Origin of the sequence: Pseudovibrio sp. Tun.PSC04-5.I4 (assembly GCF_900104145.1) — a bacterium.
Classification (GTDB): Bacteria; Pseudomonadota; Alphaproteobacteria; order Rhizobiales; family Stappiaceae; genus Pseudovibrio.
Window position 1 is genome coordinate 3722501 of the sequence record NZ_FNLB01000006.1, and the last position, 57671, is coordinate 3780171.

Annotated in this window: 46 protein-coding genes, 1 tRNA gene and 2 rRNA genes (1 of these 49 cut by a window edge); 33 read left to right on the forward strand and 16 right to left on the reverse strand. The window is 51.3% G+C overall.

Annotation, left to right across the window (positions count from 1 at the left end; genetic code table 11):
- The first annotated feature begins 54 nt into the window (after positions 1 to 54).
- The 3 genes from BLS62_RS22615 (at position 55) to rrf (ending at position 3744) form a co-directional block, all read left to right on the forward strand.
- Positions 55 to 130 (forward strand) — tRNA-Ala (locus tag BLS62_RS22615).
- A gap of 495 nt (positions 131 to 625) precedes the next feature.
- A 23S ribosomal RNA gene (locus tag BLS62_RS22620) occupies positions 626 to 3355 on the forward strand.
- Between the two features lie 274 nt (positions 3356 to 3629).
- Positions 3630 to 3744: ribosomal RNA gene (gene rrf / locus BLS62_RS22625) — 5S ribosomal RNA — on the forward strand.
- 407 nt (positions 3745 to 4151) lie between these two features.
- Here the strand turns inward: rrf and BLS62_RS22630 are convergent.
- A complete protein-coding gene (locus BLS62_RS22630) occupies positions 4152 to 6491 on the reverse strand; it encodes a heavy metal translocating P-type ATPase (protein WP_093186451.1) in 2340 nt (779 codons plus the stop codon).
- 176 nt (positions 6492 to 6667) lie between these two features.
- Positions 6668 to 7297 (reverse strand): TetR/AcrR family transcriptional regulator, encoded by a 630-nt coding sequence (locus BLS62_RS22635; protein WP_093186454.1) that lies wholly within the window; start codon positions 7295 to 7297, stop codon positions 6668 to 6670.
- A 102-nt stretch (positions 7298 to 7399) separates the two neighbouring features.
- Between BLS62_RS22635 and BLS62_RS22640 the strand changes: the two genes are divergently transcribed.
- The 8 genes from BLS62_RS22640 (at position 7400) to BLS62_RS22675 (ending at position 18894) form a co-directional block, all read left to right on the forward strand.
- Positions 7400 to 9235: an acyclic terpene utilization AtuA family protein gene (locus tag BLS62_RS22640; protein WP_093186456.1), complete on the forward strand. Its 1836-nt coding sequence runs from the start codon at positions 7400 to 7402 to the stop codon at positions 9233 to 9235.
- Positions 9232 to 10038: an enoyl-CoA hydratase/isomerase family protein gene (locus tag BLS62_RS22645; RefSeq protein WP_093186459.1), complete on the forward strand. Its 807-nt coding sequence runs from the start codon at positions 9232 to 9234 to the stop codon at positions 10036 to 10038. Before BLS62_RS22640 ends, BLS62_RS22645 begins: the two co-directional genes overlap by 4 nt.
- A 173-nt stretch (positions 10039 to 10211) precedes the next feature.
- Complete coding sequence (locus BLS62_RS22650) at positions 10212 to 11900, forward strand: AMP-binding protein (protein ID WP_093186463.1); 1689 nt, start codon at positions 10212 to 10214, stop codon at positions 11898 to 11900.
- Positions 11901 to 11998: 98 nt separating this feature from the next.
- Positions 11999 to 12907 carry an SDR family oxidoreductase gene (locus BLS62_RS22655; protein ID WP_093186467.1) on the forward strand — a complete coding sequence of 303 codons (909 nt, stop codon included), beginning with the start codon at positions 11999 to 12001 and terminating at the stop codon, positions 12905 to 12907.
- Positions 12895 to 14505, forward strand: a complete 1611-nt coding sequence (locus BLS62_RS22660) for an acyl-CoA carboxylase subunit beta (RefSeq protein ID WP_093186472.1) — start codon at positions 12895 to 12897, stop codon at positions 14503 to 14505. Before BLS62_RS22655 ends, BLS62_RS22660 begins: the two co-directional genes overlap by 13 nt.
- 54 nt (positions 14506 to 14559) lie before the next feature.
- On the forward strand, positions 14560 to 15750 hold the full coding sequence (locus tag BLS62_RS22665) for an acyl-CoA dehydrogenase family protein (protein ID WP_093186477.1): 1191 nt from the start codon (positions 14560 to 14562) through the stop codon (positions 15748 to 15750).
- 41 nt (positions 15751 to 15791) lie between these two features.
- Positions 15792 to 17681 (forward strand): ATP-binding protein, encoded by a 1890-nt coding sequence (locus BLS62_RS22670; protein WP_093186480.1) that lies wholly within the window; start codon positions 15792 to 15794, stop codon positions 17679 to 17681.
- A 40-nt stretch (positions 17682 to 17721) separates the two neighbouring features.
- On the forward strand, positions 17722 to 18894 hold the full coding sequence (locus BLS62_RS22675) for an acyl-CoA dehydrogenase family protein (protein ID WP_093186483.1): 1173 nt from the start codon (positions 17722 to 17724) through the stop codon (positions 18892 to 18894).
- A gap of 107 nt (positions 18895 to 19001) precedes the next feature.
- On the opposite strand, the gene BLS62_RS22680 is transcribed toward BLS62_RS22675, so the two are convergent.
- The 4 genes from BLS62_RS22680 to BLS62_RS31780 are packed head-to-tail and all read right to left on the reverse strand — an operon-like array spanning position 19002 to position 22656.
- Positions 19002 to 20738, reverse strand: coding sequence for a flotillin family protein (locus tag BLS62_RS22680; protein WP_093186488.1), 1737 nt, complete (start codon positions 20736 to 20738; stop codon positions 19002 to 19004).
- A gap of 22 nt (positions 20739 to 20760) precedes the next feature.
- Positions 20761 to 21450 carry a YqiJ family protein gene (locus tag BLS62_RS22685; protein WP_093186493.1) on the reverse strand — a complete coding sequence of 230 codons (690 nt, stop codon included), beginning with the start codon at positions 21448 to 21450 and terminating at the stop codon, positions 20761 to 20763.
- A 37-nt stretch (positions 21451 to 21487) separates the two neighbouring features.
- On the reverse strand, positions 21488 to 22165 hold the full coding sequence (locus tag BLS62_RS22690) for a PspA/IM30 family protein (protein WP_093186498.1): 678 nt from the start codon (positions 22163 to 22165) through the stop codon (positions 21488 to 21490).
- Between the two features lie 14 nt (positions 22166 to 22179).
- Positions 22180 to 22656: a hypothetical protein gene (locus tag BLS62_RS31780; protein WP_208991040.1), complete on the reverse strand. Its 477-nt coding sequence runs from the start codon at positions 22654 to 22656 to the stop codon at positions 22180 to 22182.
- A gap of 219 nt (positions 22657 to 22875) precedes the next feature.
- Between BLS62_RS31780 and BLS62_RS22700 the strand changes: the two genes are divergently transcribed.
- Together BLS62_RS22700 and BLS62_RS22705 are read left to right on the forward strand one after the other, a co-directional pair.
- Positions 22876 to 23748: a trypsin-like serine peptidase gene (locus BLS62_RS22700; protein ID WP_208991041.1), complete on the forward strand. Its 873-nt coding sequence runs from the start codon at positions 22876 to 22878 to the stop codon at positions 23746 to 23748.
- 267 nt (positions 23749 to 24015) lie between these two features.
- Positions 24016 to 24528, forward strand: coding sequence for a hypothetical protein (locus tag BLS62_RS22705; RefSeq protein ID WP_208991042.1), 513 nt, complete (start codon positions 24016 to 24018; stop codon positions 24526 to 24528).
- Between the two features lie 44 nt (positions 24529 to 24572).
- Here BLS62_RS22705 and BLS62_RS22710 read toward each other — a convergent pair whose 3' ends face one another.
- Positions 24573 to 25721, reverse strand: coding sequence for an acyl-CoA dehydrogenase family protein (locus BLS62_RS22710; protein ID WP_093189453.1), 1149 nt, complete (start codon positions 25719 to 25721; stop codon positions 24573 to 24575).
- Positions 25722 to 26022: 301 nt separating this feature from the next.
- On the opposite strand from BLS62_RS22710, the gene BLS62_RS22715 reads away from it, so the two are divergent.
- From BLS62_RS22715 to BLS62_RS22740, 6 genes are all read left to right on the forward strand, one after another.
- The gene (locus tag BLS62_RS22715; RefSeq protein WP_143521589.1) at positions 26023 to 26478 is read left to right on the forward strand and encodes a YeeE/YedE family protein; all 456 of its coding nucleotides are present in this window, start codon (positions 26023 to 26025) and stop codon (positions 26476 to 26478) included.
- A gap of 3 nt (positions 26479 to 26481) precedes the next feature.
- Positions 26482 to 26922 (forward strand): DUF6691 family protein, encoded by a 441-nt coding sequence (locus tag BLS62_RS22720; protein ID WP_093186505.1) that lies wholly within the window; start codon positions 26482 to 26484, stop codon positions 26920 to 26922.
- Between the two features lie 49 nt (positions 26923 to 26971).
- Entirely contained in the window at positions 26972 to 27859 is an 888-nt protein-coding gene (locus BLS62_RS22725) for an MBL fold metallo-hydrolase (protein WP_093186510.1), read from the forward strand.
- Positions 27849 to 28229: a protein tyrosine phosphatase family protein gene (locus BLS62_RS22730; RefSeq protein WP_093186515.1), complete on the forward strand. Its 381-nt coding sequence runs from the start codon at positions 27849 to 27851 to the stop codon at positions 28227 to 28229. Before BLS62_RS22725 ends, BLS62_RS22730 begins: the two co-directional genes overlap by 11 nt.
- A gap of 188 nt (positions 28230 to 28417) precedes the next feature.
- Positions 28418 to 29617 (forward strand): Bcr/CflA family efflux MFS transporter, encoded by a 1200-nt coding sequence (locus tag BLS62_RS22735; RefSeq protein ID WP_093186520.1) that lies wholly within the window; start codon positions 28418 to 28420, stop codon positions 29615 to 29617.
- Between the two features lie 78 nt (positions 29618 to 29695).
- Complete coding sequence (locus BLS62_RS22740; RefSeq protein WP_093186525.1) at positions 29696 to 30337, forward strand: glutathione S-transferase family protein; 642 nt, start codon at positions 29696 to 29698, stop codon at positions 30335 to 30337.
- 60 nt (positions 30338 to 30397) lie between these two features.
- Here BLS62_RS22740 and BLS62_RS22745 read toward each other — a convergent pair whose 3' ends face one another.
- Positions 30398 to 30841: a DUF3429 domain-containing protein gene (locus BLS62_RS22745; RefSeq protein WP_093186530.1), complete on the reverse strand. Its 444-nt coding sequence runs from the start codon at positions 30839 to 30841 to the stop codon at positions 30398 to 30400.
- A gap of 136 nt (positions 30842 to 30977) precedes the next feature.
- Between BLS62_RS22745 and BLS62_RS22750 the strand changes: the two genes are divergently transcribed.
- Complete coding sequence (locus tag BLS62_RS22750; protein ID WP_093186534.1) at positions 30978 to 31730, forward strand: inositol monophosphatase family protein; 753 nt, start codon at positions 30978 to 30980, stop codon at positions 31728 to 31730.
- Positions 31731 to 31992: 262 nt separating this feature from the next.
- Here the strand turns inward: BLS62_RS22750 and BLS62_RS22755 are convergent, their stop codons facing one another.
- Positions 31993 to 33060, reverse strand: a complete 1068-nt coding sequence (locus tag BLS62_RS22755) for an alpha/beta fold hydrolase (protein ID WP_093186537.1) — start codon at positions 33058 to 33060, stop codon at positions 31993 to 31995.
- Between the two features lie 561 nt (positions 33061 to 33621).
- Between BLS62_RS22755 and BLS62_RS22760 the strand changes: the two genes are divergently transcribed.
- Positions 33622 to 34641, forward strand: a complete 1020-nt coding sequence (locus BLS62_RS22760) for a TAXI family TRAP transporter solute-binding subunit (protein WP_093186540.1) — start codon at positions 33622 to 33624, stop codon at positions 34639 to 34641.
- Positions 34642 to 34775: 134 nt separating this feature from the next.
- Positions 34776 to 36812, forward strand: a complete 2037-nt coding sequence (locus BLS62_RS22765) for a TRAP transporter permease (RefSeq protein ID WP_093186545.1) — start codon at positions 34776 to 34778, stop codon at positions 36810 to 36812.
- Between the two features lie 61 nt (positions 36813 to 36873).
- Here BLS62_RS22765 and BLS62_RS22770 read toward each other — a convergent pair whose 3' ends face one another.
- On the reverse strand, positions 36874 to 37593 hold the full coding sequence (locus BLS62_RS22770) for a glutathione S-transferase family protein (RefSeq protein ID WP_093186550.1): 720 nt from the start codon (positions 37591 to 37593) through the stop codon (positions 36874 to 36876).
- A gap of 101 nt (positions 37594 to 37694) precedes the next feature.
- On the opposite strand from BLS62_RS22770, the gene BLS62_RS22775 reads away from it, so the two are divergent.
- Positions 37695 to 38417 (forward strand): helix-turn-helix transcriptional regulator, encoded by a 723-nt coding sequence (locus BLS62_RS22775; protein ID WP_200798560.1) that lies wholly within the window; start codon positions 37695 to 37697, stop codon positions 38415 to 38417.
- Positions 38418 to 38688: 271 nt separating this feature from the next.
- Here BLS62_RS22775 and BLS62_RS22780 read toward each other — a convergent pair whose 3' ends face one another.
- From BLS62_RS22780 to BLS62_RS22795, 4 genes are all read right to left on the reverse strand, one after another.
- Positions 38689 to 39885 carry an efflux RND transporter periplasmic adaptor subunit gene (locus tag BLS62_RS22780; RefSeq protein WP_093186560.1) on the reverse strand — a complete coding sequence of 399 codons (1197 nt, stop codon included), beginning with the start codon at positions 39883 to 39885 and terminating at the stop codon, positions 38689 to 38691.
- A 2-nt stretch (positions 39886 to 39887) separates the two neighbouring features.
- Complete coding sequence (locus BLS62_RS22785; protein ID WP_093186564.1) at positions 39888 to 42260, reverse strand: ABC transporter permease; 2373 nt, start codon at positions 42258 to 42260, stop codon at positions 39888 to 39890.
- Positions 42254 to 42961 carry an ABC transporter ATP-binding protein gene (locus BLS62_RS22790; protein WP_093186567.1) on the reverse strand — a complete coding sequence of 236 codons (708 nt, stop codon included), beginning with the start codon at positions 42959 to 42961 and terminating at the stop codon, positions 42254 to 42256. Before BLS62_RS22790 ends, BLS62_RS22785 begins: the two co-directional genes overlap by 7 nt.
- A 107-nt stretch (positions 42962 to 43068) precedes the next feature.
- A complete protein-coding gene (locus BLS62_RS22795) occupies positions 43069 to 44085 on the reverse strand; it encodes a substrate-binding domain-containing protein (protein WP_093186572.1) in 1017 nt (338 codons plus the stop codon).
- Positions 44086 to 44550: 465 nt separating this feature from the next.
- Here BLS62_RS22795 and BLS62_RS22800 point away from each other — a divergent pair, with 465 nt between their 5' ends.
- The 10 genes from BLS62_RS22800 (at position 44551) to BLS62_RS22845 (ending at position 56258) form a co-directional block, all read left to right on the forward strand.
- Complete coding sequence (locus BLS62_RS22800) at positions 44551 to 45825, forward strand: ABC transporter substrate-binding protein (RefSeq protein WP_093186576.1); 1275 nt, start codon at positions 44551 to 44553, stop codon at positions 45823 to 45825.
- Positions 45826 to 45938: 113 nt separating this feature from the next.
- Positions 45939 to 46904, forward strand: coding sequence for a carbohydrate ABC transporter permease (locus tag BLS62_RS22805; RefSeq protein ID WP_093186579.1), 966 nt, complete (start codon positions 45939 to 45941; stop codon positions 46902 to 46904).
- Entirely contained in the window at positions 46901 to 47728 is an 828-nt protein-coding gene (locus tag BLS62_RS22810) for a carbohydrate ABC transporter permease (RefSeq protein ID WP_093186582.1), read from the forward strand. Before BLS62_RS22805 ends, BLS62_RS22810 begins: the two co-directional genes overlap by 4 nt.
- A gap of 5 nt (positions 47729 to 47733) precedes the next feature.
- Positions 47734 to 49398: an alpha-glucosidase family protein gene (locus tag BLS62_RS22815; protein ID WP_093186587.1), complete on the forward strand. Its 1665-nt coding sequence runs from the start codon at positions 47734 to 47736 to the stop codon at positions 49396 to 49398.
- Positions 49399 to 49413: 15 nt separating this feature from the next.
- Positions 49414 to 50541: an ABC transporter ATP-binding protein gene (ugpC, locus tag BLS62_RS22820; protein ID WP_093186591.1), complete on the forward strand. Its 1128-nt coding sequence runs from the start codon at positions 49414 to 49416 to the stop codon at positions 50539 to 50541.
- Between the two features lie 396 nt (positions 50542 to 50937).
- The gene (locus BLS62_RS22825; RefSeq protein WP_093186595.1) at positions 50938 to 52548 is read left to right on the forward strand and encodes an ABC transporter substrate-binding protein; all 1611 of its coding nucleotides are present in this window, start codon (positions 50938 to 50940) and stop codon (positions 52546 to 52548) included.
- A gap of 16 nt (positions 52549 to 52564) precedes the next feature.
- Positions 52565 to 53632: an ABC transporter permease gene (locus tag BLS62_RS22830; RefSeq protein ID WP_093186599.1), complete on the forward strand. Its 1068-nt coding sequence runs from the start codon at positions 52565 to 52567 to the stop codon at positions 53630 to 53632.
- The gene (locus BLS62_RS22835; RefSeq protein WP_093186603.1) at positions 53629 to 54570 is read left to right on the forward strand and encodes an ABC transporter permease; all 942 of its coding nucleotides are present in this window, start codon (positions 53629 to 53631) and stop codon (positions 54568 to 54570) included. The genes BLS62_RS22830 and BLS62_RS22835 overlap by 4 nt, the downstream gene beginning before the upstream one ends.
- Positions 54571 to 54580: 10 nt before the next feature.
- Entirely contained in the window at positions 54581 to 55441 is an 861-nt protein-coding gene (locus BLS62_RS22840) for an ABC transporter ATP-binding protein (protein ID WP_093186606.1), read from the forward strand.
- The gene (locus tag BLS62_RS22845; RefSeq protein WP_093186611.1) at positions 55428 to 56258 is read left to right on the forward strand and encodes an ABC transporter ATP-binding protein; all 831 of its coding nucleotides are present in this window, start codon (positions 55428 to 55430) and stop codon (positions 56256 to 56258) included. The genes BLS62_RS22840 and BLS62_RS22845 overlap by 14 nt, the downstream gene beginning before the upstream one ends.
- 77 nt (positions 56259 to 56335) lie before the next feature.
- Here the strand turns inward: BLS62_RS22845 and BLS62_RS22850 are convergent, their stop codons facing one another.
- Both BLS62_RS22850 and BLS62_RS22855 read right to left on the reverse strand, forming a co-directional pair.
- Positions 56336 to 57031: an ABC transporter permease gene (locus tag BLS62_RS22850; protein ID WP_200798561.1), complete on the reverse strand. Its 696-nt coding sequence runs from the start codon at positions 57029 to 57031 to the stop codon at positions 56336 to 56338.
- Positions 57028 to 57671, reverse strand: the 3' portion of a protein-coding gene (locus BLS62_RS22855) for an ABC transporter permease (RefSeq protein WP_093186616.1). The gene runs 76 nt beyond the window's last position; 644 of the gene's 720 nt are visible here — the last part of the coding sequence; its start codon lies off the right edge, out of view; its stop codon occupies positions 57028 to 57030. Before BLS62_RS22855 ends, BLS62_RS22850 begins: the two co-directional genes overlap by 4 nt.

Below are 57671 nucleotides of genomic sequence, written 5' to 3' on the forward strand. Positions count from 1 at the left end.
TCGCCGAGCTGACAATTCTTTGAATTGTCATATGCAAGGTTCTTCCAACAAAAAGGGGCCATAGCTCAGTTGGGAGAGCGCGTGCTTTGCAAGCATGAGGTCGTCGGTTCGATCCCGTCTGGCTCCACCAATGACACTTCGAAGAAGAGTCAGACCTTCGTGAGAAGCGTCATTCCTTAATCTACTTAGAAAGACTGATCGTTTTGTGATCATCATTTATGGTGATTGCGTGTTCTGTGACATTTTGAAGAGAAGACATTACTGGCCGCGTTGAGCGTCAGATCTAAGTGCGCAAGCATTTTGATTTGTTCGACGTGTCACTAGCCAGTTACCAATACCCGCCAGGGTATTGTACGGGGGCGTTTAACCGCTGCCCCGCCAGTTATGTCTCATGAACTGGTCTTGATACACATTGTGTATCAGCCGCATGATTATTTGATTGCTTAGCGATTGGGTCTTTATGCAGCAACAAGATTACATCCAACGAAGATAGGCCTGATCAGCATTGCTGGTTCAGATAAGTCTATCGAATAAAATGTTGGATGTTCCAAGTGACAATCAAGCTTATATTTTGTTAGATTTACGAGCGGTCTTCGGACTGTTTGTGATTATAGCTAATGAGAGTGATCAAGTGTAATAAGAGCATTTGGTGGATGCCTTGGCGACTAGAGGCGATGAAAGACGTGATACGCTGCGATAAGCGTCGGTTAGCTGCGAATAAGCTTTGATCCGACGATTTCTGAATGGGGCAACCCACACCGTAAGGTGTACCCGCAAGGGGGCAAACCTGGGGAACTGAAACATCTAAGTACCCAGAGGAAAGGACATCAACCGAGACTCCGTTAGTAGTGGCGAGCGAACGCGGACCAGGCCAGTGGCTACAAATTAAGAACCGGAACAAGTTGGGAAGCTTGACGTTATTGGGTGATAGTCCCGTACGGGTAGAAAGATTTGTAGTCCTCGAGTAGGGCGGAACACGTGAAATTCTGTCTGAACATGGGGGGACCACCCTCCAAGCCTAAGTACTCCTAGTCGACCGATAGTGCACCAGTACCGTGAGGGAAAGGTGAAAAGTACCCCGACGAGGGGAGTGAAATAGTACCTGAAACCGAATGCTTACAAACAGTTGGAGCTCAAGATTTGTTCTGGGTGACAACGTACCTTTTGTATAATGGGTCAGCGACTTAATTTAATGAGCAAGCTTAAGCCGGTAGGTGTAGGCGCAGCGAAAGCGAGTCTTAATAGGGCGCTTTAGTTCTTTGAATTAGACCCGAAACCGAGTGATCTAGCCATGAGCAGGTTGAAGGTGCAGTAACATGCACTGGAGGACCGAACCCACGAATGTTGAAAAATTCGGGGATGACTTGTGGTTAGGGGTGAAAGGCCAATCAAACTCGGAAATAGCTGGTTCTCCGCGAAATCTATTTAGGTAGAGCGTCGAGTGAATACTCCTGGGGGTAGAGCACTGGATGGGCTATGGGGGCTCACCGCCTTACTGATCCTAACCAAACTCCGAATACCAGGAAGTACTACTCGGCAGACACACAGTGGGTGCTAACGTCCATTGTGGAGAGGGAAACAACCCTGACCGCCAGTTAAGGTCCCTAAGTTATGGCTAAGTGGGAAAGGATGTAGAGATCCCAAAACAACCAGGATGTTGGCTTAGAAGCAGCCATCATTTAAAGAAAGCGTAACAGCTCACTGGTCTAAATAAGGGTCTCCGCGCCGAAAATGTACCGGGGCTCAAGCCATACACCGAAACTGCGGGCTTAGTTTATCTAAGCGGTAGCGGAGCGTTCTGTAGGCCGATGAAGGTGGACCCGTGAGGGCTGCTGGAGGTATCAGAAGTGCGAATGCTGACATGAGTAACGATAAAGAGGGTGAGAGACCCTCTCGCCGAAAGTCCAAGGGTTCCTGCGCAACGCTAATCGGCGCAGGGTTAGCCGGCCCCTAAGGCGAGGCCGAAAGGCGTAGTCGATGGGAACGGGGTTAATATTCCCCGGCCTGTGGGTAGTGACGGATGCCGTGTATCGTATCTCCTTATTGGATTGGAGATGCGGTGAAGGTGTTCCAGGAAATAGCTCCCACGATAAGACCGTACCCTAAACCGACACAGGTGGACAGGTAGAGTATACCAAGGCGCTTGAGAGAACTGTGCTGAAGGAACTCGGCAAATTGCTCCCGTAAGTTCGCGAGAAGGGAGCCCAATGCGAAGGCAACTTTGTATTGGGGGCACAGAATTGGGGGTTGCGACTGTTTATCAAAAACACAGGGCTCTGCGAAGCCGCAAGGCGACGTATAGGGTCTGACGCCTGCCCGGTGCTGGAAGGTTAAGAGGAGTTGTGCAAGCAGCGAATTGAAGCCCCAGTAAACGGCGGCCGTAACTATAACGGTCCTAAGGTAGCGAAATTCCTTGTCGGGTAAGTTCCGACCTGCACGAATGGCGTAACGACTTCCCCGCTGTCTCCAGCACAGACTCAGTGAAATTGAATTCCCCGTGAAGATGCGGGGTTCCTGCGGTTAGACGGAAAGACCCCGTGCACCTTTACTACAGCTTCACACTGATATTCGTGATGACATGTGTAGGATAGGTGGTAGACGTTGAAACCAAGGCGCCAGCTTTGGTGGAGTCATCCTTGAAATACCACCCTTGTCCTCATGGATATCTAACCGCGGTACTACAATACCCGGGACCGTGTGTGGCGGGTAGTTTGACTGGGGCGGTCGCCTCCCAAATGGTAACGGAGGCGCGCGAAGGTAGGCTCAGAGCGGTCGGAAATCGCTCGTTGAGTGCAATGGCATAAGCCTGCCTGACTGCGAGACTGACAAGTCGAGCAGAGACGAAAGTCGGTCATAGTGATCCGGTGGTCCCTCGTGGAAGGGCCATCGCTCAACGGATAAAAGGTACGCCGGGGATAACAGGCTGATGATGCCCAAGAGTCCATATCGACGGCATTGTTTGGCACCTCGATGTCGGCTCATCACATCCTGGGGCTGGAGCAGGTCCCAAGGGTTTGGCTGTTCGCCAATTAAAGTGGTACGTGAGCTGGGTTCAGAACGTCGCGAGACAGTTCGGTCCCTATCTGCCGTGGGTGTAGGAATATTGAGAGGATCTGTCCCTAGTACGAGAGGACCGGGATGGACGTACCTCTGGTGGACCTGTTGTGGCGCCAGCCGCATTGCAGGGTAGCTATGTACGGAAGGGATAACCGCTGAAGGCATCTAAGCGGGAAACCCACCTTGAAACTAGTATTCCCTTGAGAGCCGTGGAAGACCACCACGTTGATAGGAGGCATGTGGAAGCATAGTAATATGCGAAGCTGAGCCTTACTAATAGCTCGATTGGCTTGATCACTCCCATTAAGCTATAATCACAAATGACAAACTTCTAAGTTTGTCACATAGGCCTGCTCAAAAAAGCAGATAAGCCTATGGATGAAAATGACAAATACTAAGCCAGTCACTTGGCTAACAAAATAGACCAGTTCAATATACAAGATCAGATAGATGACGCTAATCATCAATCTGAAAGATGCTTGAAACCTCAAGCCGTGGATCGTAAACCAAGATCCGCCTGAGGTGCAAAGCACTCTCAGACAAGCTGATCGCAATTATGTATGTTTATCCTGCCCGGTGGCTATGGCGGGGCGCCCCCACCCGATCCCATCCCGAACTCGGAAGTGAAACGCCCCTGCGCCAATGGTACTTCGTCTCAAGACGCGGGAGAGTAGGGCGCTGCCGGGCATGATAAACATACAAAATATCTTCAAAATAACCAGAATTACCCAATATACAAAACCCCCGTTGCTTTATAGCGCGGGGGTTTTGTCGTTCTAGCGAACCCGCCCTCATAATGAAGGCGGGTTTTTTGTTGTCCGGAGTTTGGGAACAAAGGATAGGCTGTTCTTGCTGCGGTCATCTGAATTGCCGCACCTCTAGTCTAGAGAGGAAAGCTGTCTCCCATCCCGCTCATACCTCCAGAGCGTTCCTCTTGGGAGCTGCTGTTTATCGGAGCAAGGTTTAGGTTGGTTCGGTCATCTTGGTCACGGCGTGAAGCTCTGGGTCCCGGGTCTGCGCCCGGGATGACACCGTGAGGAGGGCAGACTGAGAAATAATAACTCTCCGAGAAGCTGAACGACCAAAGTAAATGATCACAGCTTCAGACGGCGTAGGCGGAGAGAGTTCATCACCACGCAGAAGGATGACAGGCTCATTGCTAAAGCTGCTAGCATGGGAGACAGCAGTGCTCCTGTGAAAGGATAAAGAATGCCCGCCGCTATTGGGACACCGGCTGTGTTGTAGACGAAGGCTAAGAATAAATTTTGTCTGATATTACGCAGAGATGCTATCGCCAGCTTCCGGGCTCTCACTATTCCGGTGAGATCTCCTTGCAGAAGGGTGATCCCAGCGCTTTCGACTGCAACATCTGCACCTGTGCCCATTGCAAGTCCCACATCAGCTGAGGCGAGTGCAGGGGCGTCGTTCACACCATCACCCGCCATTGCAACTTTTGCTCCGGTTGCTCGGATTTGGTCTACCAATTTCTTTTTGTCTTCAGGTAGCGCTTCAGCTTTAAATTCATCTATGCCGACCTTATCCGCGACTGCTTTTGCTGTCAGAGCATTGTCGCCTGTGGCCATAATGACTTTTATGCCTAGGCTGTGCAGTTGTTTGATAGCTTCGATGGCATTGCTTTTGATTGGGTCTGATATGGCGATCAAGCCTATTATTTTGGTGCTGCTTGAAATGTAGAAAGTTGTATTGCCTTGTGAGCTTAATGACTTTTGCTCGGACTGCATCTCAGGGGTGATCTTGTCGGTTAACCCGAAGATTGTTGGGTTGCCAACCGCATAAGCTTTCCCTTCTATAAGCGCAGTTACGCCTCTACCTGTATGAGCTTTGAAATCTTGAGGTGATGGTAGCTGTAATGAGCGAGCAGATGCAGCGGCAACAATTGCTTCTGCAAGGGGATGCTCTGACCCTTTTTCGATGGCAGCTGCTATTTGGAGGATTCGGTCTTCTGAATGATATGGGGAGAGGATTTTTATCATTGTGACAGAGGGTTTGCCTTCTGTGATTGTGCCAGTCTTGTCTACAATGAGTGTGTCTATTTTTGACATTAGTTCCAGTGCGGTTGCGTCTTTGATAAGGACTCCCGCTTGAGCGCCTCTGCCGCTTGCAGTCATAATTGACATGGGTGTTGCTAGGCCTAATGCACAGGGGCAGGCGATGATGAGCACGGAGACCGCCGCAATAATAGCATAAGGGAATGAAGGGGTTGGCCCTACAAATAGCCATATAAAGAAGGAAAGGATGGAGATTCCTACCACTGCCGGAACAAAATAGGAGGCAACGGTGTCTGCTAACCCTTGGATTGGAGCTTTGGATCTTTGCGCGGAGGAAACCATGGTTACGATTTTTGAGAGCATGGTGTCTGCACCGACATTGGTTGCTTCAATTATGAGTGTACCGTTTTTGTTTATAGTGCCTCCTGTAACGGAATCGCCGTTGGATTTTGCTAATGTAATTGGTTCGCCCGTGATCATGCTCTCATCGACGTATGAGTTTCCGTCTACAACCTTGGCATCAACTGGAATTGCTTCTCCGGGGCGTACGCGGAGGCGATCACCTTGTAGTATGTTTTCCAGTGGAGCATCGTATTCCATGTCGTTGGGGAGGACGCGTCGTGCTGTTTTGGGAGCTAGATCCAAGAGGGCTCTGATGGCATCCGCTGTGCGTTCTCTAGCTCTGAGCTCTAAGACCTGTCCCATGAAAACAAGCGCTAGAATGACTGCTGCAGCCTCGTAATAGACCTGAGGGTGTCCCGATCCGGAATTTATACTTTCCGGAAAGAGAGAAGGCAGGAATGTTGCCACGATAGAATACAGGTAGGCTGCGCCAACACCTAGGGTGATCAAGGTCCACATGTTGAGATTCCATGTGACTATTGATTTAATGCCTCGTTTGAATAGAGGGATCCCGGCCCAGAGAACAACGGGTGTGGCAAGGACAAATTCAACGTAGATTACTGTTGGTTCACCAATCCAACTTCGAAATGGGAGACCTATGAGGCTTCCCATAGTAATCGCCAGAAGTGGAATAGAGCAAATGATGCTGAGCCAGAAACGACGCGTGAAATCAATTAATTCATGACTAGGCTCATCATTGGCTGATACAGAGGTCGGCTCTAATGCCATACCGCAGATTGGGCATTCTCCTGGTCCCTTCTGTACAATTTCCGGATGCATCGAGCAGGTGTATTCCTGTTCGTGATCTGAAGATTTTTCGATTTTTTGATTGCTGCCGCTAGCGTAAAACCAAGGATCGGCATCAAATTTATTGAAACATTTCGGGGAGCAGAAATGGAAGGTCTTCCCATCGAAGTCAGTGGAAAGCGTATCTTCTATAACATCAACCTGCATTCCGCAGACTGGATCAATTTCTGATTGCTGGCTCGGGTTGGATTGCTCAGCCTCTGATTTTTTGTCCATATTCCAAACAACTCCCTAAGCCAAATGTGCGGCTTTTGGACTTAGAATAGAACGAGCGTCAGCGTTAAAGCCTTAAGGCGGGGTGCGATCTGCATTTGTTGCGAGGTATTGGTAAATTTTGCAATAATATTTTGAAACAATTGCGAAGTCTTGCCGACTATCAAATTAGCGTATCGCTATGTTCTGATAAGCAGGTGCGGCTCAATGATCTTGGCGAATTGCCTAATGATCTTCTCGATGTAAGTCGGATCGCTGTGGAATTCTTGCTGGAAAATAAGTCCGCGAATGAATGAGCGCCAAATGATGAGAGTAAGGGTCATTTCCTCAGCTGCTTTGTCATCAAGATCAGGTGGGAGGAAGAAGCTGTTGAGTTCATTGTTCCAATCCTCCAGCTTTTTGGAAATGCGTTGAGACAGAGCAGTGTCTGTTCTAGTCGCCATAATGATCTCAGAAAAGGCACGTCCCTCTGGTGTGTCTACAATATTATTCCAATAGACAATAAGTGCATCAGCAAGTGATTGCGTTCTAGATTGTGTAATTTGCATGAACGGGAAGGTGGAAGCTCCTTGCTGCTGGTAATGGCGTAGAATTCTGGAGAGAAGGAAATCGACTGTTCCGATCACCAGATCTTCTTTGGCAGGGAAGTGGTGCATCAATGCACCCCGGCTGACTTCAACCCCTTCGAGAACACGGTTGATTGATGTTTCCGCGTAGCCTAGGCGATCAAGACAATCGATCGTAGATTGGATGAGCGCTTTACGGGTATTTTCGCCGCGCAGTTTTTTCTTATCAACCTTATCTGTCATGATCGTCACTTAGCCTATCGAGGAGGTTTTGTCTGAAATACTTGACCAGTTTCAAATTATTATATACCGTACGTTTGGTATGTAAAAGAGGTTTCCGGAATTATGATGATAAAAATAACGGAAAATCAAAGCTCTAGTAAAAGTAAGCACGTAATCCGAATAGGTGGTGCTTGCGGGTTTTGGGGCGACTCGAGCGCTTCTACTGCGCAATTACTGCGGTCCGGCGAGTTGGATTTTGTCGTATATGATTATCTCGCCGAGATAACGCTTTCCATAATGGCACGGGCACGCCAGAAAGATCCATCATTGGGATATGCCAGTGATTTTGTGGATCAGGTTCTTGCTATGAACCTGAAAGAAATTGCTCACTCGGGAACGAAAACTCTGAGTAATGCCGGCGGTATGAATCCTGAAAGCTGTGCCGCCAAAATACGAGAGATTATTGCAGCGCAGGGATTGAGCCTGAAGGTTGCCGTCGTTACTGGTGACGACTTCCAACAGGACACTCAGAAGTTTAAAGACGCTGGCGTCAGAGAAATGTTCTCTGGTGAGGCGTTTCCTGATCCCAGTGAAATCGCGTCTGTAAATGTTTATCTGGGTGCGCAACCTGTGGTTGCTGCGTTGGATGCAGGTGCAGACATTGTTATTACAGGGCGCTGTGCTGACAGTGCTTTGACGCTTGCAGCTTGTGTGCATGCCTTCAGGTGGGACTGGAATGATTACGACAGGCTGTCTGCGGGTAGTCTAGTTGGTCACCTGCTGGAATGCGGAACACAAGTGACTGGCGGGAATTTCACTGATTGGCGGGATGTTCCTGATGTCAAAAAGATCGGTTATCCGATTGCTTCGGTCTATGCGGATGGAAGTTGCGATATCGGTAAGCCGGAAGGCAGCGGCGGTCTTATAAGTGTGGGAACGGTTGCTGAGCAGCTTATCTATGAGATTGGTGATCCGCGATCTTACCTTCTTCCTGATGTTACCTGTGATTTTTCTGAGGCGACTGTTGTGGCTAAGGGAGAAAATTGCGTTCATGTTGCTGGTGCGAAAGGGCGGCCAGCTCCTAAAACACTCAAGGTTTCAGCTACATGGGCGGATGGATGGCGTATTGGCCTCATCGTCCCTTACGTAGGGTTTGAGGCAAGTGAGAAGGCTCAGGTTTTTGCGGATCTGGCTATTGGACGTGCAGAAAGTGTACTGAAAAAGCTTGGCGCGCCGGGCTATCAGGAAGTGTCCGTTGAGATTGTGGGGGCAGGATCTCAAGGAGGAATTTCATCTGGTGGTTCAGGTGGTTTTGAAGAAGTGGCTTTGAAAATTGCCGCCCGACATGTGGACCAGCGTGCAGCTGGGTTGCTGCTTCGTGAGCTGACCGGGCTTGGCCTTTCTATAGCTCCCGGTATGACCACGTTTAATGGTGGACGTCCGAAGCCATCTCCTGTTGTCCGTCTCTTCTCCTTCCTCATGAATCAAGAGGCAGTTTCGCCAGTGGTTCAGTTGGATGGTGCAGAGGTTCCTTTCACGCAGCAAATATTTGGTGAGCAAGTCGCACAGCAGGAGGTTGCATCTCCACCTGCGCGACCTGAAGCCGAGGGTGAATTGGTCGACGTGCCGTTGATCAAACTTGCTTATGCTCGGAGCGGCGATAAGGGCGATAAGGCAAATATCGGTGTGATTGCTCGCAAAGCAGAATGGCTGCCGTGGATTTCGGCGGGTCTGACGGATGATGTTGTTGCAAGTGCCTTTGCTCATTTTGAGCCCGGAGCCGTGGAGAGGTTTTACCTTCCCGGATGCCACGCCCTTAATTTTTTGATTGATGATGTTCTTGGCGGAGGTGGCATTGCGAGCTTGCGGCTTGATCCTCAGGCGAAGGCCTACGGCCAGATATTGTTGCAGCAGACGATCCCTGTATCAAATGCCATCGCGGATGAGGTCATGTCATGAGTGATGTTCAAGTTGCTTCTGTTGTGCTTTGTGAACGGCAGGACGCGTGGCTGACAATCACATTGAACCAGCCAGAAAAACGTAATCCGTTGACGAGTGATGTGATTGCGCAAATTTCACAGGCTTTGCGGGAGGTTCGAGAGGATCGGAGCTTGCGCGGAATTACGATTACCGGAGCTGGCGGTGTGTTCTGCGCTGGTGGCGATCTTAAGGCCTTTCAGAAGATCCTTGCCGGTGGTGAACAGGCCGAGGCACTGGCTCATGAGGTTAGTCTGGAAGCTGCTGAGTTCTTTGCATTGGTTGCTGCTCAACCGCAAGTGACCGTTGCATTGGTGGAAGGGGCTGCCATGGCTGGTGGCTTGGGCATGGCGTGTGCCTGTGATTTTATCGTGACCACCAATGATGCCAAATTTGCGTTTTCTGAAACCAGAATCGGACTGCCGCCCGCACAGATTGCGCAATATGTGATCAAGCGCCTTGGCTATCAAAAAGCCAAGAAAATGCTGGTTTTGGGGAGTAAACTGACAGGTGCTGAAGCAGGGCAACTGGAATTGGCGGATGTGACTGTTGCGGATGCCACAGCGTTGAAAGAGGCTGAGGCAGTACTCCAAAAACAAGTATTGGCGTGTGCGCCAGGTGCTGTTGCTGCCACAAAAGGTGTGGTTGAGGACGCTTTGTATCTGGAGCAAGAGGCGCTGCGCGAAAGTGCAGCCAGCTATTTTGCCAAGGCTGTGGTTGGGGACGAAGGACAGGAAGGCGTGATGTCGTTTATGCAAAAACGCAAGCCTTCGTGGACCCCTTAAATTTTAGGGTATGCGTTGACCCGATAAGAGATGTCGAATGCGATGAAGGAATAAGAAATGCAGAAGTGGCTCATGTCGTCATGAGCTGATTAAAAACGCCGAAGTATATCGCGCATAACAATAAGGCATTGGTGATCGGCGGGGGGCTGACCCAATGCTGAAGTGGAGGGAATATGGGTACTCAGTACGCACTGCCAATTGAAATGCTGCAAAAATGGGCGAAGGAGAAACCAAATGCGGTTTATCTGCGCCAACCGGTGAACAGGCAGATCAAAACATTCACGTGGAGTGAGTGTTACGACATTGTATTGCGGATGGCATCAGCGTTACAAGCGCTTGGTCTCAAACCCGGAGAACGGGTGAGTATCCTTTCCAAAAATTGCGCGGAATGGTTTTTGGCAGATTTTGCCATTCAGGCTGCAGGTTTTATTGCGACCCCTATTTATTACACGGCGTCCGCCGAAACTATTAGTTACGTGATTGACCACGCAGACGTCAAAGCTGTGTTTATGGGTAAGCTGGATGATCTTGCTGCAAGTGAAGCTGGCATTGGCTCTGACGTTATCAAAATCTCACTTCCCTATGACACCGTTGAGTGCGAACACTCTTGGGATGAGTTATTAAAATCCAACGAGCCGCTGGCCGAAGACAAACTTGCCAAGCCAGATCTGGATGAGTTGTTTTCGATTGTTTACACCTCGGGCTCCACAGGGAACCCGAAGGGCGTTGAGATGTCCTGGCGGAATATCGCTTACGGTGCCTGGGCCCCGACGCAGTCTATGGACCTTGGCGGTGAAGAACGTCTCATCTCCTATCTTCCGCTTGCGCACATTACAGAACGTGCCTTGATTGAACACCTCAGCTTGTATGCGGGTGTGGTGGTGAGCTTCGTTGAATCTCTGCCCACCTTTGTTGATGATCTGAGAGGCGCGAACGTTACTATGTTCCTCTCTGTTCCGCGTCTCTGGATGAAGTTCCAATCCAATATTCTGGCCAAGGTTCCACAGCCGAAGTTGGACCGCCTTTTGAGTATTCCAATCCTGAGCTGGTTCGTAAAACGGAAAATTCGCAAACAGCTTGGCCTTACCAACGCAAAGATTATCGGAAGCGGATCTGCGCCGATATCAGCAGCTGTTTTGGCCTGGTATCAGAAAATAGGCATTAATATCACTGAGGGCTGGGGCATGACGGAGACGGCTGGTTTGGCTGTTTCACACCATCCTTACCGTGCAGATAAAATCGGTAGCATAGGCATGCCATTGGCCGGTTTGGAGACGAAAGTCACTGAAGAGGGAGAGCTACTTATTCGCGGTGATGCCGTCACCAAAGGCTATTACAAAGATCCAAAGTTGACTGCAGAAACAATCGAAGAGGGCGGTTGGTTTCACACCGGTGATAAGGTTGAACTGGATAAAGACGGTTACCTTCACATCACTGGCCGCGTGAAGGAAATCTTCAAATCATCCAAGGGCAAGTACGTTGCTCCTGTGCCGATTGAAGCCATGCTGTTTGACAACACATATGTTGAGCAAGCCTGTGTGATGGGATCCGATCTCGCGCAGCCAGCTGGTATCGTCTTCCTCTCTCCTGAAACCACGCAGGGATTATCTCGTGATGAAGTGCGCGAGAGTTTGGAAGAGACCTACAAGGCTATCAATAGCAAGGTGGAATCTCACTTGAAGCTTAGCTCTATCGTGATCGCAAACGATATGTGGACCATTGAAAATGGTTATCTCACCCCGACCATGAAGATCAAGCGAGCACGTCTCGAAGATAAGTATGACGATGTCGTACGGCATATGCCGGACCGACCTGTGGTGTGGGAAGACGAATGTGTGACTGAAGCAGTTAGGTCTGTTTAAGTCGAAATAGATTGGTTGGGGCGGCTTGCTGCCCCAATTGGAATGACAAGGCGATTGCCTTGATTGATTAAGCCGCGTTACGGCGAGGAGAAACTGGAATGAGTAATACTGGGCCCCGATACGCATCAATTCTTAGAGAAGGATTGTTCGACGGACAGACTATGATTGTTACTGGTGGTGGTAGTGGTATTGGTCGCTGTATTGCCCATGAACTCGCCTCGCTGGGTGCTCATGCCGTTCTCCTTGGCCGCAAGCAGGAGAAGCTTGATGCTGTTGCCGCGGAGATTACAGAGGATGGAGGCGCTGTTTCTTCGTACGCGCTGGATATCCGTAATGAAGACATGGTTGCGGAAACAATTGGCAAGATTGTTACGGAACGCGGTGTCATTCATGGCCTCGTAAATAATGCAGGTGGTCAATATCCAAGTCCGGCAGCCTCTATCAAGAAAAAAGGTTTTGATGCTGTTGTTGAAACCAATGTGACCGGCGGCTTTCTAATGGCGCGGGAGGTTTATAACCAAAGCATGCGTAAGACTAAGGGCGGTGCGATCGTCAACATTGTTGCTGATATGTGGCGCGGAATGCCGGGTATGGCCCACTCCGGTGTCGCACGGGCAGGGATGCAGAATCTGACTATGACATTAGCGGTTGAATGGGCTGAAGCTGGTGTGCGGGTGAATGCAGTTGCTCCGGGTTGGATCGCTTCTTCCGGTTTTGACACCTACGACGAAAACTTCATCAAGACCATGTTTGCGAAAATGGCTGACAACAATCTGGCTCGCCGTCTGGGTACAGAAGCGGAGGTCGCCTCTGTGGTGAACTTCCTGTTGTCGCCGGGTGCAGCGTTTATGACTGGCCAGTGCGTTGGGGTTGATGGTGGCGCTCCGCTTTGGACAAACCTGATGCCGGTTGGCGACAACAACAACATGAAAGAATATCAGGGCTTTCACCGCTATGAGAAACCTAGGGCTTTGAAAGCTTGGGAGGATGAGCAATGCCCAAGTTAACCTCTGCCATTGACAGCAGCAGCGCAGCGTTTGCACAAAACAAAGCGAATATGCAGTCGTTGATCGATGATTTTCGTGGCTTTGAGGCCAAGGTGCGTGAAAACTCAGAGAGTAAACGCGCCAAGTTTGAAAAGCGTGGCCAGTTGTTGCCTCGTGATCGTGTGAGTTTGCTGCTTGATCGTGGTGCTCCTTTCATGGAGATTTCCACGCTTGCTGGCCTCCAAATGCATGATGATGACGGCAAGAAAAATGCTGCGGGTGGCGGCTTTATAGCTGGCATTGGCTATGTTGCTGGGAAACGTTGCATTGTCGTGGCAACAGACTCTGCGATTAAAGGTGGCGCAATCTCTCCCATGGGTTTGAAGAAAACTATGCGCCTGCAAGAGATCGCAAAAAAGCAGAAACTGCCGATTGTTGCGCTGGCTGAAAGCGCTGGCGCAAACCTGTTGTATCAGTCTGAACTGTTTGTTGAAGGCGGTAAAGCTTTTGCCAATCAGGCGCGGCTTTCTGCGCAGGGCATTCCGCAGATCACTGTGGTGCATGGCTCCTCGACGGCAGGCGGGGCGTATATGCCGGGCCTCTCCGATTACACTGTCGTTGTGCGCGGCAAGTCCAAGATCTTCCTTGCAGGACCTCCATTGCTGAAAGCGGCGACAGGTGAGATTGCAACAGATGAAGAGTTGGGTGGTGCTGAGCTGCACTACAACATCGCGGGTACTGCTGAGTACATGGCTGAAGATGATGCCCATGGTGTTGAAATTGCGCGTGAGATCATTGGACATTTGCCATGGGCTGCACCGCTTGAAGCGGCGGGCGGATCTCAGCCGTTTTATGAGATCGACGATCTGATGGGCATTGTGCCTGATGATGCAAAGAAGCCATACGATGTGCGTGAGATTATTGCTCGCATTACGGATGCTTCTGATTTCCTTGATTTCAAGCGCGAATATGGCAGCTCTACAGTTTGTGGCCATGCGCGGATTGAGGGTCAGGCCGTTGGCATTCTCGGTAATAACGGCCCGATTGATCCGCAAGGTGCGGTGAAAGCTGCTCAGTTTATTCAGCTGTGTTGTCAGAGCAATACGCCTTTGTTGTTCCTCATGAATACAACCGGATATCTGGTTGGCAAGGACGCGGAAACAAGTGGCATCGTCAAGCATGGTTCCAAGATGATCCAGGCGGTTGCAAACGCAACAGTGCCGAAGGTGACTATTGTTGTTGGTGGCGCTTGGGGGGCTGGTAACTACGGCATGTGTGGTCGTGGGTTTGACCCGGATTTCATCTTCTCCTGGCCAACGGCAAAAGTTGGCGTGATGGGCCCTGAGCAAGCGGCGACGGTGATGAAGATCATCACGGAAGAGAAGTTTGCCAAAATGGGACAGGAAATGCCTGAGGGCATGGCTGACCAGATGGCCAACAAGATCATCGAACAGATGTCTCCGCAGACCACCTGTCTATACGCGACTGCCCGGCTTTGGGATGATGGGATTATTGACCCGCGTGATACGCGCCGCGTTGTTTCCCTGGCACTATCTGTCTGTATGGATGGCCAAACCCGCCAGCTTTACCCAACCAGTTTTGGGGTGGCTCGCGGCTAAAAAAGCCTGCGCAGTTGCCACTCCTTCAATCCTATTCAACACGAGGGTTTTACGATGGAATATACTGAAGAACATCGGAAAATGAAAAGTGCGGTGGTTAAGTTCATCGAATCCGAGGTGAACCCGCATGTTGCTGAATGGGAAGAGGCAGGTATTTTCCCCGCTCACGAGCTATTCAAGAAGATGGGCGACCTCGGTTTTCTAGGTGTCAACAAGCCAGAAGAATTTGGCGGGATGGGCCTCGACTATTCCTATCAGGCTATGACCATTGAAGCGTTGGGTGCATGTTCGTGTGGTGGTGTGCCGATGGCGATTGGTGTGCAAACCGATATGGCAACACCAGCGCTCTCTCGATTTGGGTCTGATGAGTTGCGCCGGGATTATCTTGCTCCTGCAATTGCGGGCGACATGGTGGCGTGTGTTGGTGTTTCTGAAGCGCATGCTGGTTCTGATGTGGCCAACATCAAATCCAATGCGGTGAAGGATGGTGATGATTACATCATCAACGGATCCAAGATGTGGATCACCAACTCCACGCAGGCCAACTTCATGTGTATGTTGGTCAACACCAGTGATGGACATAAGCATCAGAATAAGTCGCTGATTGTTGTGCCGATGGATACGCCCGGTATCACCAAATCAGAACGCCTCAACAAGCTTGGGCAGCGCTCCTCAGATACAGCGCAGATCTTCCTTGATGACGTTCGTATTCCACAGCGAAATTTGATTGGTACGGAAGGCGCTGGTTTTATGTACCAGATGCTTCAGTTCCAGGAGGAGCGTCTGTGGTGTTCCCTGTCCCTGGTTGATGGCATGGACCGTATCATTCAGCTGACAGAAGATTATTGCCGTGAACGCGGTGCCTTCAACCAGAGTATTCTGGACTTTCAGGTCGTGCATTTCCGCCTTGCTGAGCTGCGCACGGAAGTTGAGCTGCTTCGTGCTCTTTCTGAGAAGTGTGTGGAAGCCATGGTGCGCGGTGAGAATGTGACACGCCTTGCTTCTATGGCAAAGCTGAAAGCGGGCCGCTTGTCTCGTGAGCTGGCCGATGCCTGCCTGCAATACTGGGGCGGCATGGGTTACATGTGGGATAGCCCAGTGAGCCAGTTCCTGCGTGATAGCCGCCTGACTTCTATTGGCGGTGGTGCGGATGAAGTGATGCTTTCCATCATCTCCAAGTTGGATGGAACTTTGCCTAGCCCGAAGAAGAAAAAACGTGACGTGCAGAATGAGGCGGCTGAATAAGTTGTGCTGACTACGCATTCGCATTGTGAAGGGAATTTCTTATGTTTGATAGCATCCTGGTCGCCAATCGGGGAGAGATTGCTCGCCGGGTGTTCCGCACCGCGCGGCAAAAGGGCTATCGGAGTATTGCTGTTTATTCCGAAGTTGATGCGGATGCGCCGCATACACAAGATGCTGATATTGCCGCTTGTATTGGTGGAGCAGTGCCTGCTCAATCCTACCTGAATATTGAGGCAGTACTGGAAGCTGCGCGTAAGACAGGGGCGCAGGCTATCCATCCCGGGTATGGTTTTTTAGCTGAGAATGCGGAGTTTGCAGAAGCTTGTGAGGCGGCTGGGCTTGTATTTGTTGGGCCGCCTGCGGAAGCAATTCGCCTTATGGGATCTAAGCGCCTTTCCAAGCTGCGGATGATTGAAGCGGGTGTTCCTTGTGTGCCGGGTTATTCCGGTGAAGACCAGTCCACTGAGACTTTGGCTACGGAAGCCGCCCGCATTGGTGTGCCGCTGATGATCAAAGCGTCTGCTGGGGGTGGGGGGCGTGGCCTTCGCCTTGTGGAAGATCTGGATGGTCTCATGGACAAACTTGTAGCGGCGGCTTCTGAAGCTGTTGGGGCGTTTGGTAATGGCGAACTAATTCTGGAGAAGGCCGTCATTAATCCACGCCATGTGGAGATACAGGTTTTTGCGGATAACCATGGCAATGTGGTGCATTTGGGGGAGCGTGACTGTTCTGTCCAGCGTCGCCACCAGAAGGTGATTGAAGAAGCGCCGGGTCCGTCAGTGACACCGGAAATTCGGAATGCCATGGGTGAAGCAGCTGTGGAGGCGGCGCGCGCTATTGGGTATCGCGGAGCTGGGACCGTTGAGTTTCTACTGGCGGCAGATGGCAGTTTTTACTTCATGGAGATGAACACCCGCTTGCAGGTTGAGCATCCCGTGACCGAGGAAATTACCGGACAGGATCTTGTTGCGTGGCAGTTGGATGTTGCCGCTGGTAAGCCGTTGCCGTTGTCTCAAGATGAGGTCACCTTTTCCGGTCATGCAATGGAGTTGCGGCTTTATGCTGAAGATGCCGATGCAGGGTTTCTTCCGCAGACCGGTAAAGTGGTGGCGTGGAACGGACCTGAACTTGCTTTGCGCGTTGACAGTGCCATTGAGCAGGGCAGTGTGATCTCGTCCTATTACGACCCGATGATAGCTAAGCTGATTGCACATGGAGCTGATCGTGATGAAGCACGGCGTAAGCTGATGCGCGGTCTGGATCAGTTGGTGTTGCAAGGTGTGGTTCACAATGGGCCGTTCCTGAAGAGTGTGCTTGCAGATGATGTGTTTGCATCAGGACAAGCGACGACCGCGTTTCTCAATGAGCGGGATTTGAGTTCTGCTGCCGCTGATGAAACACGAGAGCTGATGCGCGATCTGGCTATCCATCTGTTTGCACGTCAGCAAGGTCATAGCCGCTGGACGACTGCAACTCCGCTTCCTGTAAAGATCAAACTGGACGGGGAAGAAATGCATGTGCGTGAGGGCCTTTGCCTGCTTGGGTCTGAAGACAGAGGTTCGATCCTGTTTGAACTGGAAGGGGTTCGCCGTACTGCTTTTGTGAGTGATGCTGATGAAGGTGGTCTCTGGATTTCTCTGGAAGGGCAGACGCAACTCTTTGAAGAGCAGAGCTTTAGCACCAAAAAGGATGATGCGTCGGCAGTTGGCAATTTCATTATCGCGCCGATGCCGGGAGCGGTTATTGCTTTGAAAACAAAGCAGGGGGCTCAGGTTTCTAAGGGTGATGTGTTGCTGGTGTTGGAAGCGATGAAGATGCAGCACGAGTTGACTGCGCCGCGCGATGGAATTGTTGCCGAGCTTGGAACGAAAGAAGGCGCACAGGTGAACAGCCGTGATGTGCTGGTTCGTCTTGAAGACGAGACCGCCTGATACCCGATGATGTTGTTCCGCATATTGCGCGGAGGAGAGAATGATGACACTTAACCTTCCTGATTTCGGATTGAACCGAAAATCCACTATGTTTAGTGAGGAGCATGAAGCGTTTCGTGATGTCCTCAAACGCTTTGTGGCTGCTGAAGTCGCGCCCTATGCTGCTCAATGGGATGAAGCCAACGAGTTTCCTCGTGAGCTTTATAAGAAAGCCGCTGACATTGGTCTTCTCGGTATCATGTTCCCGGAAGAGTATGGCGGGACTGGTGTCGATTATCCGTTGTCCTATCTTGCCGCTGTAGAGCTTGGCAGGGCGGGGACTGGCGGTATCAGCGCGGGGCTCATGAGCCACACCATTGGGTCACCTCCGATTGCACATCTTGCATCAGCGGAGTTGAAAAAGCGGGTTTTGCCAGCAGTCCTTGCAGGTGAGAAGATTTCCGCGCTTGCGATTACGGAACCCGGCGGGGGGTCTGACGTTCAGAACTTGAAAACTGTCGCGCATCGGGAAAATGGGCATTACATCCTCAACGGTGAGAAGACGTTTATCACCTCGGGTATGCGTGCCGATTACTATACGGTTGCGGTGCGGACTGGTGATAGCGGCATGGGCGGAATTTCGCTTCTTCTCGTTGAGAAGGGGATGGAAGGGTTTACTCAGACGCCACTGCATAAAATGGGTTGGTGGGCTTCTGACACGGCAACGCTGCATTTTGATAATGTGAAGGTGCCGGTGGGGAACCTCATCGGCGGCGAGAATGCTGGTTTTATGGGGATCATGCTCAACTTCAACAATGAGCGCTTGTTCCTCTCCTCAGCCTGCTATGGGCATATGCTTGGTGTGTTTGAAGAGGCATTGGAATGGGCAAAACAACGCGAGACCTTCGGTAAGCCGTTGATCCATCGTCAGGTTATCCGCCACAAGTTCGTTGATATGGCAATGAAGATGCAAGCCGTTCGCTGCGTGTTGGAAGAGATGGCAGTGCGCTTGCAGAATGGTGAAAGCCCAATCACCGAGATCTGCATGGCGAAGAACCTTGCCACAAGCACGCTGGAATATGTAGCGAACGAGTGCCTGCAAATCCTTGGCGGTGCTGGTTATATGCGCGGAACAAAGGTGGAGCGAGTTTATCGTGAAACCAAGGTGATGACCATTGGCGGTGGCTCTTCCGAGATCATGAAGGATCTGGCTGGCCGGCAGATGGGTCTTTAAACACTCAGCTTTTTTGATGATAGGAAAGCCCCGCTGGTTAGCGGGGCTTTCTCGTTTTCTCACGCATTCCTATCCGAAAACCGATAGGTGTTTTTCAAAAATACGCTTTATGCGCCTTCTTTGGAGACTGACTGAGCCAGCTCACTTGGTGTTAGGCCGGGAATGCCAAGTTCACTCAGCAGGCTGTCTACCAATGGTGCCTGTGAGCGATATCTGAGCGCTGAGTTCACCAGTTGATCTGACAGACCTGCGCCGCCTTCTGACGTGGCTGCTCCGTTTGTTGGGGCTGCCCCATTTCCAACAAAGCCATCGACCTGCAGAATCTTGATCTCGTCAATTTTCTCCATGGGCTTAACGCTGGCGGTGATCATTTCTGGCAGTGCTTCAATCAAGGCAAGTTTGATCTGCATTTTGATCTGTTCAGGTGACAGCAAGTTGGAGGCTTCGTTCAAGATACGCTTACCTTCAGCTTCAACTGCCAGCCGTAGTTTGTCGGCTTCTGCACGGGTAGTCACGGCATCGGCGTCTGCGTTTGCTGCGATACGGATCCGGTCCGCATCACCGCCAGCTTTCAAGCGGACTGCGTGGGCATGATCTTCTGCGGCTTGTTTTTCGGCTTCTGCTGCAACAGTGACGGAAATTGCGGAACGCTCTGCATCTTGCGAGGCAAGAACTAGATCAACCTGTTTCAGACGGTCCGCTTTTTCGATCTCCTGTGCGGTGATAACCTGCTCTTCTGCCTTAATAGCGATAGCTCGGGCTTCGTTTGCTGCTGCATCCGCGTTGGAGAGTGCCCTGGATTTTTCAGAGACGGCGATAGAGCGATCTTGCTGAATCAGTTCAAGGATCTTCTCTTTCTCAATGCGGGTTTCTTCCAGCGCGCGATCTTTGAGGATTTCCTGTTCTTTGACTTGACGCTCTGAGGAAATTGCTGACTGGCGAATTTCCAGTTTGGAGGTGATTTCCGCTTGTTCTGCGTCGCGGCGGCGTTCTGCTTGTTCCGTGGCAATCAAAGCTTGCTGTTTTGCACGGCGGATTTCCAGATCGCGTTGCTGCTCCAGTGTGGCGTATTCCTCCTCACGGGCGATCTCCAGTTTTTGTTGCTCAGCATCAAGGTTTTTGCGGCGGATCAAAACTTCAGTATCTTGCTCAATATCGTTCCGCTTGCGGCGACGATCCTCAATTTCCTGTGTGAGTTTTGTCAAGCCTTCCGCATCAAAGGCGTTGTTAGGATTGAAATATTCCATGCGGGTCTGATCCAGACCTGTGAGCGAGACGGATTCTAATTCCAGCCCGTTTTTAAGCAGATCTTCGGAAACGGCTGCCTGCACTTTTTGTACAAAGGAGACGCGTTGTTCGTGTAATTCCTCCATCGCCATTTCAGCGGCCACAGCGCGCAGGGCATCAACGAACTTACCTTCGATAAGGTTTTTCAGGTCTTCGGGGTGCATTGTCCGAATGCCAAGGGTTTGAGCGGCATTGGCGATAGACTCAAGAGTTGGTTGTACACGGAGGTAAAATTCTGCCACCACATCAACGCGCATTCTATCGCGGGTGATGAGTGCTGCTTCATCCGCTCTGCGCACTTCAAGGCGCAGAGTATTCATGTTTACCCGAATGATTTCATGTAATACGGGCATCACGATAGCGCCGCCGTTCATGATGATTTTCTGGCCGCCAAATCCGGTTCGAACGAAGCCAACTTCCTTTGAAGATCGCACATAAAGGCGTGAAAAGACTATGCCTATTGTGAGCAGGGCAACAAGGATGACTGCGACTAGTATGAGCAGTTCTGCCATATTGCTAGATTGGCCTGCCATTGCATTTTGTGTTTCTGTAAACATTTAGGACCTCAAAATTGAGAGATTAATTTGCAAGCGTGTCTTTACGAGGTGATAAATTCATATGTGGGTTGGGAATTGCTGTGAAAAGGTGACCGTTCAGGCCGACAAGCAGGACTTCGTCCCCTTGCATTAAAGTTGTCTCTGGCTGGTCTGACGTAATCTGTATGTAATGCCGGGTTCCAAAGTCGTCTGTCACTCTGGCTTCGGCCTGCAATTCAGCTGTGGCATTGCCAAGGGTGAGTACGGCAATCTCTCCAATCAAGGCATCTCTTGACCGTGCATCTGTCTCCACTTTGGGCATGATGCGGGCCAAGGCGTGACCCGACTTCCCTGTGAACCAAAGGGCGGCAACGCTTACCGGCAGAACTGTCATCCAAAATGGAAGGAGCGTGCCGAAGGTCGAATACGCAGTGTACTGCAGCAACACGCCAAAGATGCCGAAACTCGTTAAGAGAATTATCAGCAGAACGATAAACGGGACCTTGCCAATTGCCAGAAAGGATAGGAAACCCTCGATCGGTCCAGAGCCAGCGACGTTGATGGACACCTCTGCGTCGATGTCAGCATCCATATCTGGCAGTATGTCATCGACCAGACCAGACAAGGACAGGCCAAAGACCATACCCATCACCTCCAGCAGTGCTAAAGCCAGCATGACGAAGACTGCCAGTGTGAACAGATAGGTCTCGCTCGAAAATATTAGCTCTGCCAATTCATCCCCCAATGCCGAGTGTGTTGTGACAGCGACCTTATTCTAGCTCAACTTCTAAAGCTGCCAGGCGTTCTTCTACGCGGTGATCGCGGGTCATTTTATCCAGCTTAGCGAGTTTTGCATCATCTGCCATGGACCCATTGTTGATGCTGGCGGGAACACCAGTTGCTGCTTTCATCGCGCGTTCAAATGCAGAGTTTGCATTATCGAGTGTTGAGCTGAGCTTACGTTCTGCACCTGCTTCACCCGCAGCTTCTTGTTTCATAGCGGCTTTTTTTTGTGTGATGTAAGTGTCAAGCTGATCGGTCATCTCCCGTTTGCGACCTTGCAATGCAAGAATAGAGTTGTTGAGTTCCTGTTCTTCATCACCCGCGTCTGCAATGGTTTTTTCCAATATCGGAATTTGGGCTTCCAGATCCATCTGGCGGGCTACAGCTGTCCGAGCAAGATCTTTTTCTCCAGCCTTCAATGCGATGCCTATTTTTTCAGATAGCTCTTCGTGTGTTTTGTTGGTTTCGGCTAATCTCTGGCTTGCTACGTGCTTCTTGACTGCTGCTAGACCCAGAGCATCACGAACGTCTTCAACTGCGCTTTCGAGTTCGCGAATAGCTTGTTTCATGATCAAATCGGGAGCAGCGTTTTCTACAGCATCAACGATTGAGTTTGCGGTTCCAGACACAAGGCGACCTACGCGAGATAATAGAGATTCAGTCATAAAATCCTCCAAGGCTATTTCGAGTTTAAGCGGTTGCGCAAAAGTTCAGTTGAGCTGCGCATGTCGTCAACGAGCTCTTTGAAAAGCTCTGGGTTTTGAAGGCGCGGGTTTCGTCTCAACCCTGCCTGTAACACCAGCTCTACAAGCTCAAAAAAATCTTCTGTAACTGCGGTTTCCATCTCTTTTAAATTACCGCTGTTGGCTTTGCTCGCCAGCTCTCCCAAAAGGAGAGGTAATCGATCAGTCAGAAGCCGCAGGGTGTCTGACTGGCTGTTATTCTGGTCCAGCATATCGCTCGCTGGTTTAACCAGTTTGCGCGCGGCAAACGTATGAGTGCCCTGATCCAGCGACGCAAAACTGTCTTCCGGTGCTGCAATTAATGCCCTGATTTTGTCACTTGGCGTCTTTGCATCTGGAAAATGCAGTCGGGCTAAACGTTCGGATTCGTCTTGAGTTAAGCGAACGCTTAGCGATATGGATCTCGAGGGCATGTCTCACCTTTGCATTACAAATGTACTTCTAATGTAATTACAATTATCGGTTGTTCAATAGGTACTTCTAAAACTAATTCGTGCGGGAGGGAATGACACTCCCCCAATCCCCTAGGCTTTGTTGATCTGATAATGAAGAAAACATGAAGGTTCACAGCAATGGTCCGCTTTAGTCTTCTTTTAGAGACGTAAACTTTGCGACTGAGGTGGGAAATGCAGGTGAAAAACTGTGACTGTCGTTTATGTGACTTCTGGGGAGGTGAGAGAAGGGCCGGAGGTCATCCTGTTGATGTACACTGGGATCAGCCTGAGCGTCTTAAAGTAAGGAGGGGGCTTATCCCTGAAGGGGATGAGACGGCATTCGAGCGTATTATGGGAACATCGGATATTTTTCCGATCAACTTTCTGAGCCGGGGGATGAACGCTGCAAAGGCTGTCTGCAAAGTGCAGCTTTATAGAGGGGGACAGATCCCTGCCGGCGCTGGTTCTGGGTTCCTTGTTGCGCCGAACTTGTTGCTCACCAACAATCACGTTGTTCGCTCACGAAATATGGCAGGGATGGCAAAGGTCATTTTTGATTATGCCATCACCGATGATTTCTCTCTGGGCCACACCAAGGTGTTTACAGTAACGGAAGATGTGTTCTTTACCAGTCCCGGCGATGAGTTGGACTACTCCTTCGTCTCCATTGAACCGAGCAACAATGAAAGTGCTCAACTGTCTGATTTCGGATTTCTGAAGCTCATGGCTCAATCCGGAAAAGCCGTAAAAGGTGAGCCAGTTTCAATCATCCATCACCCGAATGGAGGCTTGAAAAGCTTATCTCTGCGAAACAGCAGGATCCTTACCACTCAGGGGGATTTCATCACTTATACAAGCGATACGGAGCCAGGGTCTTCTGGTGCACCGGTGCTCAATGATCAGTGGTTACCTGTCGCACTTCATCATCGCAGCGTTCCCCATGCGTCCATTCGCAACCGTTGGGTTGCCAATCGTGGGATTAGAATTAGCTCAATTCTTTCCCATCTACAGTTGCATGCGACAAAGGGGAACACCGATGCACTTAGAATTGTTGGTCTTCTAAACCTCTAATTAATTAGGTTATTCAATTAGTTGTTTTGCGTTGTACGTATATGGGCGTACCACGAAGTATCTACTAGGTAAATTGCATATATCAAGCCTAACTTTCTAGATGTCTGTTAGACAAGCTGCGATAAGCAAAAGAAAAAATGACTTGATAGATCGATGATAAGATCCACTGATATAGTAAAAATCGTTATAGGACTGCTCGGAAGTGTTTTCCTAAGTAACGCGGCACTGGCACAAGATTGCCCGACTGCGGACTCTATGGGGACAGGTATGGTGCTGATTAACAGCAGCCTCCAAGTTCGCTTGTTCGTGAGGTCGGATAATGAAGGTCAGCTGACTGAGCTTCATCTAAACGATAAGTTCGGTGTGGTTCGTGACCAGATCCATGTTCACGAAAACGGGCTGTTTCTCTCCTATGAGCGCGGCTTGGGCACAAACCGTACCTACGTGCCGGATGTCCCGTTTTCCAGGTTCTTTCCATTGGAAGTTGGCAAAATCTGGAGAGCTCAGGTTGATGTTTTTGAAAACGACAACAAAGTTCGGAGCAAGGTTCCCTACAAGTTCTCAGTTGGAGATCCGTCTCGCTTGCAAGTGGGTCGCTGTGTCTATGATGTAATGGACGTTACTTTTGAGACTGTGACCGAAAATGGCGAGCCGATGGTAACCAAATACGCCTACAGCACTGAGTTAAATACCATTCTTAAAGGCGAAGGTAAGCACCTCTGGACCTCGGAAAATGGTGTGATGCAGTTCGATAAGCTGCGTAGTGTACGAAGCGAGTAGGGACGAAGGGGAGACGTGTTAGCCTCCCCTGACTTGTTGTTGGGTTATGCGAGTACTTCGCGGCTGATCAGTTCTTTCATAATTTCTGACGTGCCGCCGTAGATACGTTGGACGCGCGCATCAACGAATGCACGAGAGATTCCGTATTCTGTCATGTAGCCATAACCGCCATGCAATTGCAGACATCCGTCAACGACACGCCCTTGCATTTCTGTGGTTCCCAGTTTCGCCATGCTGACAGTGGTGTTATCCAGCTTGCCTTCCGTGAACAGGTCGCAACATTCGTTGACGAAGGCGCGGTGTACACGCACGTCCGTCGCCATCTCTGCCATTTTGAAGCGCGTGTTTTGTAAGGTGGCGATTGGGCGACCGAAAGCCTGACGGTCTTTAACATACTGGGATGTCATGGCGATTACGCCTTCAGCACTGGCAACCGCGCCAACCGCGAGAGTGAGACGTTCGCGCGGGAGTTCGTTCATCATGATGTGGAAGCCGGTGTCCAGCTTGCCAAGGCATGCGCTGGCTGGGACACGAAGATCCTCAAAGAAGAGCTCCGATGTGTCTGAGGAATGCAGGCCGATTTTGTCGAGGTTCTGACCGCGTTTGAAGCCCGGATTGTCTGCATCTATGAGGAACAGGCTTGTTCCTTTGGAGCCAGACACGTCTAGGTTTGTTTTGGCTACAACGATCACAACATCTGCATGTTGGCCGTTTGTAATGAAGATCTTGCTGCCGTTGATGATGTAATCATCGCCGTCTTTGCGTGCGATGGTACGAATGCTCTGAAGGTCAGATCCTGCGGTTGGTTCCGTCATCGCGATTGCGCCGACGCATTCGCCAGTCACCATTTTGGGCAAGTACTTCAGCTTTTGCTCTTCTGAACCGTGGTTGACAATGTAGGGTGCAACAATATCTGAGTGCACGCTGAGGGAGACGCCAAGACCGGAGCAGTTGGCGCGGCTGAACTCTTCGACAACGATCATCGAGAACATGAAGTTGGTTCCGAAACCGCCGTATTCCTCTGGAGTATCAACGGAGAGCAGGCCTTGCTCGCCCATCTTGTTCCAGATGGTTCTCGGGAAGATACCTGCCTTCTCCCATTTCTCATAGTGGGGAAGAATCTCTGCTTCGATGAACCGCTTAACGTTGTCGCGGAACAGCTCCAGTTCACCCTTCAGGTCTTCGTCGATCATATCCATCCCTTTATAATCTATAGCGAAACGACAATCTCCCAATTATATCGCGCAGATGCGGCATGAGGTCGTTTCTTTACGTATAGGGCAAGGGTATGCGAGCTGAACACCTTGTGCAACTGGCGATGAGTATTAGGAGATTCGCATAAATGGGGGCGGTTGCTGCTTGACACTCTTCATAGACGTTATATATTAGTTATAACTAAATTAGAAAATAAGAATAACGATCATGGAATTGCGTAACCATCGATCTTTCCCTCCATCAAACATCTCCCTCCTAAAAGGGGAGTAAGAGTAAAAAATGACAACTGAATTTACCCCATACGCTTCTCTGGCCGGAGGCTTATTAATCGGCTTGTCTACTGTCATTCTGTTGCTTGCCAATGGGCGAATAGCGGGAATAAGCGGCATATTTAGCCGTCTGTTTGAAACCGGGACACTTGCAAACGGTAAGTCAACCTGGGTGCACGGAGAAAAGGGCTGGCAGCTCGCTTTTGTTGCCGGGCTGGTGCTTGCCCCTGTGGTTCTCATGGTGGGCGGTATGGATATTGAGCAGGTGTTTACCGGAGATCTGTCGCTGATCGCAGTTGCGGGTGCTTTGGTAGGCTTTGGTTCTGTTTATGGCAGTGGTTGTACGAGTGGGCATGGTGTTTGCGGGCTTTCCCGTCTTTCCATTCGGTCCCTTGTTGCAACCATGACCTTTATGTCTGTTGGGGCACTTGTGGTGTTTGTCGTTCGCCATGTGGTGGGGGGATAACTCATGAAACGTGTCATAGCTGGTTTTTTGGCCGGTCTGACCTTTGGGTTGGGCTTGGCTATCTCGGGAATGAGTAACCCTTTGAAGGTGCAAAACTTCCTGGATGTGTTTGGGACTTGGGATCCGAGTCTGGCGTTTGTTATGGGCGGTGCAATTTTGGTTGCATTTCCGTTTTTCCGTCTGGTGCGGTTTCTTCCACGGCCATTCGTTGCTGATGACTTTCGGATGCCTGCGTTTCAGGAGATTGATCGACCTTTGATTTTTGGGTCGGCTATTTTTGGCGCAGGGTGGGGATTAATTGGTCTTTGTCCTGGTCCAGCGCTGGTTTCAATTTCGTTGTTGTCGCCTGAGGCGATTGTATTTGTAACCTGTATGATTGGGGGAATGCTCTTGGCAAGGTTTGTTGCAAACCTATCAACGCGCAGAGCATTCGGGCGTGCCTGACCGATCATGCACATTTTGAATAACTTGCAGTAATACAAGGGAGAATGTCATGAGCAGCTATCCTGTGCAGATGGACCAAAAAGCGGATATCAAGGATTTCTTTGATCCGATTTCGAACACGATCACGTATGTGGTGTCGGATCCGGAGACAAAGGCGTGTGCTGTTGTCGACAGTGTCATGGATATTGACTATCCCGCAGGGCGGATAACCTTCGATCATGCTGATGAAGTGATCGCGTATATTCGCTCCAATGGCTTGACGCTTGAGTGGCTGCTTGAGACCCATGTACATGCGGACCATTTGTCTGCTGCGCCGTATATTCAGGAGAAGCTGGGCGGGAAGATTGGCATTGGTGAACAGGTAACAGTTGTTCAGGGCGTGTTTGGTAAGGTGTTTAATGCCGGTACTGAATTTGCGCGGGATGGCAGCCAGTTCGATAAACTGTTCAAGGACGGTGATACCTACCAGATTGGTAATCTGAAGGCGTTTGCCATGCATACGCCCGGTCATACACCAGCTTGTATGGTGCACGTCTTTGGGGATGCAGCCTTTATCGGCGATACGCTGTTTATGCCAGACAGTGGGACTGCGCGGGCTGATTTCCCCGGTGGTGATGCGACTGTTCTGTATGAATCCATCCAGAAAGTGTTGAGCCTACCGGATGAAATGCGGCTGTTCATGTGCCATGATTATGGTGGGCGCGGGCGTGAAATCCTATTTGAAACAACGGTTGCAGCGGAAAAAGCCGAGAATATTCATGTAGGCAATAGTACGCCTCGTGAAAAGTTCGTCGAAATGCGCGAAGCTCGTGATGCAACACTTGATGTGCCCAAACTTATCGTACCAAGCATTCAGGTGAATATGCGTGGTGGTCGTCTGCCAGAAGCGGATGACTCTGGGAATGCCTTTTTGAAAGTTCCAGTCAATGTTCTCTAATCTACTTCAGAAAATTGCAGGTGGCGGCTCTGGTGGGCAGTTGCGTGCTAAGAAACTTACCGAGGATTACTGGGTAGCAGGTCAGCTTTATCCCGAGGATATGGCGAAGGCGCGGGAGCAGGGGTTCCGCTCTATCGTTTGTAATCGTCCTGATGATGAAGAGCGTAGTCAGCCGACCTACCTTGAAGTTGCGGGAGCAGCTGAAGAACAGGGGCTGGAGCACATTTATATTCCGATCGGTGCGGGGACAAACTTCGCAGAGGCGGCGCAGGAGCTGGCCGAGTTTCTTGAGCACGCACCACGCCCGGTTTTGGCGTACTGTCGGAGTGGTAATCGTTCCACCCATCTGTGGCGCATGCTAAGAGGCTAATATAAATCAATAGGTTTGCGTTGAAATATGCCAGTGAGGGAAACCTTGCTGGCATTTTGTTTGGTATTCTTATTGGTGGTCTAATGGAAATAATTGATTTCTGAATGAAGTATTCTTATTCGTTTGGCTGATTGTTAGTTTTGTTTTGCAAGGCGGGCATAAGTTCGCCCCCAATACACGAGGGTATCATGCAAAACAAAGCGGTATTCGTCGCTATTTATGGAGCAGTCTTCATGCTGGCTCCATTTGCGATAGACATGTATCTGCCTGCCTTGCCGACGATTGCGTCGGACCTGCAAACGGGCATAAATGAACTGGAAGCGACGGTCGCCATCTTGCTGTTTGGCTATGCGCTTGGGCAACTTCTCCTTGGGCCATTATCAGTTGCTTTGGGCCGGCGTACCGTATTACTTGGTGGTCTGGGCCTGTTCGTTGTTTCCTCCGTTCTTGCTGGGACAGCGCAGTCTATTGAAATGCTTTATGTTTATCGCTTGCTTCAGGCGATTGGCGGTGCAGGGTCTGTGGTTGTTTTTCCCAGTGTACGCAGTCGGTTTGGTGAAAAGCAGAGCAGTGTGATTATTTCCTACATCATGGCATTGACAGTTGTTGCACCTTTGATTGCGCCGGTCATAGGGGGATATGTGCTCGCGTTGGCTGGTTGGTCCGCCATCTTCATGGTTCTGGCCGCGTTTGGGGGGATAACTCTGGCCGTTGCGGTTGTTCTGCTTCCTCCTGAGCAGGAGGATAAACGTGGATTTTCGCTGCGTGGTGTGGTCTCCGGTTATCTCTCAGTCCTTTCAGAATGGCGGATCCTTGCCTTTATCTTTTCAGGGGCGTTTGCTTTTGCAGGATTGTTTGTCTTCGTTTCTGGATCTCCCTTCGTTTACATCACCTATTTTGGCGTCTCTCCGCAGAACTATGGCTACCTTGTTGGCGTGAATGCAGCGGCGATGATTGGCACTAACCTTTTGAATGCCCGTGTCCTTCAACGTGTTGCCCCTGTTCCCAAGATCTTTGCTGGCACGCTTTTGCTGGTTGTTGCCGGAGCTGCGTTGGTGAGCTTTGCTCAGTATGGCCTTGGCCTGCCTTGGATTGTGGCTGGTGTTGTCGTGTTTGTTGGAGCGTTGGGTCTGACAGCGACCAATGCAATCGTTGGTGCTTTGTCTGTGCGGCCCGAGGATAACGGCACTGTTTCAGCGCTCAATGGGGCCATTCAGTTTGGTGTTGGCGGATTGGCCAGCTTTGTCGTCAGCTTGTTGGACAGTACGGATGCCACAACGATGACAACTATTATGCTTGGCACCAGTGTCGCTGCTGCGTTGTTCGCTCTTCCTCTGTCTGTGGCCTATGCAAAGCAGCGCCGTGAGATATCTGTCGAACCTGCCTGAGCTATCTAATCTATTGAATAAATACAGTTTTTACGGTGAGCCCCATCTCACTTAACCCTTACCCTTGAGGAAAATACTATGAAACTTTACTCAGCCCCCGGAACCTGCGCGACTGCAATGCACATTGTCCTTGAGTGGATTGGCGCTCCCTATGAAGTGGAACAACTGGACTTTGCAGGGATGAAGTCCGAAGCCTATTTGAAGATCAACCCATCGGGAGTTGTTCCCACTTTGGTAGACGGGGATATGGTTCTACCTGAAGGTTTGGCCATTCTGCTTTATCTGGCTGATAAGCATTCAGAATCTGGAATTGCACCAGCTGCTGGAACTGTCGAGCGTGCTGAATTGCACCGCTGGCTGGCCTTTATCTCTGGCACGTTACACCCGTATTTCTGGCCTCACTTTATGCCGATGCGATTCACCACAGATCCTAAGGAGCATAAGGCTGTTCAGCAGGCCTCTCATAGTCTGGTCGATAAAGCGCTTTCTCAGATTGAGCAGCACCTTGTTGGGCGCGACTGGTTGTTGGGGGATAAGAAGTCTGTTGCTGATGCATTACTCTACCCAATGGCGGGTTGGGCTTATGGCTTTGATAAGCCGACATCTGAGTACCGGAACATTGACCGGATCATTCGCAAGTTGGCTGCTGATCCCGCTGTGCTGGCCGTGCATAAGTCGCAAGGCACGCAGCCGAAAGTTGGTCTGGTAGAGGCGGTTTAAATTACACGAGTATTTTCATGAAGCCTCTTGCTGCGTTTCGCGGGAAGAGGCTTTGTGTGTTTACAGGTTCAACGCGATTACGCCCAATGCGATCAGGGTGATGATTGTGGCGGTGAGGCGTACGCCAAGGTAATTTCGTGATGTGATTTCCATGCGTTGTAGGAAAAAATCGACAAAAAGCATGCCTGTGAACAGGAAGATAAGCCCGAGTATAAATGCGATAGGGGCGGTGAATAGAAACAGAAACCAACCGGCGAGTGCGACAAAGTTACTCCATAACAGCAACCATCCACGCCGTGGATGAGGGGCTATAAAGAACATGCCCCACTGGGTTCCAGCCATGAAAGACAGGATCACCAGTGCGTATAAGCTGATGGCGATAACGGTTGCGCCTATCAGGGGTAAGAACGAGTAACCTACTGATAAACCGATAGCTCCTAGGATGAAGGGCACAGTGCCTGCAAGGGCGAGACACGCATAGAGAGTGGGAAGTTCTCTGTTCATCACGGTTCACTCCAATCTGTTGCTCTTCCAGATAAAATCTAGCGGTGAAGCTTGAAGGTAGTCCTGATACGAAGTTGCTCTTTTGAATGATCTGCTCAATACCTTTGAGGGGAATAACTGCCAGAGGTGCCAGATCATGCAGCAGGAGATACTCGCGAAAGCACGGCTGATTGCCGAAGAGGTTGGTGTCTATGCTCTGGAGGTGTTTCACGACCGGGCAAACCTGCACATAGATAGCAAGGGCCTGTTGGATTACGTGAGTGAAGCGGACCGGGAAGTGGAACGCCGCATCAAGCACGCGCTGGGCATTGCGTTTCCCGAGCACGGATTTAAAGGGGAAGAAAGCGGCGGCGAGTTGGTTGCGCCCTGCTGGGTTATTGACCCCATTGATGGCACGACGAACTATCTCTACGGGCGGCCAGACTTTTGTATTTCCATGGCTTTTGTTGATGAGGATGGACCTGCGGTTGCTGTTGTTCATGCACCTTATCACCGCCGTACCGTTTATGCGGCCCGGGGGATTGGTGCGTTTGAGAACGGCAAAAAGCTCGTGCCGCGCACTGTGTGTGATCATGAGCTGGTGGTGAACTTAAGCTTCAATTACAACCAAGACAACAACCGTGATTTCCTCAGTAAGGTCAACAAGTTGGTTTCTGAAAAACATCAGATACGGGCGTGTGGCTCCGCGGCTTGGGCGCTGTGCCAAGTGGCGACCGGGCAGGTGGATGGAGCCTACAATGGTTGCGTCAATAGTTGGGATGCGTTGGGGGGACAACTGATCTGTGCTGAGGCCGGATTAGAGGTTGCGCCGTACATCTACGACAAGGGCAGCATGTATGCCTACCCTAAGGGGTCAATCTTGAAAGATATCCTTATTCCGTACCTTTAACACTCTGAGTATGCAGCGTTAATTCTTGTTTGCGTTGTTATGTGCGTTGCTTTGCGTGGATTACTCTTTTTCTGCGTTGAAGACGCTGGGCGTGCGTTGCTCGGGGAACGGCACCTATGCCAGAGTGCCGCCCCAAAGTTATTCCCCTCATGGTCACCTGAGTTAGGTTGGATTGAGCGCTGTTTTTTGGCGGTGCTCTTGTTGAGGGGATTGCACCGCATAATTTTGAAGGCAAAGCCTCGTTTGGGCGGATGATGCTGAGTTAGTCCTTCAGGAACGCGCGGAGTTTGTTGCTAAGTTCATCGGCGTTGGTGAAGTGTGGGAAGTGGCCTGCGGTGTCTATCTGTTGGACTTTCGCATTCGGGATTGTTTCTACGTATTGCTGTGAGACAGTGATTGGCTGGAAGTCTTTGTTGCCGTGGATGATCAGTGTTTCAGCACTGATGTTTTTCATGGCATCGCGCCAGTCATGGTTCAGGCCCATGCTGAAGTATTGGGCGCGGGATTGCCAGCTGCCGATCTGGTCTGTTGGGAGTGCAGGGAGGTCTTTGAAGGCACCCTTGCCAAACACCTTTTCAAAGTACGGTGTAAAGCCGGCATCCACTTGCTGCAGCGTAGCTTCATCGCCTTTGAAGATTTGTTCCAGATCCAGATACCGTCTTTGCCACTTGTCGTAGGTTTTCTGGTCGCGCTTGTGTAGGCTTTCGCGAATGGTTGCAAACAGGTCTGCGTTTTTCGATGGGAAGACGAGCAGATCAGCTGGGTTCAGCAAAACCAGCTTGTCTACGTTTTGCGGGAACTCTGCTGCATAGAGGGCTGCGAGAAATGCACCATAGGAGTGTCCCACAAGGATGAGTTTGTCGTCTCCAAGGAGACGGCGAATGCGTTCAATATCCGCAAGTTGCTGGGAGATGCCAAGGGTGCTTTCCAGCAGTTGAATTTTGGACCAGTTGTCACCTTCTGCCGGGAACCTATCGAACGGTCGGGTTGAGCCGCCAGTGCCGCGCTGATCGTAATAGTTGATGCGGTAGTCATCCCCAAGCAGATCAAACGCGGGTGCGCTTTGCTGCAAGGGTCTGCCCGGCCCACCATGAATGAACAGGATATTCTTGCCCTCTCCGGTGGAGAAGGTTTTCAGCTTGATGTCTTCAGAAACCAGCCAATAGCCATCCTGTTTTCCGATGGGGTCAAGGTCTGTCCGTTCGGCCACGGTTCCCGGAGTAAACATCGGTTGTTGCTGCATCCACCAGACGAAGCCAGCCGCACCGATGAACATGAGTCCACCCAATACGATGAAACTCATGAAAATATTTTTTGGGCTGAACGACATGGAACAGGATCTCCGCAGGCAGCAGCTTTAATGAATCATATAGGCGCATATACCTCAAAATGCGGGTGCTACGTGCATATAAAACGGCTTGAAATGACCAACCGGCTTTAAATCTCAATTTCACGCTTATTCTTATTCAAAAACCGCGAGGCACTTTGCGGGAATACGCTTCAATTTGTGGCTGCCCAATCATTCTAATGAATTGATTTTACGCCTATTTCGCGTTGCTGGTGGCGATGATCGTAAAATGCCGCAAGGTTATCTTTGTTCGCAAAAATATGGTCCTGTGGCATATTTGTGCGAGTTGGCTTCCCAAACCGGCCAAAAATAACATTATGTGGAACTTACTTACGTAAAATCTCTTAAAGTGCTTGCGCTCATTGGTTGTTGCGTGCTTTTTTAACAGTGTGAAAACTTTAATTCACATTGTCGTAGATCGCGAGAGCTCAACGCGCCGATTTCGTTCGTAGCTCTGGTTTTTCATTATGTCTGGAGAGGTTGGTTCGTGTCGCTTTTGTGTGATGCAAGCATCCTGCTCCTGTTTAGTTTCCTGGGGGGGCTATGACGCTTCTTTCTTCCTTTACAAAATTGGCGACAGTTGCAGCGATTGCTGGCAGCGCGGCGCTGTGTACTGGTCAGGCATTTGCGCAGGACCTTAAGTTTTTCACCATTGGTACAGGTGGTACGTCTTACACCTACTACCCAGTGGGTGGCATGATTGCGAATGCAATCTCCAAGCCTCCGGGGTCGCGTCCATGTGATGCTGGCGGCTCTTGTGGTGTTGAAGGCCTGATCGCTTCTGCTGTTTCTTCCCGTGGGTCCGTTGATAACGTGAACGCCATCAACTCTGGCCTGCGTAACTCCGGTTTTGCTCAGTCTGATGTTGCTTACTGGGCGTACTCCGGTACTGGCACCATGGAGGGCAAAGAGCCTATGAAGGACCTGCGCTCTATTGCAGCGCTGTTCCCTGAGCATATTCACCTGATCGCGAAAGCTGACAGCGGCATCAATTCTGTTGCTGATCTGAAAGGCAAACGCGTATCTTTGGATGAGCCGGGCTCTGGTACGTACACTGATGCAAACCTGATCCTTGCAGCTTACGGTCTTTCTGCTTCTGACGTCACTGCTGAAGCGCTGAAGGGTTCTGCTGCGGCGGAAGCTCTGCGTAACGGTAAGGTTGATGCGTTCTTCGTGGTTGCTGGTTTCCCAACTGGTGCAGTTGTTGAACTTGCGTCTGCTGAAGACATCAAGATCGTTCCGATTACTGGTCCTGAAGCTGAAGGCCTTGTTGAGAAGTACGGCTTCTTTGCCAGTTCTGACATTCCAGAAAATGCCTATCAGGGTGTTGATGCAACAACAACTTTGACTGTTGGTGCGCAGTGGATCACCAGTGCGAAAGAAGACGAAGAGCTGATCTACAACATCACCAAAGCGATGTGGAACGAGCAAACCCGCAAGCTGCTGGACGTTGGTCACTCTAAAGGCAAGACCATCACTTTGGAAACTGCGACCGCAGGCCTTGGCGTGCCGCTGCATCCGGGTGCTGAGCGCTTCTACAAAGAAGCCGGTGTGATCAAGTAAGCCTCTGGCTTTTGATTTAGCATTTTGGCGGCGCCCGGCAGATCTTGTCGGGCGCTGCTGTATTCAGAATTCTAAAAGTGGCTTGCCATTTATCTGGTTCAATCAAGCCGCTTATATGAGAAATCGTAGGGCAGATGTCTCAGAAAACGACAAGTCAAACACCCGAGGATCTGGAACGTAAATACGATCCTGATCTTACTTTCAGAGCCTCCGGGCCAGTGCTTGCTGCGATTACCACTGCAGTGCTGGTTGCGATGTCGCTCTATCATTATTACGCCTCCGGTTTCGGGCTCATTCGTGAGCTGGTTCACCGCGGCATACACCTTTCCTTTGTGTTGGGATTGGTGTTCATTCTTTTCAGCTTCATCAAAAGCACGAGCAGTAGCCCGTCCCACTCTACTTGGTGGCGACCAAGCGGTGTGCACATCTGGGATATTGTGCTGGCTGTAATGGCTGTGATTGCCGCCATGTACCTGCCGTTGTTGCCAGCGGAAGCGGTTGTCTCTCGTGTAGGTGCGCCTGCGCCGATTGATGTGTTTATGGGCACGGTGTTGCTGGTGCTGGTGCTGGAAGCTGCGCGGCGCTCTGTTGGGCCAACGCTGCCGCTGATTGCGTTGATCTTTGTTGGATATGCCGTGTTTGGCATGTACGCGCCGGGGGCTTTGCGCCATCCCGGTGCCAGCTGGACCGGCCTCATCAACCACCTTTACATGACCAACCAAGGCATTTACGGCATCGCTATTGGTGTGGTTGCTAAGTATGTGTTCCTGTTCGTTTTGTTTGGGGTTTTGGCCACGCGCATCGGCCTTGGGCAGCTGTTTATTGATCTGGCCTCGGTGATTGCAGGGCGGTATGCAGGCGGTCCGGCGAAGGTCGCGATTTTCTCCTCTGCCATGCTTGGTACGATATCCGGTAGTTCTATCGCCAACACGGTGACGACAGGTTCGCTCACCATTCCGGCGATGAAGAAGGTTGGGTATCCGGCGCATTTCGCGGCAGCTGTTGAAGCAACGGCCTCTACGGGTGGGCAGATAACGCCGCCAATTATGGGCGCTGCTGCGTTCATCATGGTGGAGTTTTTGGAAATCCCCTACCGTGACGTGCTGCTGGCGGCCATGTTCCCGGCGATGCTGCACTACTTTGGTATCTTCGTGATGGTGCATCTGGAGGCGAAACGCCTTGGCCTGCGCGGTCTTACCAAGGAGGAATTGCCCAAAGCGCTGGTGGTGATGAAGCAGCACTGGCTTGCTGTCATTCCGCTGGGCGTGCTGGTGTATCTCATTACTTCTGGCAAGACACCTGATTTTGCCGCCGTCTGGGGCATTACGGCTTGTATCGTGGTTGGGGTTTTGAACCCGCATAACCGGATGGGCATTAAGGACCTGATTGCGTCCCTTGCCACCGGAGCGAAGTACTCGCTTGCGGTTGGTGCTGCGGCTGCGGCTGTTGGCATTATCGTTGGTGTTGTGACGCTGACGGGCACCGGTTTCCGGCTCTCGTTTGTAGTGACACAAGCGGCCTCTGATCTGGGTGGGTTTATCACCTCTGGTTGGCTGGCCGAGTATGTGACACAGAATGCGTTGACGTTGTTTTTCACCCTGCTGTTTACGGCGGTTGCCTGTATCATCATGGGCGCGGGTATTCCGACAACGGCGACCTACATCATTCTGGTCTCCATTGCCGCGCCTGCGCTTGCCTTGCTTGGTGTTCAGCCGCTCGTGGCCCACTTCTTCGTGTTCTACTACGGTGTGCTGGCAGATATTACACCGCCGGTGGCGCTGGCTGCGTATGCCGGGGCTGGTATTGCAGGGGCGAACCCGTTCAAAACCGGGAATACAGCGTTCCGCCTTGGTATTGCCAAAGCCCTTGTGCCGTTTGTGTTTGTGTACTCTCCAGCGCTGTTGCTGGTGACGCCTGAGTTCAACTGGTACGACCTGAGCGTGACCCTGCTGGGGGCCATTGCCGGTATTGGCCTGATGGGTGTGGCGTTCTCTGGCTACATGCTGACCGGTTTGAACAAACTGGAGCGCTACTGGACAGGGTTTGGTGCGCTGTTCTTCGTGGCTCCGGGTTTGCAAACTATGGCTATTGGCGGCGCGCTGATGCTGCCTGTTATTGTGCGACAGGTGATGGCACGCAAGAGCCAACAACTGGTAACGCAAGACGCCTAGCAGAGGGCATTGACCGATGAAATTTGCCCCGCCGGATGTGATGATCCGGCGGGGTTTTTGTTTATGCAGCGGCCATTGCGCCGACTGGGTATGCCTTTTTGAGGCGGTTGGCGTAGGCTACGAGGTTGGGGAACTGCTCTACTGTTTCTTTCCAGGATGAGTTTGGCATGTCGGAGAGTGCGCAGAGAACTTGTGCGCCAACTGCGGCATCTGCAAAACAAGGTGTTGCGCCCATCAGGTATGGTTTTGCACCGAGCTGGGTGGAGATCGCCTGAAGGTCATCGTGGCCCAATGCAAGGCATTCTTCTTTGGTGTGTTGACCATAACCTTGTTTTGCTGTTTTGAGGCGCACATTCTCACGGGCTTCGCCGGCAAACTTGCTGCGCATCTCTGCTGGTAGAATGCCAAAGAACTCACGCTCAATAACTGCAAAGTTTTCATCTGGCAGCCAGCGGGTGCAGACTGTGACGAAGTAGAGGGAATGCTCTGCCATTCGAGTGAAGGCATGAGCTACGGCCAGCTCTGCTTCGGAATAACCACCCGAGAAGTCGGCGTTATACTTTGTTTCCAAATACTTTTTGATGAACTCGGAATCTGCAATGAGTTCCTCGCCATCTTTCATAACCGGCAGCTTGCCTTTGGGGGCGTTCATCAACGCATCCGGGCCAAGGACTGCGGTGTATTGCAGGCCGCTCATGGCAAGTAGAATATCGACCTTCAAACAAAATGGGCTTGCGCTTACGCCGTTGAGTTCAGCACTGAATTTCAGATGTGTGAGCATTTTTTATGTCCTCTTGTGTTCGGTGAGGAGTTGATAGCAAGGTGCTCCTGACAGCATGGTGTCAGGAGTGTTTGAGCCACTGCGAATTAATGGAGGACAACATGCGTAGGGCAGATCGGCTTTTGCAAATTGTGCAGGTGTTGCGGCGGTATGGTAGGCCAGTGACGGGCGATGCTATTGCTGAGGAGCTGGAAATTTCAGTTCGCACGCTGTACCGCGATATCGTCAGCCTTCAGTCAACCGGCGTGCCTATTCGCGGTGAAGCGGGTGTCGGATATGTGCTGGAAGAAGGCTATGATCTGCCACCGCTGATGTTCAACAGTGATGAGCTGGAAGCGGTGATGATGGGCCTGCGCCATGTGCAGGTGCGCGGTGATGATCAACTTATTCGCACGGCAAGTGATGTGATTGCCAAGATTGCAGCGGTGCTCTCGCCAGATGCGCGCAATGAATTTATTGAGGCGCCGCTTTATGCGCCGGACTTTGGTGTGGAGCCCATTCCATCCGCTCGCATTGAGTTGAGTGATGTACGCCTTGCCATACGGCAGCAGAACAAGCTGCGGATTGACTATGCGGATGCAAGTGGTGTGGCGAGCGAGCGGATCATCTGGCCTCTGAGTCTGACGTTCTTTGCACATTCCCGGATGATTGTCTCATGGTGCGAGCTACGACAGGACTTCCGCGCCTTCCGAACAGACCGCGTTGAGCACATGGACGTGATGGAAGAACGCTACCGGGAAAGCCGCATTGCTCTGCGAGACCGCTGGTGGAAGATTGAACTGGCACGGCGTGAGCGGGCGGCTGCGGATGCGCTAAAGGACTAGTTCAGGAAAACTGACGCTTAGGTTTCTGGATCCCGCATCAAGTGCGGGAAGACGTGATGCATGGGGTCAGCTCCCGGAGCTCAGTTTCGCTACGTCCCTCATCATGCGCGGAATGGCGGTTGCGATGTGTGATGAGGTGCTGCTCAATCATGCCGTCTTACCGGACAAGCGAAGCGCTGATACGGTATCCAGAGCTACGCGGTGAGGGCTCTTGAAAATCCAAGAAACAAAGAGAATAACGAGAAGGGAGAGACTTTGCTCCCTCGCTCCATCACTCCGCCACCACTACTGTTCCATGTGCAACCGTATCTCCCGGAAACTGGATGACGGTATCGCCGTTTTTGAGACCTGCAATGACTTCTGCCATGTCTTGGTTGAAGGCGCCGATGGTGATTTTTTGGAGTTGAGCTGTGCCATCTACGATCTTGAAGGTGGCCCAGTCGTTGCCTTCTCTGAAGAGGGCTGTCATGGGAACGCGCAAAACGTTTTGACCGTGCCAGATCTCGATAGCGGCGCGTAGGTGGAAGCCGTGGCCAAGTTGTGTGGCTGGTGCATTCAGGTCCAAAATGGTGTTGACGCGTTGCTCCTCAATGCCCAGAGCGGAAACCTTGGTGAAGCCAGCAGGGTCAATGCGCCGGACGGTGGCTTGCAGTGTTTTGCCGCCCCAGTCTACCAGCGTTGCCTTTGCGCCTTGTTTGATCTTCACCGCTTCTGTTGAGAGCAGGTCTACCACCACTTCGATATCTGATGGGTCGCCCAGTTCTACCAGCAAATCGCCGGATCGAATGGTTTGCTCGCTTTCCACCGCAAGGGAGAGCACAACGCCATTTATGGGGGAGATCATGCGGACGGCAAGTTCTTCGGAGCGTTCAGGGTCCAGAGCTAGTTGCGGTTCGATAAGGCGCGCTTTTGCGCTTTGCAGATCGCTTTGGCGTTGGGTGATCTGCGCTTGTGCGCTTTGCACCTTGGCAGCCATAAGTGTTACGTCGATTTCCACTCGCTCCAACTGAGCATCAGAGATGGTTTTGGTGCGGTTGAGGCGCTGAGCCCGTTGAAATTCCGATCTTGCCAGTTTGTGTTCGGCTTTGGCTGAGGCGAGCTGTGCCTCTGCCAGCGTAATGGCAGCTTGTGCGGTACCCACATTTGCCAGTGCTTCTGCCTTGGTGCGGGCATTCATAAACGGCGTGGTGAGGGGGTTGATGGTGGCCACAACGGTTTTGCCGTGCATGACTTCATCGCCCACATCCAGCAAGGAGCGGTCGATCCGTCCGGCTATGGGGGCGGAGATCTTGTAGACCTCCTTCACACGGGTTTTGCCGTCTTCTTCTACCGAGACGATGAGGTCGCCTTTGGTGACTTTTGCCGTTTCAACGGAGACAGGCTTTTCCTGTAAGGCAAATACAAACAGCAGAACAACTGTGAGTGCAGCAGCAACGTAACCGCCCCGTTTGAGGTATTTGGCGTTCATTCCTATTCCCTCGTTTTTAAAACTTTAATGAGATCGAATTTGCCAACACGGCGGCGTATTATGAGAGCGCAGAGCAGTGACGCGCTGAGGATGACGAAACTTGCAATTGCGTATGTGCTTGGAAGAACCACAAGCGGAAGGCGGAAGAGGTCACTGGCAAAACCCTGTATCATGCCAGCGGCCATGCCGTACCCGATCAACCAGCCAAGAGGTTGAGCCAGCAGCACGATCATTGCCATTTCCACCAGAATAACATGGAAGACTTCCTGCTTGGAAAAGCCGATGACGCGCAGGCTTGCCAGCTCTCGCCCGCGCTCGGAGAGCTGAATGCGGGCGGCGTTGTAGATGACACCAAAGGCAACAATGACAGCAATGGAGATGTAAGCGACGAGCATGGAGACAAGGCTTTCATCCATGAGGGAGCGGAACTTATCACGCGACAGCGTTTGCATGGCGATGCCGCCAAGGCCCGGTGTTTCCTTCACGGCTGTATAGAGGTCATTCATCCTAGTTGCGTCAATGTTGATGGCGAGATCAGAGATGCGTGGTCCACCCGGCACAAGGGCATTGAGGGCATCTATGTGCATGGAGGCTGAAAGGCCCATGTAGCTGGTGATGATGCCTGCCACGCGGACTTGCTTCACCACGGAATTGTGCCGCGTCAGTTCCACATCCAGTATTTGCCCCGGTTGTACGCCGAGTTGATTTGCGAGGTGAGCCGGCAGCATCACGCCTGTTTTCGGCATCTGGATGGCGCGTTCCTGCGTGTCCAGAATGCGGGAGAGGGTGGCGTCTGTCGGGCGACCTGTTATGGCGACGCGCTTCTCGCGTGCTCCACTGCGCAAAATGACGGGTTCTTGCCGGAATGCCTCTGCCTTCAACACACCGGGGAGGCGCATAATCTCGCCCAATACGGAGGGGGATTTGTCTTCTGCCAATGTCAGGCGGGCATCTGCCGTTTCAGCCTTGTTGAAAGCCACATTGATCATGTGATCCATGGAATTGGTGAGGAATAGTGCGGAGACCAAGAGAGCCAGTGCGAAGGAGACGCCAAGGCTGGTGAGCAGGCTGCGCACCGGATTGTGCATGAGATGGCGCAAGCCCATGGTGCTGAGCTGGGAGAAGATGCGCAAACGTTTGGATTTGAGCGACAGGAAGCTGCGGAACCGCGGAGGTGCAGGTGGGCGCATGGCAACAGCTGGCGGCAAGCGGGCCGCTTTGAGGATGGATGTGAGCGCTCCGCCCAAGGCAGCGGCGAGCGAAATGACACCGGCGATGAGATAGAGATCCGGGCTTTTGTTGAACACCAGAAACGGGAAAGAGAAGTATTGCGCATACATCTGTGTCATGAGGTGGCCGAGGTAATTGCCAGCAACAGCGCCAATGCCCACGCCGAGGACTGCAATTATGGAGACCAATTTGGCGTAGTGTCCGGCGATAGACCACGAGGAATAACCGCAGGCTTTGAGAAGGCCGATTTGCTCTCGTTCCAGCGCGATGAGGCGCGACAAGATCATGTTGACCAGAAAGGCGGAGACGAGCAGGAATGTGGGTGGCAGGACCTTCGCCATGGAGGACAGCTGGGTGAGCTCTGCATTTAAAAACGCATGAGATTGCTGGTCTTTACGTTCATAAGCCCCAGTGCCACCGTAAGGTTTTAGCAGGCGGTCCAGCTCTTCCATCACACAGGGTGCGCAGGCGCCGCGTAACAGGCGCAGGGAGATGTCATTGCCTGCGTTCTTCATGTCAAACAGGCCTTCCATGGCTGTTTCGGCCATGAAGAAGATGGCAAAGCGCTTATCATCCGGCACCAGATCTCCCGGACCCAGCGCATAGATAAACTCCGGCGAGAGGACGATGCCGGTGATTTCCAAACTGAGCTTTTTGCCATTCAGTGAGGCGCTGAATTCGTCTCCGGGTTTTAACCCGTGCGCTTTGGCAAAGCGGGCATCGAGTGCAACTTCATTGGTGCGGGTGCCTTCTGGCAGGCGTCCTGATTTGAGGTAGAGCCGGTTAACAGCTGGTGTTCTGCCAGCAGGCAGGGAGAGAGCCATTCCAGCGGCTGGTTCTGCCATTTGTGGGATATCTAAAATGGCAGAGCGAACGACGCGCATTTCAACGGCTGCAACACCATCAATGGCGGCAATGCGTTGTTTCAGATGCGTTGGGGCGCGGACAGTTTGCGCGAAGACGTGCCCGAAGCGGTATTGATCGTAATAGGCTTCCTGTGTCTGACTTAGCGAGCGGTAAGCACCTTCTGCCAGAATAAGCGTCATCACTCCGCAAGCCATAACCAGTGCAATGGCGAGTACTTGCGCCCACAGGCGTTTGAGATCGCGCAGGACTTTCCGGTCGAGGACTGGGATATTTACCATGCAACCTCGGAGGGTTGCTTGGGTGTTTCGTTCTCATGCGAGCTGGCGATGGCGCCATCTTTGAAGATGCGGACCCGGTTTGCCATCTGCTGGATGGAGGTGTTGTGGGTGATGATTGCTGTGGTGGTGCCAAGCTCTTTGTTGATGCGTTGCAGGGCTTCTAGAACCAGCGTACCGGTTTTGGTGTCGAGCGCTCCTGTTGGCTCATCGCAGAGTAGCACTTCGGGCCGTTTGGCAATGGCGCGGGCTATGGCAACGCGCTGCTGTTCACCGCCGGACATTTCCGCTGGAAAGTGCGAGCTGCGATTACCGAGGCCAACAAGTTCAAGTGCTTCTTGTGGGTCCATGGGATTCTTGGCAATCTCAGTGGTGAGGGCCACGTTTTCCCATGCGTTGAGGCTGGGAATGAGATTGTAAAACTGGAAGACGAAGCCGACATAATCGCGCCGGAAGCGGGTGAGCTTACTCTCGCTGAAGTCCGTCAGGTTCTGACCCATAAACGAGACCGTGCCGGACGTGGCGTTGTCCAGCCCACCGAGGATGTTCAGGAAGGTAGATTTGCCGGAACCGGAGGGACCGAGCAGCACGACCATCTCGCCCTCATATAGCGTCATAGAAATGCCTCTGAGGGCATGAACTTCTAGTTTGTTGGTTGTGTAGGTTTTGGTAACATCATCGGCGACGAAAACTGGCGTTAGCATTGGAACCCCAACCTGAAAGAGCAGCTGCGTCAGAGTATAGTCTCAAACCGGTGGTGTATGCCAATGATCCTGCTCAAGGAACCTAGTAAATTCCCTAGGCTCCTCTGTTATTTAATGGGTGCCCCGACGGACTTGCGGAAGATGAGCTCTGATGGCCAGAGACATTGCAGCTCATTCAATTCAGCGCCCTTGAGGGATTTGATTGCCATGACAGCAATTTCGCGGCCAGCATCGCGCAGTGGAGAGCGGGTAACGGTGAGGGGGGGATCCATATCTGTTGCTTGCGCCATTGGGACGGCATCATCATGGGCGATGATGGAAATATCTGTGCCGATGTTCAGCCCCAGTTCCCGACATGCTTTGTAAGTGCCTCTGGCCATAACGACACTGGCACAGAGGAGCGCGGTTGGGCGGTCTTTAAGCTGCAACAGATCCATCGCAAACTGGTAGCCATTCTCCTCAGACATGGCACCGGCGTGAACGTAATCCGGGTTTGGCGTAATGCCGCGCTCGTTCAAGGCGTCTTGCCAACCCTGCAAGCGGTCAATCGCATAAACACGATTAGGCTGGCCATTCAGGATAGCAATGCGTTGATGTCCGAGTTCCATCAACATCTTGGTTGGTTCATGGAACACTGCATAGTTGTCGATATCAATATAAGAATAGGTGTTGCAGGTGGCTGTGCGTCCGTGAACGATGAACGGCATATTGAGGTCTTGCAGTAACTTGATACGCTCTTCGCTCAGATCAACGTTCGAGAGGATGACCAGATCCACTGTGCCTTTTTCTGCAAAGCGACGATAGACATCCACTTCCTCACTTTGTGAGGAGGAGATCATGATATCATAATCCAGCTCTGATGCTTTTTCAGAAAGGCCGGTCAGGAATTCGATGAAATGTGGATCGAGGAACATGTTCATGTCTGTCGGGAATGCAATGCCGATGACGCTTGATCTGCCCGTTGCCAGACGGCGCGCGTTGACATTTGGACGATAGCCATGCGTCCTTGCTGCCTCCGCAACACGATTGCGGGTGGCTAAGGATACGTCTGAGTATCCATTCAATGCCCTGCTTACAGTGGTTTGTGAGAGGGCGAGGTGTTTGGCTAGACTCTTAAGGTTCATGTTTCTAATCTCTGCATAGCGATAAATCGGGCCGAGACTTATTCCTCCCGCATTCTTGGAGTGCAACTTAACTCAAAAGGTATGAGGAAATCCAGTGAGACAACCTTATTATCCAAAGCGCTTTGGTTAAAATGTAGTCATCGGTGGAAAACTGATATTTTTCAGATATGCAGTAAAATACCACAACACTCATACTCCAACTTGCCGGAACTCCGCCGATTTTGTGTATGGTGCAGTGCGAATGTGGCCTGCATCGGGTCTTAGTCTGAAATCGTTCTACGGATTTTTACTATTGACTTAGACCCGTGACTAAACTCTGCTGGTTCAAAGCGCTTTGGGAATCTTTGGAGAGATTGCCGGTGTTTGGGGAGCCCTTCTTTTTGAAGGGGTGAATAATGGCAGTTTGTGATGGCAGGGAGTTCGTTATTTAACTGCTATGGACGAATTAAGGGAGAACGTCCCATTATGGGTATCCGTCGTAATTTATTAGGCTCTGCAGTCGCCGTTGCTGGTGTGGTTGGACTTGCAGGATATGCAATGGCCGCTGAAGTCACTGTGGTTTGTGGTAGCGTTGGCCAGGGCGCAAAGCTTTGCTCGAGTGCAGCAGAAGACTGGGCAAAAGAAACTGGCAATACTGTTAAATTCTTTGCCGCTCCTGCTTCTTCAACCGAGCAGCTGGCGCTCTATCAGCAGATCCTAAGCTCTGGTTCCTCTGATATTGACGTTTTCCAGATTGATGTGATCTGGCCAGGTATTCTTGGTAGTCACCTTGCTGACCTTGGGCCGTACACCAACGGTGCAGAAGCTGAGCATTTCCAACCAATTATTGCCAACAACACCTACAAGGGCAAGCTGGTTGCTATGCCTTGGTACACTGATGCTGGTTTGCTGTTCTACCGTAAAGATCTGCTTGCAAAATATGGCGAGAAAGCACCTGAAACATGGGGTGATTTGACTGCGAGCGCCAAAAAAATTCAGGCAGCTGAACGCGAAGCTGGCAACAAAAAGATGTGGGGCTTTGTTTATCAGGCGAAAGCTTACGAAGGCTTGACCTGTGATGCACTTGAGTGGATCGATAGCTTTGGCGGTGGTGCAGTTGTGAACCCAGAGGGTGACATCACTGTAAATAATGAGAAAGCAGTTCAAGCGCTGTCTCTTGCTGCAAGCTGGACCGGCTCGATTGCGCCTCCAGGCGTTCTTTCCTACACTGAAGAAGATGCACGCGGCGTGTTCCAGTCCGGAAATGCTGTGTTTATGCGCAACTGGCCATATGCATGGTCTCTCGGTCAGGCTGAAGATTCCCCGATCAAAGGCAATATTGGCGTGATGGCGCTGCCTAAAGGCGGAGAAGCTGGAAAGCAGACCGGTACTCTTGGTGGTTGGCAGCTTGCTGTTTCCAAATACTCCAAAAACATTGAGGCTTCTGCAAGCCTTGTAATGGCTTTGACCAGCAAGAAATCACAGAAACGCCGCGCGATCGAGGGTTCTTACAACCCAACAATTGCTGAGCTTTACACCGATGCAGATGTTCTTGCTGCAAGCCCGTTCATGGGCCAGCTGAAAGACACATTTACCAATGCAGTTGCTCGCCCATCCCGCGCAACTGGTGCAAACTACAACAAGGTTTCCAACGCATTTTACAATGCAGTGCATGACGTGATTTCCGGCAAAACCGAAGCGGGTGCATCTCTTGCGAAACTTGAAAAGAACCTGAAGCGCATCAAGCGTAAAGGTTGGTAAGTCGCCTCCCTTGACTTGCGATATGTGTTGCGGCCTCAGGGCCGCAACACTGCACCAGGCTCGGGGATGAATTTCTCGGCTTTCCCAGAAATAAAAAAACCAAGGATCAGCCTATGACCCTTGCTCTGCAGCAGGATGGTTCTGCCCCTCGACAGGCAAAGCGATCTAATCTGAGTGCATCCAGATTACGTGCCGCGTGGCTCTTTCTCGCTCCAATGATGATAGCTTTGGCCGCCGTTGCAGGCTGGCCGCTTATTCGCACCATCTGGTTGGGCTTTACAGACGCAAATCTTGTCGACCTCAGTCAGGCCCAATTTATCGGCTTTGACAACTACCTCTCCTATTATGATGGCGAAGCGTACGGCGTGCTTGCTGATGCGGAGTGGTGGAATGCGGTTTGGAATACGCTTTGGTTCTCTGTCATTTCAGTTGGTCTTGAGACCTGCATCGGCCTGGTCGTTGCTTTGATTTTGAATGCTGAATTCAAAGGCCGTGGTTTTGTCCGTGCAGCTGTTCTTATTCCCTGGGCGATCCCGACCATTGTTTCCGCCAAGATGTGGGGCTGGATGCTTCACGACCAGTTTGGTGTGATCAACGAAATTCTTCTGAACCTTGGGCTTATCTCAGACCCAATCGCCTGGACGGCAGGTCCTGCCACAGCCATGTGGGCTGTGATCATGGTGGACGTCTGGAAGACAACTCCGTTCATGGCTTTGCTTACTCTTGCTGCGCTTCAAATGTTACCCGGTGACATCTATGAGGCTGCCAAGGTTGACGGAATCCATCCGCTTCGTGTGTTCTACAAGGTGACGTTACCGCTGATCCGGCCAGCTATTTTGGTGGCTGTGGTGTTCCGCAGCCTGGATGCACTGCGCGTGTTCGATCTGATTTATGTTTTGACGTCTAATTCAACCAGCACAATCTCCATGTCCGTCTATGCAAGACAACAGTTGGTTGATTTCCAAGAGGTTGGGTATGGCTCTGCCGCTGCGACACTGCTGTTCCTTGTAATTGCGGTGCTGACCACGATCACTGTGATGGCCGGTGGGCTCAAGCGTTCTGAGGGAGACCAGTCATGAACCGACAAGTCAAATCCGTTCTGTTTTACGCACTGGTTGTTGCTGTTGTAATTTTCTCGGTATTTCCGTTTTATTACGCGATCATTACGTCTGTCCGCTCGGGGCAGGAATTGTTCAACCCCTCTGTGTTTCCGACGATGTTTAGCACAAGCAACTACGTCTCTATTTTTGAACAGCAGCCGTTTGGCCTCAACATCCTGAACTCTTTTATTGTCGCGACGTCTGTTGTGGTTTTGTCGTTGGTCATTGCGGTCACAGCCTCTTATGCGCTGGCTCGCATTCACTTCCGTGGCCGTGGCTTGCTGTTGATGACGATTCTGTCTGTCTCAATGTTCCCGCAGGTTGCGATCCTCTCTGGCATGTACGAGTTGATCCGCTCCATGGGTCTTTACAATTCGCTGCCGGGTCTGATTATTCCCAACACTGTACTGACGCTGCCGTTCACGGTCTGGGTGTTGACCACCTTTATGAAAGAGTTGCCGAAAGAACTAGAAGAAGCAGCTGTTGTTGATGGCGCTTCTCCGCTGACCATCGTGCGCCGGATCTTCCTGCCGTTGATGTGGCCAGCGATGGTGACGACGGGTCTGCTCGCCTTCATCGGTGCATGGAACGAGTTCCTGTTCGCTCTTACCTTCACACTTTCTAACGAAGTTCGCACTGTGCCTGTGGCCATCGCATTGATGACCGGTTCAACCGAATTTGAGCTGCCATGGGGCAATATCATGGCTGCTTCCGTGCTTGTGACCTTACCTATCGTGGTCCTTGTGCTTGTATTTCAACGAAAAATCGTCGCGGGTCTGACTGCCGGCGCGGTTAAAGGATAACTGGAATGAACCTCTCAACCCCAATTAATGAAAACACAAGCCATCAGGTTCTGGCAAATGATCCGGATTGGTGGCGGGGCGCTGTCATCTATCAAATCTACCCGCGCTCGTTCGCGGACAGCACTGGCGATGGCGTTGGTGATCTTCCCGGTATTACAAGTAAGCTGGATTACATCTCTGATCTTGGCGCGGATGCGATCTGGATCTCACCTTTCATGAAGTCTCCTATGGATGACTTTGGTTATGACATCTCTGATTATAAAGATGTTGATCCGATGTTCGGCTCGCTGGATGACTTTGGAACGCTGATTGCCAAGTCACATGGTCTTGGTATCCGCGTTCTGATTGATCTCGTGATTTCCCACACCTCTGATCAGCATGAATGGTTTAAGGAAAGCCGTAGTAACAAGACCAACAGCAAGGCTGACTGGTTTGTTTGGGCTGATCCAAAAGCAGACGGCTCTCCGCCAAACAACTGGCTCTCCATCTTTGGTGGGTCAGCCTGGCAGTGGGATAGCCGTCGTTGCCAATACTACTTGCATAACTTCCTGCGGTCGCAGCCGGATTTGAACTTCCATAATGAAGACGTGCAACTGGCCGTGCTGGATGCAGCTCGCTTCTGGTTGGAGCTGGGCGTTGATGGGTTCCGTCTTGATACAGCGAACTTCTACTTCCATGATCAGAAGCTGCGCGATAACCCACCTTATCCTGATCCTGATAGTCTTGCCGATGTTGTTGGTGTGAACCCATACGCATTTCAGGATCATAAATTCGATAAGACACAGCCTGAGAACCTTCAGTTCCTTGAGCGTTTGCGCGCGGTGATGAATGAATTCCCGAACACCACAACTGTTGGTGAAATCGGGGCAGGGCATGAAGCCAGCGAGATCATCGCACAGTACACTTGCGGCGATAACCGTTTGCATATGGCCTACAGCTTTGATCTGCTTTCCAACACACCAACGGCCTCTTATGTGCGCGAGCGTGTGACTGCCTTACAAGATACGGTGAAGGATGGCTGGCCAAGCTGGGCGATGTCTAACCACGACGTCAAACGCATGGGCTCTCGTCTTCCTGATGATGTTGATCCACAGGTTGCGACCCCGGCTCTGCTGGCTTTGAGTGCATCTTTGCGCGGCAGCCCTTGCATCTATCAGGGTGAAGAGCTGGGCTTCAAAGAAGCTGACGTTGCTTTGGAAGACCTGCAAGATCCGTATGGCATTGAATTCTGGCCAGAATTTAAAGGTCGGGATGGTTGTCGTACGCCAATCGCGTGGACTAAGGACGGTGGGTTCTCCTCCGGCAAACCTTGGTTGCCAATGGCTGAAGATCATCTGGAACACAGCGTTGATCAACAGATAGACGACCCTAAGTCTCCACTGCGCCGGACTGCACAGTTCCTGAAGTGGCGTAAAGGACAGCGGGTTCTGCAAAAAGGTTCTTTGGTTTTTGTCGATCTGGGCCAAGAGGTTCTGGCATTTGAACGCGAGCTGGACGGCGAGATTGTTCTGTGTGTGCTGAACCTGACCAATGACGATATGAAGGTTGCTTTAGGCAAGTATGGCTCAGCCACACTGCTTGAAGGGCACGGATTTAATGCAGAACTGGACGGCGAGACACTCAACCTGCCTACTTGGCAAGCTGCGTTCTTGAAATTTTCCAAGACCTAAACTGAGGGCAATACCATGGCAGAAGTTACGTTAAAGGGTGTCCTTAAGGACTTTGGATCTACTCGCGTGATCCACGGCGTTGACCTTCAGATCAAAGACCGTGAGCTGATCGTTTTCGTTGGGCCGTCAGGCTGTGGCAAATCTACGTTGCTGCGTTTGATTGCTGGGCTGGAGGATATCTCTGGTGGCGATATGTTCATTGACGGGGAGTGCGTAAACCAACGCTCTCCGAAGGAACGTAAGATCGCCATGGTATTCCAGAGCTATGCGCTTTATCCGCATATGAGTGTTTATGAGAACATGGCTTTCGGGCTGGAGCTTTCCAAGCACTCAAAAGAGAGCATCAAAGAGAAGGTCATGGAGGCGGCTCGTATTTTAGAGCTCACTCCATTGCTGGAGCGTAAGCCAAAGCAGCTTTCTGGTGGCCAGCGGCAGCGGGTTGCTATTGGCCGGGCTATTGTTCGTAATCCGCAGGTGTTCCTGTTTGACGAGCCGTTGTCTAACCTTGATGCATCGCTACGTGTGCAGATGCGTATCGAGATTGCCAAGCTGCATCAGGACATGGACGTGACCATGGTTTACGTGACCCATGATCAGGTGGAAGCGATGACGCTTGCAGACCGGATTGTGGTGCTCAATGCAGGGCGTATCGAGCAAGTTGGCTCTCCGTTGGAGTTGTACCATCGTCCGCGTAATAAATTCGTGGCGGGCTTTATCGGCTCGCCAAAGATGAATTTTATTGAGGCAAAGGTGGTTGGCGTTGCCGAGGATGGCATCGAGGTTTCAGTCGTTGGATCGGTTGCAGTTAAGGTGCCAGTAGACCCTGCCGGCCTCTCAGTTGGTGACAGTGTTGAGTACGGTATTCGTCCTGAACATATGACCGCAGGGCCTGAGGGAGAACTTGCTGGGAAAGTTGAAGTTATCGAGGAGCTGGGTGAAAGCCATTTCCTGCATGTGCGCCTTGTTAACGGGCCTTTGGTCACTGTTCAGGGGCGAGGCGATGCTAAGGCAAAGTGCGGAGAAAGCTGCATGGTGAGGTTGGATCGTAGTCATTCTCACGTATTTGGCGGTGACGGATTCGCAGTTTCGAAAATAGGGACGCTAGGGCAGGTCGAAATGACCACAGTTCTTGAGGGTGCGTAAGAAATATATTTTTTCACAAACTCAGTAGATATCGGACTTTCATTCCAGCGGCGTACTTTGTGTGCGGCGCTGGTTTTTTTTGTGCCTTAGGGTGAGGACTTAAAACGATTAAATAATTGATATATTACGTAATATTACACCTGTATCATACCAATTGCTTACTCCGTAAGGGCATCCATTCTTAGTGGCGGAAACCGCAAGGTTAACCTGCAAAGAACAGGCAAAGATTGGGGCGGGGAGCGTCATTCTTAGAATTTGCTCAAGCAATGGCCCTTGTTCGATTATTTAAAAAGTGAAACAATTTAATCAGTGCTTGCACTTAGGTGCGATCACAACGATTTCGCCTTCGCCGATTTAATGATGTGAAGGTCTTTTATAAATAGGGGAGCATTTTAAATGCAATTTAAGCGTAGCCTTCTTTCGCTTGCACTTGCAGCAAGCGTTGCAATGCCAATTTCAGGCGCTATCACTGAAGCAGGTGCTGCTACACCTCCTGGTATGCTCATCATTGCTGGCCGTATTGATGACCTCATTTCCCTCGATCCGCAGGAAATGTTCGAGTTCTCCGGCTCCGATATGGCGAACAACATGTATGATCGCCTGGTTCAGTTGAACCCGGCTGATCTGTCCAAAGGATACGAGCCGGGTCTTGCGACCAGCTGGGAAATTTCCGAGGACGGCAAAACCTTCACCTTTAAAATGCGTGATGGCATCAAGTTCCATTCCGGCAACGCTGTCACCGCAAAAGATGCTGAATACAGCCTGCGTCGTGCTGTTGGTATGAAGAAGACACCTTCTTTCATCCTGACTCAGTTTGGCTTTACTCCTGAGAACATGAGTGAAACCATCAAAGCGGTTGATGCCACCACTTTCCAGATCACCACAGACAAGAAGTACGCTCCTTCTTTCGTGTTGAACTGTTTTACAGCAGCTATCGCGTCTATTGTTGACAGCGAGTTGGTTAAGTCCAACGAAGTTGACGGTGACTGGGGTAATGGGTGGTTGAAGACCAACTCTGCTGGTTCAGGCGCATTCAAGTTGCAGAACTGGAAGCCAAATGAGTCTTACTCTCTGACAGCTGTCCCAGGGTACTGGCGTGGTGACGTTGCGATTCAGCGCGTTATTGTGCGTCACGTTCAGGAATCTTCTTCCCAGCGTCTGTTGCTGGAAAAAGGCGACGTTGATATTGCGCGTCACCTGTCACCAGAAGATGTTGCAGCGGCTTCCACCAATGAAGACCTCAAGGTTGAAGACACCCTGCGTGGCCGTTTGATGTACATCTCCTTCAATCAGAAGGATAAGGCGCTGTCCCATCCAAAGGTTGCGGAAGCTCTGAAGTACCTTGTTGATTACAAAGGTATGACCGGTTCCTTCTTGAAGGGCCAGTACGCCATTCAGCAGGCGTTCTTGCCGCAGACCTATATGGGTGAACTGAAGGACACGCCTTTCTCCCTGAATATTGCCAAGGCGAAAGAACTTCTCGACGAAGCTGGTTATGCTGATGGCTTTGATGTTGAGTTCATCGTTCGTAATGCAACTGAGCGTGTAGAAATTGCTCAGAGCTTGCAGAACACCTTTGGCCAGGCTGGTATTCGCGCAACCATTTCTCAGGGCACTGGTAAACAGGTTCTTGGTCGTTACCGCGCCCGTGATTTCCAGATCTACCTTGGTGCATGGGGCCCGGATTACCCGGATCCACACACAAATGCTGATACCTTCGCAAACAACCCGGATAACTCCGATGAAGGTAAGCATGTTGGTAAACTGGCATGGCGTAACGCTTACCCAGCTACAGAACTGACCAAGCTGACTGATATGGCTGTACAGGAAAGCGACCGTGACAAGCGTGCTGCCATGTACGTTGAAGCACAGAAGACCTTCCAGAAAGAAGCTCCATTCTCAGTGATGTTCCAGCAAATTGAACAAAACTCCATGCGTGCAAATGTGACTGGGTTCAACCCCGGTGGCGCTGTTACCGCTGCATTCTACTGGCCTGTAAAAAAATAAGATTGGCTAAATAAAAATGAGCATCGCTGACTCTACAGCGACTGTAGCGCGGCGAGGATTTTCCTTGCCGCTCTACAAGATTTTCAAAGGTTTAATCGCTGGCCTTTTCTCCATCCTCATCACTATGGTGGGTCTTCTCTTCGTTACCTTCATCATTGCCCGCGTCATGCCCGTCGACCCCGTTTTAGCGGTTGTCGGAGAACGTGCGTCCCAGGAAATTTACGAGGCGGCTTACAAAGCCATGGGCCTCGATCGACCGCTTTATATGCAGTTCTGGTTTTTCCTGAAGCAAGTTGCTATGGGCGATTTCGGGATGTCGACGCTGACAGCGCGGCCCGTTGTTGATGATATTATCCGCGTGTTCCCGGCTACATTGGAACTTGCGACACTGGCGACGATTGCAGGCGTTGGTATCGGCGTGCCGATGGGTGTTTTGGCTGCCGTAAACGAAGGCCGCTGGCCTGACCAACTGATCCGCCTTGTTGGTCTGTTTGGTTACTCCATGCCGATCTTCTGGTTTGGTCTGATGGGCCTGCTGATTTTTTACGGAATTCTTGGATGGGTTGGCGGTCCGGGCCGTATGGAGATCTATTATGAGGACATCATTCCCGTTGTTACTGGAATGGTCTTGATTGATAGCCTGCTTGCAGGTGATATGACGATCTTTTGGAATGCGGTGAACCACATCATCCTGCCAGCAAGTATCCTCGGGTATTACTCAATCGCCTATATTTCCCGTATGACCCGCTCCTTTATGCTGGAGCAATTCTCTCAGGAATACATCACCACAGCGCGCGTTAAGGGGGCTTCCGAGGCTTCTGTTATCTGGCGTCATGCACTGCCAAATGTGATGATTCCGTTGATTACGGTTATTGCTCTTTCCTATGCAAACTTGCTGGAAGGGTCTGTGCTGACTGAGATTATCTTCTCATGGCCGGGTCTGGGCAACTACATCACTAATGCTCTGCTTTCAGCTGATATGAATGCGGTTATGGGTGGTACAGTTGTGGTTGGTGCTATCTTTGTTGGCCTCAATCTCTTCTCTGACTTTATGTACAAAGTGGTGGATCCGAGGGCACGATGACAACAGCACCTGTAAAATCTGACGTGCCTGACAAGGTTGGCCTGAAGGCATGGCTTTCATCTGACGCACCTACATCTCGCGGGCATGCACGCGCTGTGCAATTGTACATGGGGTGGATGAAACTCTATGACAATAAACTGGCGTTTCTCGGCTTCCTGATCATTCTTGGTTTGGTGTTGACGGCGATATTTGCACCCTTGTTGGCAACCACGGAGCCAAATGCGCAGGATCTTGCCAAGCGCTTGATGGCGCCGGGGTTTTCTGGCCACCTGCTTGGAACGGATGAGCTTGGCCGCGATATCTGGAGCCGTCTCGTCTATGGGTCCCGCATCACCTTGTTGATCGTTGGCATTGTGGCGTTTACCGCGCCTGTGTTCGGTCTGCTGATTGGGACTGTTGCCGGGTATCTTGGTGGATGGGTTGATCAAGTGCTGATGCGTGTGGTTGATATCTTCCTCGCGTTTCCTCGTCTTGTTCTGGCGCTGGCATTCGTTGCTGCGATTGGGGCTGGTATCGAGAGCGCGATTATCGCGATTAGCCTGACTGCCTGGCCTCCTTATGCACGTATTGCACGTGCGGAAACTCTGACCATTCGGAATGCGGATTACATCAGTGCTGTGCGTTTGCAGGGTGCCGGTGTCATGCACATCATCATTGGACATGTGTGGCCGTTGTGTCTGTCCTCCATCATCGTGCGTGTTACGCTTGATATGGCCGGGATCATTCTGACAGCTGCTGGTCTTGGTTTCCTCGGTCTTGGTGCTCAACCACCTGAGCCGGAGTGGGGCGCAATGATCTCTGCTGGTCGTAAGTTCATTCTGGATCATTGGTGGGTTGCTGCCATGCCGGGTATGGCGATCTTTATCGTGTCTTTGGGCTTCAACCTGTTGGGTGATGGCTTGCGCGATATTCTTGATCCTAAAAAGAGCCAGAGCTGAGGAGGCAACCATGAGTGATACGCTGTTAAGCGTTGAGGACCTTTGGGTTCGCTTTCCCACACGCAGTGGTACTGTTGAGGCGGTTCGTGGCATCTCGTTTTCTGTTGGTCGGGAACGCGTTGGTATCGTGGGCGAGAGTGGCTCCGGTAAGTCTATGACTGGCCGCGCCATTTTACGCCTGATCCGCGCGCCGGGACAGATGGAAGCGAAGTCCATCACCTTCAACGGTGACAATCTGCTTGATTACTCCGAGCGGCAAATGCGCAAGATCCGGGGTCACCAAATTTCCATGGTGATGCAGGATCCTAAATTCTCGCTGAACCCGGTTCATACGGTTGGTAAGCAGATTTGTGAAGCGTTACGCCTGCACACCAAAGCTTCTCGCCGCGAGGCCCGTCTGGGTGCTTTGGAAATGCTGGAAGCGGTGCAGATCCGTAACCCTGAGCGCGTGTTTGCCTCGTATCCGCATGAGCTTTCAGGTGGGATGGGACAGCGCGTGATGATCGCGATGATGCTCATTACCGATCCGAAGCTGTTGATTGCTGATGAGCCGACATCTGCTTTGGATGTGACTGTTCAGATGCGTGTGCTTGCCATCATGGATAAGCTGGTTCAGGAACGTGGGATGGGGCTGATCTTTATCAGTCACGATCTCAATCTTGTGTCGTCTTTCTGTGACCGCATCATCATTATGTATGCGGGCCGTATTGTTGAGACCTGTAAGGCGAGTGAACTGCACAATGCTACTCACCCTTATACGCGTGGTTTGCTGAATGCATTGCCGCGTATTGAGGAGCCGAAGGAACGTCTTGAAGCGTTGCAGCGTCAGGACAGTTGGAAGCAGGAGGCAAGTGTCGATGCCCGCGTCTGATAGTGCTGTTATGGAACAAAAGCCATGGGTTGCTGATGCAACCGCTGATGCTCGTCTGGAAATCAAAGATCTCAACGTTTACTTCGGTGAGGGACCTGATCGCTTTCAGGCCGTGAAGAACGTGAGCCTGAAGGTTCTGCAAGGCGGAAGCTTCGGGATCGTTGGTGAATCCGGCTCTGGTAAGTCTACCGTTCTGCGCGCTGTGTGTGGTTTGGTTGAAAGCTGGGATGGTGAGATCGACATTGATGGAGCGCCTGTTTCGCATAAGCGTGACAAGGTCTTCGCCCGTAAGATCCAGATGGTGTTTCAGGATCCCTATGCGTCCTTGCATCCCCGCCATACGGTTGACCGTGTACTCTCCGAGCCGTTGAAGTTGCATGGGTTTGATGACGTCGATGGACGTGTGCTGCGGGTTCTGGATGATGTTGGGCTTGGGGCAGATTTCCGTTTCCGGTATCCGCACCAGCTTTCCGGTGGTCAGCGCCAGCGTGTGGCGGTTGCCCGTGCATTGATGTTGGAGCCTGAAATTCTGCTGCTGGACGAGCCAACATCTGCTTTGGATGTGTCCGTTCAAGCCGAGATCCTCAACCTGTTCGCAGATCTGCGTAAAGAGCATAACCTCACTTATGTGATGGTGACGCATGATCTGGCTGTGGTTGCGCATATGTGTGATGAAATCGCGGTGATGAGCCACGGTGAAGTTGTTGAGGTGATGGATGTTGAGACAATGCGCCAAGCCAAACCAAAAACAGCCTACACACAGGAACTGCTGAAAGCCTCTATGGGGTATGACGCAGAGTTCTTTGGCGATACCTAGTCTGTAGAAGACTGATCCAATTAAAAAAGCCCCGCCTGACTGGTGGGGCTTTTTGTTTGTGGGGGTGGCAGTTTGGTTTAGTGCGATATAATCGCGTACCGCTTCTCGACCTTTTTCATGGAAAAGCTGATTGCGACGACAACGACGAAGTAGATGAGGCCCGTGAGCAGCAGTGGTTCATAGATGGAGAAAGTTTTCCGTTGGATGATGCGCGCGGTGCCCATCAGCTCCATAACAGTGATGGTGGATGCCAGACTGGTGGTTTTCAGCAGGATGATGGTGTCTGAGGCGACGATAGGCAAACTGCGGCGGAATGCGATGGGCAGCGTGACCAGACGCAGAACCTGCCACTTGCTGAGGCCTGCCGCTGCTGCTGCTTCTGTGAGGCCTCTTGGGACGTCTTTGATCGCGCCTTTGAACACTTCTGACAGATAAGCACCTTGATTGAGGCTAAGCGCGAAAATGGCATACCACAGGCCATCCCGCAGATACGTCCAGAGGAAACTGTGGCGGACCCATGTATCTGGCAGGAACTCACCCAGCCCATAGTAGATCAGATAGATCTGAACCAGTGCAGGGGTGCCGCGGAACATGAAGGAATAGGATTCAGCCGGAGCTGAGATCCATTTGCGTGGAGACAGCCGTGCCACCGCTGTTGCGCCGCCAATGATGAGGCCAATGATACCTGCAACAGTGGTGAGGAAGATGGTGAGCGGGGCAGCTGCCAGCAGCTTTAAAAACATAGGCCAGTAAACGTCGAAAAACACACTCATTTACCGTAGCCCTTTGAGAGATCGCTTTCCACTCTGCGAATAATCAGCACTGAAACCAATGTGATAAGCAGGAAGAGCGCAGCCGTGAAGCCGTAGAAGAAACTGTATTGCTTGGTGTTAGCGGCAGCGCGGTAGCCAACGTAGAGCAGCTCGTGAAAGCTTCCTAAAACGCTGATGAGTGCGGTTTCTTTGGTGATTGAGAGCCAAAGGTTTGCCATGCCGGGAATGGCGCGTTTCACCATTTGCGGAAATATTACGAGCCGCAGAGTTTGCAGTGAGCCAAGGCCCAGTGCATTTGCTGCTTCTGTTTGCCCTTTGGGGATGCCATTGAAGGCAGCCCGAAAGACCTCCGTCATGAATGCGCCAGAGACGAAGCCAAGGGCTGCGACGGCTGCAATGAACGGGCTGATCTGGAAGCCTTTGGAAGCAATTCCAGCTGAAATCAAGAGGTTGGACACAGAGGTTGCAACTGCGTAGTAGAGCAGCAAGATTAATAGCAACTCAGGTATAGCGCGGACTATTGTTGTGTAAATTTCAGCGATTGCGCGGGCGGTACTGGACTTTGAAAGCTTTGCAACAGCAGCCACAAGCCCGATTGCCACGGAGACGCAATAGGACGCCAAGGATACTTTGATGGTGA

Coding starts and splice junctions, on each gene's coding strand:
- BLS62_RS22745 (WP_093186530.1), bottom strand. CDS start 30,841: ATGAACAGAGAACTTCCCACTCTCTATGCGTGTCTCGCCCTTGCAGGC.
- BLS62_RS22805 (WP_093186579.1), top strand. CDS start 45,939: ATGACCCTTGCTCTGCAGCAGGATGGTTCTGCCCCTCGACAGGCAAAG.
- BLS62_RS22790 (WP_093186567.1), bottom strand. CDS start 42,961: ATGCTAACGCCAGTTTTCGTCGCCGATGATGTTACCAAAACCTACACA.
- BLS62_RS22650 (WP_093186463.1), top strand. CDS start 10,212: ATGGGTACTCAGTACGCACTGCCAATTGAAATGCTGCAAAAATGGGCG.
- BLS62_RS22840 (WP_093186606.1), top strand. CDS start 54,581: ATGAGTGATACGCTGTTAAGCGTTGAGGACCTTTGGGTTCGCTTTCCC.
- BLS62_RS22785 (WP_093186564.1), bottom strand. CDS start 42,260: ATGGTAAATATCCCAGTCCTCGACCGGAAAGTCCTGCGCGATCTCAAA.
- BLS62_RS22670 (WP_093186480.1), top strand. CDS start 15,792: ATGTTTGATAGCATCCTGGTCGCCAATCGGGGAGAGATTGCTCGCCGG.
- BLS62_RS22735 (WP_093186520.1), top strand. CDS start 28,418: ATGCAAAACAAAGCGGTATTCGTCGCTATTTATGGAGCAGTCTTCATG.
- BLS62_RS22680 (WP_093186488.1), bottom strand. CDS start 20,738: ATGTTTACAGAAACACAAAATGCAATGGCAGGCCAATCTAGCAATATG.
- ugpC (WP_093186591.1), top strand. CDS start 49,414: ATGGCAGAAGTTACGTTAAAGGGTGTCCTTAAGGACTTTGGATCTACT.
- BLS62_RS22705 (WP_208991042.1), top strand. CDS start 24,016: ATGGTGCTGATTAACAGCAGCCTCCAAGTTCGCTTGTTCGTGAGGTCG.
- BLS62_RS22715 (WP_143521589.1), top strand. CDS start 26,023: ATGACAACTGAATTTACCCCATACGCTTCTCTGGCCGGAGGCTTATTA.
- BLS62_RS22730 (WP_093186515.1), top strand. CDS start 27,849: ATGTTCTCTAATCTACTTCAGAAAATTGCAGGTGGCGGCTCTGGTGGG.
- BLS62_RS22740 (WP_093186525.1), top strand. CDS start 29,696: ATGAAACTTTACTCAGCCCCCGGAACCTGCGCGACTGCAATGCACATT.
- BLS62_RS22845 (WP_093186611.1), top strand. CDS start 55,428: ATGCCCGCGTCTGATAGTGCTGTTATGGAACAAAAGCCATGGGTTGCT.
- BLS62_RS22645 (WP_093186459.1), top strand. CDS start 9,232: ATGAGTGATGTTCAAGTTGCTTCTGTTGTGCTTTGTGAACGGCAGGAC.
- BLS62_RS22630 (WP_093186451.1), bottom strand. CDS start 6,491: ATGGACAAAAAATCAGAGGCTGAGCAATCCAACCCGAGCCAGCAATCA.
- BLS62_RS22755 (WP_093186537.1), bottom strand. CDS start 33,060: ATGTCGTTCAGCCCAAAAAATATTTTCATGAGTTTCATCGTATTGGGT.
- BLS62_RS22675 (WP_093186483.1), top strand. CDS start 17,722: ATGATGACACTTAACCTTCCTGATTTCGGATTGAACCGAAAATCCACT.
- BLS62_RS22780 (WP_093186560.1), bottom strand. CDS start 39,885: ATGAACGCCAAATACCTCAAACGGGGCGGTTACGTTGCTGCTGCACTC.
- BLS62_RS22750 (WP_093186534.1), top strand. CDS start 30,978: ATGCAGCAGGAGATACTCGCGAAAGCACGGCTGATTGCCGAAGAGGTT.
- BLS62_RS22850 (WP_200798561.1), bottom strand. CDS start 57,031: ATGAGTGTGTTTTTCGACGTTTACTGGCCTATGTTTTTAAAGCTGCTG.
- BLS62_RS22775 (WP_200798560.1), top strand. CDS start 37,695: ATGCGTAGGGCAGATCGGCTTTTGCAAATTGTGCAGGTGTTGCGGCGG.
- BLS62_RS22800 (WP_093186576.1), top strand. CDS start 44,551: ATGGGTATCCGTCGTAATTTATTAGGCTCTGCAGTCGCCGTTGCTGGT.
- BLS62_RS22660 (WP_093186472.1), top strand. CDS start 12,895: ATGCCCAAGTTAACCTCTGCCATTGACAGCAGCAGCGCAGCGTTTGCA.
- BLS62_RS22830 (WP_093186599.1), top strand. CDS start 52,565: ATGAGCATCGCTGACTCTACAGCGACTGTAGCGCGGCGAGGATTTTCC.
- BLS62_RS22835 (WP_093186603.1), top strand. CDS start 53,629: ATGACAACAGCACCTGTAAAATCTGACGTGCCTGACAAGGTTGGCCTG.
- BLS62_RS22665 (WP_093186477.1), top strand. CDS start 14,560: ATGGAATATACTGAAGAACATCGGAAAATGAAAAGTGCGGTGGTTAAG.
- BLS62_RS22690 (WP_093186498.1), bottom strand. CDS start 22,165: ATGACTGAATCTCTATTATCTCGCGTAGGTCGCCTTGTGTCTGGAACC.
- BLS62_RS22725 (WP_093186510.1), top strand. CDS start 26,972: ATGAGCAGCTATCCTGTGCAGATGGACCAAAAAGCGGATATCAAGGAT.
- BLS62_RS22635 (WP_093186454.1), bottom strand. CDS start 7,297: ATGACAGATAAGGTTGATAAGAAAAAACTGCGCGGCGAAAATACCCGT.
- BLS62_RS22710 (WP_093189453.1), bottom strand. CDS start 25,721: ATGATCGACGAAGACCTGAAGGGTGAACTGGAGCTGTTCCGCGACAAC.
- BLS62_RS22760 (WP_093186540.1), top strand. CDS start 33,622: ATGACGCTTCTTTCTTCCTTTACAAAATTGGCGACAGTTGCAGCGATT.
- BLS62_RS22765 (WP_093186545.1), top strand. CDS start 34,776: ATGTCTCAGAAAACGACAAGTCAAACACCCGAGGATCTGGAACGTAAA.
- BLS62_RS22815 (WP_093186587.1), top strand. CDS start 47,734: ATGAACCTCTCAACCCCAATTAATGAAAACACAAGCCATCAGGTTCTG.
- BLS62_RS22825 (WP_093186595.1), top strand. CDS start 50,938: ATGCAATTTAAGCGTAGCCTTCTTTCGCTTGCACTTGCAGCAAGCGTT.
- BLS62_RS22655 (WP_093186467.1), top strand. CDS start 11,999: ATGAGTAATACTGGGCCCCGATACGCATCAATTCTTAGAGAAGGATTG.
- BLS62_RS22770 (WP_093186550.1), bottom strand. CDS start 37,593: ATGCTCACACATCTGAAATTCAGTGCTGAACTCAACGGCGTAAGCGCA.
- BLS62_RS22810 (WP_093186582.1), top strand. CDS start 46,901: ATGAACCGACAAGTCAAATCCGTTCTGTTTTACGCACTGGTTGTTGCT.
- BLS62_RS22640 (WP_093186456.1), top strand. CDS start 7,400: ATGATGATAAAAATAACGGAAAATCAAAGCTCTAGTAAAAGTAAGCAC.
- BLS62_RS22795 (WP_093186572.1), bottom strand. CDS start 44,085: ATGAACCTTAAGAGTCTAGCCAAACACCTCGCCCTCTCACAAACCACT.
- BLS62_RS22720 (WP_093186505.1), top strand. CDS start 26,482: ATGAAACGTGTCATAGCTGGTTTTTTGGCCGGTCTGACCTTTGGGTTG.
- BLS62_RS31780 (WP_208991040.1), bottom strand. CDS start 22,656: ATGCCCTCGAGATCCATATCGCTAAGCGTTCGCTTAACTCAAGACGAA.